This window comes from Bradyrhizobium rifense, from assembly GCF_008123425.1.
Lineage (GTDB): Bacteria > Pseudomonadota > Alphaproteobacteria > Rhizobiales > Xanthobacteraceae > Bradyrhizobium > Bradyrhizobium rifense.
Genome location: NZ_VSSS01000056.1, coordinates 1 through 56,900, shown reverse-complemented (window position 1 = coordinate 56,900; position 56,900 = coordinate 1). Strand labels below are relative to the sequence as shown.

Genomic DNA, 56,900 nt, shown 5'->3' with positions numbered 1-56,900 from the left:
CCTGCACCGCGTCCTCCGCGTCGGAGGCGTCACGCAGCAGATAGCGTGCGAGCGTGTAGACGTCGTCGAGATAGGGGAGCGCTGCCTCGCGGAAGCGCTGCGCCTTCTGGAAATCGTCGCTGACGGGCATCGCCTCTCGCTTTGCCTCTTGCTGCGTTTCGGACGTCGTTGCGTGCTTCGTGTCGTTGTTGGGCCTGACCGAAGGCACGCGAGCCCGGCCGGCGTGGGACCACCGGCCGGGCAAGACAGAGATGCCTTGGTTGGAGACGTTACTCAACCTTGATCATCCCGGTCATGTGCGGGTGCAACGAACAAAAATACTTGTAGTCGCCCGCATTTGTGAAGGTGAACGTGAACTTGTCGTCGGTATCCAGGGTCTTGGACCTGAACTTGCCGGCCGACACCACGGTATGGGGGATGTCGTCCCGGTTGGTCCAGGTTATGGTCGTGCCGACCTTGATCTTGAGTTCCGGAGGCTGGAAAACGAAATTGTCGATATGCACCTCCATGTTGGTGTCGTCGGCACGGGCGGTTGTGACGGGTAGCAGGATGGCCGCGGCCACAGCGACCCCGAAGTCGCGGCGATTGAGTGTCTTCATTGTCAGCTTCCGTTCAGCCCCTGAATCAACCCTGCAGCGGCGTGTCGATGATCGCGAGCCGCTGCTCGTTCTGCTTGAAGTTGATGCTGGCGACCCCGAGCATCGAACGGAGCTTGGCGTCCTCGACCTTCATCGGTCCGGGCGAGGCGGCGGTGCCCGGCGCCGGCTGCGGGAAGGCGGTCGAGCGCGCGGTGTGGAAGGTGACGTTGCCCTCGACCTTCTGCATCACCTGGTGGATGTGGCCGTTCAGCACGGTGACCGAGCCGAAACCCTTGACGTATTCGAGCGCGCGGCCGCCGTCCTCGGTGCCCCAGCCCCATTCCGGATAGACGGTCCAGAGCGGAATATGCGCGAACAACACGACAGGCGTGGATTTCGACTTGCCGCGGAGGTCGTCCTCGAGCCAGGCTAACTGCTCGGCGCCGAGATTGCCGAGGCCGCCGCCCTTGAGGTCGACGACGTTGACGAGGCCGACGAAGTGCACGCCGCCGGCGTCGAAGGAGTACCAGCCCTGGCCCTTGGTGCCGCGGCCGTAGCGCTCGCGATAGAACTTCACTTCCTCATCGAGGAAATCATGCTCGCCGGGCACGTAGTGCACGTCCAGCTTGGACTGCGAGATGATGCGATCGGCGTTGTCGAACTCGGAGGCTTTCGACAGATGGGTGATGTCGCCGGTGTGGATCATGAACGACGGCTTGACCGGCATCGCATTGATCTTGTTGACGGCTTCCTCCAGCGTGCCCAGCGCATTGGGGTTGGCCGGCTTGTCGAAGCCGACATGGCTGTCGCTGATCTGGAGGAAGGTCATGCCGGGCGCCGCGGCGGTGGCGGCCTCAGCTGAATCGATGATGCCGAGCGAGCGCGGCACGCCGCCCGAGATGGTCCAGAGCACCCCGGTGCCGGCCCATGTCATGCATTCCAGCACCTTGCGGCGGCTGACGCCGTCTTCCCCGTGATCGTGTCCGCTCATCGCACGTCTCCTTTGGCCCGGAATTGGGCCGTCTGGGAGGTGATCGGGGCAGGGGCGGGTTTATTCGCGGGGGGCGATGACGTTTTCGTGAGGTGGGGTCACACACGCCGTTTGAGCCCGCGGCACGGCAGCGCGCAATTTGTGGCGCTGCGTCCGGGACAAGGAGATGAACGCGGATCTACGCCGAAAATTCCCGGACTGCCCGCAGCACGAGGGCGGGGGCTTCCTGCGCCACGCAGTGGCCGGCGCCTTCGAAGGCAAGCGCCCGGGCGTGCGGGATGAGCGCCATGGCACGTGAAGCCATCTCCTTGTAGACCAGCCCCGAGGTCTCGGCGGTGGTCACCGTCACGGGGCACGCGATCTCGCCAAACCAGGCGAACGGATTGCCGCGCGCGTCGCCGACGTAAACCTGCTCCATCGCCTCGTAGATCGGGCGCAGCATCGCCGACTCGATCTCGGGCGTGCAGCAGAGCCGCACCCGGCCATTGTCGAGCGGCGTAAAACCGTGCCGCACATAGGCCCACAGCGAAGCCTCGGTCCAATCCGCAAAAGCGGGCGCGGCACGGTAGCGCTTGAAGACGGCATCGTGACTGTCGAACTCCGCCTGCCGGCGCAGCGCGCCCTGCACGCGGGACAGCGATTGTTCGCTCAGTCCCACGGATGGATCGCGCGCCGCGTGTGGGTTCATCACGGTCGGCTCGATCACGAACAGGCGCGTGAAGCATCCCGGCAGCAGCTTCGCTGCCAGCAACAGATCGGTTGCGCCCGCGCTGTGACCGATGCCGTAGACCTCGCGCAAGCCCAGCGCGCCGATCACCCGGCAGATGTCGTCGGCATAGTCCGCAAAGTGATAGGCGCGGGGCTTGTGGCTTGCGCCGTGGCCGCGGCGATCGAGCCCGTAGACGGTGTAGGTCGAGGCGAGATCGCGCGCGACCTCGTCCCAGACGTCGGCGACAAAGCCGGTGCCGTGCACGAGCAGGGCGGGCGGTTTTCCGCTCTCGCCCCATTGCAACATGGCGATCTCCGCGCCGGTGGGGCCGATAGAAAAGCGCTGACTGATCATGGTGATTGGATGCTACTTCGCATCCTCCAAAATCATCGCAGCCCCCTTTTCGGCGATCATCGCGGTCGGCGTGTTGGTATTGCCCGAGGTGATCGTCGGCATGATCGAGGCGTCGACGACGCGAAGACCGCTGAGGCCATAGAAGCGCAGGCGCTCGTCGACCACGGCCATGGGATCGCTCACCGCGCCCATCTTCGCCGTGCCGACGGGATGGAAGATGGTGGTGCCGATATCGCCGGCGGCCTTTGCCAGCGAGGCATCGTCGTCGCCGACGGTGGGGCCGGGCAGATATTCGCTCGGACGATATTTTGCCAGCGCGTTCTGCTGCATCAGGCGGCGCGTGGTGCGGATGGCGTCGGCGCCGACCTGGCGGTCGTCATCGGTCGACAGATAGTTCGGCGCAATGATCGGCTTTTCGTCCGGCGTCGCCGCGCGCAGACGCACAGTGCCGCGCGAGGTCGGCTGCAGATTGCAGGCGCTCACCGTGATCGCCGGGAAGCGATGCAGGGGATCTCCGAACTTGTCGAGCGACAGCGGCTGCACGTGGAACTGGATGTTGGCGCGCGCGCGTGTCGCATCGGAACGCGTGAAGATGCCGAGCTGCGACGGCGCCATAGTCAGCGGACCGCGGCGGCGGAAGGCGTAGTCGAGGCCCATCAGGCCGCGGCGGAACAGATTGTAGTAGGTTTCGTTCAGCGTCCGCACGCCCTCGACCTTGTAGATCGCTCGCTGCTGGAGATGGTCCTGCAGATTGCGCCCAACGCCGGGCTTGTCCATCACGATGTCGATGCCGAGCGGCGACAGCCAGTCGGCGGGCCCGATACCGGAGCGATGCAGCACCTGCACCGAGCCGATTGAGCCGGCCGAGAGGACCACCTCGCGCTTTGCACGCGCCTCGATGATCTCGCCGTTCTGGATGAAGCGCACACCGACGGCGCGGCCCTGCTCGATGATCAGACGATCGACCAGCACATTCTTCTCGAGCCGCAGGTTCGGCCGGTTCAGCGCCGGCTTGAGAAAGCCGCGCGCCGACGACCAGCGCCGGCCGCGCTTCTGGTTGACGTGGAAATAGCTCGTGCCTTCGTTGTCGCCGGTGTTGAAATCCGGGATGCGCTTGATGCCCATCTCCTCGGCGGCATCGCCAACGGCATCGAGAACCTCCCAGGACAGCCGCGGCGCCTCGATGCGCCAACCGCCGCCGGTGCCATGATGCTCGCTTGCACCCAGGAAGTGATCCTCGAGCCGTTTGAACAGCGGCAGCACGTCATCATAGCCCCAGCCGGTCATGTCGAGCTGGCGCCAGTGATCGTAATCGGCGGCCTGTCCGCGCATCGAGATCATGGCGTTGATCGCCGAAGAGCCGCCGATCACCTTGCCGCGGGGATAGGCGAGCGCGCGGCCGTTCAGGCCGGGCTCGGCCTCGGTCTTGAACATCCAGTCCGAGCGCGGATTGCCGATCGCGAAGAGATAGCCGACCGGAATATGGAACCAGATCCAGTTGTCGTCCCCGCCGGCCTCGAGAATGAGGACGCGGTTTTTGGGATCGGCCGACAGCCGGTTGGCAACGATGCAGCCGGCCGTTCCGGCGCCCACGACAATATAGTCAAACTCACCTTCGAGCCGCCTTGGCATTCTGCTTCCACCCGGATGGTCTCTAAACGTTCCTTCCTAATAGGCAGACGGAGACGACCGGGACAAGTCCGGCCATGCCGCATCGGCAGAGCTAGACCCGATCCCCGGCAGTTGGGTGGACTGGTGCTTGCATGGTAGACAGGCCTGCAATTTCAACAAAGCTCGAGACCATCCATGCCCATCGTGAACCGCGTCGCCGACCTTCAACCCGATATCCAGGCCTGGCGGCGGGACATCCACCAGCACCCTGAGCTGCTGTATGATGTCCACCGCACCGCAGCATTCGTCGCGGATCGCCTGCGCGAGTTTGGTTGCGACGAGGTCGTGACCGGCATCGGCCAGACCGGCGTGGTGGGCGTGATCAAGGGCAACAAGCCGGCCGGCGAGGGGCTCAAGGTGATCGGAATGCGGGCCGACATGGACGCGCTTCCCGTCGATGAGCAGACCAACCTGCCTTACGCCTCCAAAACTCCGGGCAAGATGCACGCCTGCGGCCATGACGGCCACACCGCGATGCTGCTCGGCGCCGCGCGCTATCTCGCCGAGACCCGCAACTTCGCCGGCGATGCCGTCGTCATCTTTCAACCTGCCGAGGAGGGCGGCGCCGGCGGCGCGGCGATGGTCAAGGACGGCATGATGGAGCGCTTCGGCATCGAGCAGGTCTACGGCATGCACAATGGCCCCGGCATTCCGATCGGCTCGTTCGCGATCCGGCCCGGCCCGATCATGGCGGCGACCGACGAGGTCGACCTCATGATCGAGGGCCTTGGCGGCCACGCCGCACGTCCGCACAAATGCGTCGATTCCGTTCTGGTCGGTGCACAGCTGATCACCGCGTTGCAGTCGATCGTCGCACGCAGCGTCGATCCCTTGGAATCGGCCGTGATCTCGATCTGCGAGTTCCACGCCGGCAACGCCCGCAACGTCATCCCGCAAACCGCGATTCTGCGGGGCACCATCCGCACGCTGACGCCTGAGGTGCGCAAGCTGGTCGAGAAGCGCGTGCGCGAAGTCGTGGCGGGCGTCGCCCAGATCACCGGCGCCAAGATCGATCTGCACTACAAGCGCAACTATCCCGTGGTGAACAATCACGCGGCGGAGACCGAGATTGCGTCGCGCATCGCCAAGCAGGTCGCTGGCGATGCCAACGTGCTGGAGATGTCGCCGCTGATGGGCGGCGAGGACTTTGCCTACATGCTGGAAGCGCGTCCCGGCGCGTTCATCTTCTGCGGCAACGGCGACAGCGCCGGCCTGCATCACCCCGCCTACAATTTCAACGACGAGGCGATCGTGTTCGGCACGTCGTACTGGGTCAAGCTGGTCGAGGAACAGCTCGCGGCGTCCTGAGCCTCGATGCCGAAGCAGAAATGAAAAAGGGCCCGTGCATCGCACGGGCCCATTGTCTTTGTGTGATGCGATCTCTTAGAAGACGTGAGAGAAGAAATAGTACAGCGAGCCCGAGATGATCATCGCGGCCGGAAGGGTCAGCACCCAGGCCATGGCGATGTTGCGGATCGTGGCCCATTGCAGACCCGAACCGTTGGCGGCCATCGTGCCCGCGATGCCTGACGACAGCACGTGGGTGGTCGACACCGGCAGGCCGTAAATGTCGGCGGCGGCGATGGTGGCAGCCGCTGTGATCTCGGCGCAGGCGCCCTGTGCGTAGGTCAGGTGCGTTTTGCCGATCTTCTCGCCGACCGTCACGACGATGCGCTTCCAGCCGACCATGGTGCCCAGCCCAAGCGCGATGGCGACCGCGATCTTCACCCAGCCGGGGATGAACTTCGTGGCGCTGTCGAGCGAGCCCTTATACGCGTTGAGCACAGCGACGTCGGCGGCGTTGAGCTCGGCTTCCTTGTCCTTCATCAGGAAGCGGAGCGCTTCCGAGGCGAGGTACATGTCGTTGCGGGTGTTGCCGACGACGTCCGCCGGAACCTTCGCCAGTGAGCCGTAGGTCGTCACCTGCTTGGCGATATCGCGCACGAGCACGGCAAGCGACGGGAACGTGCCGCCGTTGACTTCGCGCGTGGCGACGTAGCTGGTCACCGCGGGCCGCGGATTGCCGAGCACGTTGTAACCGGCCGCCTTGCCCTCGATGATCTTGCTGGCCGCGTCCGAGTTCGTGACGAAATGTTCGATCTCGGTCGCCGGCAGCGCGCGGTTGAGCGCATAGGCCGTCGGCACGGTGCCGATCAGGATCAGCATGATGAGGCCCATGCCTTTCTGGCCGTCGTTCGAGCCGTGGAAGAAACTCACCAGCGTACAGGTGAGGATCAGGATGCCACGGATCCACCACGGCGGCGGCTGGTCGCCCTTCGGCTCGCCGAACAAAGCTGGCGTGGCGCGCAGCAGCACGCTGCGCAGGATGTACAGCAGGATCGCGGCGAGCGCGAAGCCGAACAGCGGTGACAGCAGCAACGCCTTGCCGATGTTGGTGGCCTGCGACCAGTCGACGCCCGAGGTGCCGCTGCGGCCATGCAGAACTGCGTTCATGATGCCGACGCCCATGATCGAGCCGATCAGGGTGTGCGAGCTCGAGGCCGGCAGGCCGAAATACCAGGTGCCGACGTTCCAGATGATGGCGGCGATCAGAAGCGCAAACACCATGGCGAAGCCGGCGCTGGAGCCGACCTGAAGGATCAGCTCGACCGGCAGCAGCGAGACGATGCCGAACGCGACTGCGCCCGAGGACAGCAGCACGCCGAACAGGTTGAACATGCCGGACCACACCACGGCGATGTTGGCGGGCAGGGAGCGCGTGTAGATGACGGTCGCGACCGCGTTGGCGGTGTCGTGGAAGCCGTTCACGAACTCGAAGCCGAGCGCGATCAAAAGCGCGACGAAGAGCATGAGGAAGGGGGCGATGCTCTTGACCTGCGTGCCGGTCGCATCGACGTCGACCCAGATGCTGTAGGCAACGAAGAGCAGCGCCGCAGCGATGACTCCCATATAAATGATGCCGGTCAGCGGATGGAATCCGCCTTCAAGGTCTGGCCCCTTACGCAAGGCCGGCTCGATGGAGCCGGGTAAAGCAACGTCACTCATCGGAATTCTCCTGTCCCAATGCCTCCGATTTTGCGCGCGGCGTGTGACAGCCAGTTGAAATGGTTGAAAAACTATTGATAAGGCGGAACTTTTCCACCGCCTGCTGCGGAGGGCGTCAGGCGGCGTGGGCGGATTTCTTCTGCATACCGGCGGCGATCTTCAGGTCTTCAACAAAGCGCTGATATTCCAGCACCTTGGCTTCCGGATCGGGCAGCCGAAGCAGATAGGACGGATGCACCGTCACCAGAGCCTTGCGTCCGTCGGGGAGGTCTATGAGCCGGCCGCGGGCCTTGCCGACAGGCGTGATCTTGCCGAACACGCTTTGCGCGGCGGTGGCGCCCATCGCCACGATGAGCTCGGGCTGGATTGCCGAAACTTCCCGCTCATACCATTGCCGGCAGGCTTTGATCTCCGGCGTTGCCGGTTTCTGGTGCAGGCGGATTTTTCCGCGAGGCAGAAATTTGAAGTGCTTCACGGCGTTGGTGACATAGACCTTCTTGCGATCGACGCCGGCTTCCGCGAGTGCACGGTCGAGCATCTGTCCGGCCGGGCCGACGAAGGGATGGCCGGCGAGGTCTTCCTTGTCGCCGGGCTGCTCGCCGACCAGCATGATGGTGGCGTCCTTCGGGCCTTCGCCGAACACGGTCTGCGTCGCGTCCTTGTAGAGCGGGCAGGCGCGGCAATGCGCGGCCTCCTCGCGAAGCGCGTCGAGATCGTTGGCGGCAGTCTTGCGTGTCATCGGAGCCTCCGGCCGCCTCTGAGGCTTGTGCGGATCGGTTGCGGCATTGGCGATCATGGCGCCGGTCATGCGTTCGGCGTCCTCGATCAGGGGCTTAATGATCGAGGTCTCGGGCAGGTTCCTCCAGTATTTCTTCGGCATCTCCGTCTGCATCGCCTTCACCTTCAACCGCGCCGGATTGAAGATGCTGGCGTAGTAGCGCCGCCAGGTTTCCTCCAGCCGGTCTTCGCCCGGCGCCTCGTTCTTGCTCACGCCCGGCGTGAATGTGAGCGCGTGGCCATCCCAATGCGCGCAGAGATCGGGCGTCAGGATCGACCAGGGCATGTCGGCAAAGCGCTTGGCGAAGAATGGCGCGGCGAGCTCGACGATGTGATGCTCCGGCTCGAACCAGGCGACGTAATGCGCGGCACGCTCGCGACCGATCTCGCGGAAGCGCACGAAGGCGTGCATCTTGTGCTCGTCGCGATGGACCGCTCTTGCCATCGCCGTGACTTGCGCGACGTCAGGATCGGTCGCGACCTCGACGAGATCGTGATTGTCCTTCAGCCGAAACAGCAGGCGATAGAGGATCGCAAAGCGCTGGGAGTCGCGATGCAGGATGGCGGCCTGGGCGAGGTCGACGAATTTTGCCGACACGTTGAAGGTGCCGTCGTTCACCTCGAGGATCGGAGACGGCGCAGGCGGTGCGAACAACTCGGCTTCGCCGCCTTGCACGGCCCAGGTGACATCGGTGGGCTTCACATGATGAAGCACGAGCGTGCGGGCGACTTTGCGCCAACCGTCGAAATCGGTTTCGGTGTCGAGGATGATGTACTGCATCAGAATCCAAACCCCAGTTGTGTTGCTTTCGGCTTGAACCGTTCGATCAGCCGCGCCTCGTCGAGGCGATGCGGCATGGGCCGGTGATCGCTGAGCACGATGAACGGCATCGCCTTGTTGCGGGGCACATGCAGCCGCACGAGATCGGAGAGACGGATCGTGGTGGTGCGCCGCGTGGCGATGATGCGCTCGACCGCCTTGGTGCCGAAGCCCGGCACGCGCAACAGCTCCTCGCGGCTGGCGCGGTTGACGTCGAGCGGAAAGCGGTCGCGATGGCGCAGCGCCCAGGCGAGCTTTGGATCGATGTCGAGTGGCAGCATGGCGCTGTCGTCGACGATCTCGCCGACATCGAAACCGTAGAAGCGCATCAGCCAGTCGGCCTGGTAGAGCCGGTGCTCGCGCAGCAAGGGCGGCTGTACCAGAGGCAACGCGCGGCTGGCATCGGGGATCGGGCTGAAGGCGGAGTAATAGACGCGCCGCAGCCGGTAGGAGCCGTAGAGATTGGCGCTGGTGTGGAGGATGGTGTGGTCGTTCGCGCCATCTGCGCCGACGATCATCTGTGTGCTTTGGCCGGCCGGCGCGAAACGCTGCGGCTTTGCTTTCGTCTTTGTGCTGTGATTGTCCTCGGCTTCGTCCAGCTTCAGCCGCAGCCGGTCCATGGTGCGGCGGATTGCGCGTACGTCCTTCTCGGGCGCGAATTGCTGCAGGCTGGTCTCCTCAGGCATCTCGATGTTGATGGAAAGACGATCGGCATATTTGCCGGCCTCCGCGATTAGCGCGTCGTCGGCCTCCGGAATGGTCTTGAGATGGATGTAGCCGCGGAAGTGATGCTCCTCGCGCAGTTTTCGCGCGACGCTGACCACTTGCTCCATCGTGTAGTCGGGGCTGCGGATGATGCCGGAGGAGAGAAATAGACCTTCGATGTAATTGCGCCGGTAGAAGTCCAGCGTCAGCTTGACCACCTCGTCGATGGTGAAGCGGGCGCGCGGCACGTTGGAGGAGGCGCGGTTGACGCAATAGAGGCAGTCGTAATTGCAGGCGTTGGTGAGCAGCACCTTGAGCAGCGAGATGCAGCGTCCGTCCGGCGCGTAGGAATGGCAGATGCCCATGCCGGGCGCGGTCGAGCCCATGCCCTTGCCGTCGCTGGAATCCCGCTTTTCGGTGCCGCTGGAGGCACAGGAGGCGTCGTACTTGGCGGCATCCGCCAGGATCTCCAGCTTGCGTTGCACGTCCATCCAGGAATCCCTTTGATTCAGTTCATGAATCCGGATGAGCACCAATTCGATTGACTCCCCGGCCGCCGTTAGCTTTATATTAGAACATATCATGAACAAATGAGCCAGCCGCAGGTTCTTATTTTTGAAAACCTCGGCAATCACCTCTGAAGGAGCGGCGAGCATGAGCGGCGCACGTATCAGCGCGCTTGCGACCTTGCGCAGCCAGATCGAACGGATCGAGACGGCGGAGGTCGTGCACCATCACGACCGCGTCGCGCTCGGCCACCGCGAGGTGGACCACGCCTTGAAAGGCGGGCTCGCACGCGCGGCGATCCACGAGGTGTTTTGCGAGGGGCGTCAGGGCGCGGCCGCGACTGGCTTTGTCACCGGGCTTGCGGGCCGCGTCACGATGCGCCGGCCGCTCCTGTGGGTGCGGCAGGATTTTTCGGAACTTGAAACCGGCGCGTTGTCGATGAGCGGGCTCGCCGAGCTCGGCCTCGATCCGCGCCGCGTGGTGATGGTGCGCGCCGCTGACGTGGAGAGCGCGCTGCGCACCTCGGCCGATGCGCTCGCCTGCGATGCGCTCGGCGCCGTCGTGCTCGAGCTCTGGGGTGAGACGAGGCAGTTCGATCTCGTGGCGAGCCGCAAGCTGACGCTGGCCGCGCAATCGTCCGGCGCCACCGGCCTCCTGTTGCGGATGGCGGCGCAGCCGCTGCCTTCGACCGCAGAGACACGATGGATGCTGCGCGCCGCGCACTCACCACCGGGGCCGATGTGGAGTGCCTGGGGCGCGCCGCGTTTCGATGTCGAGCTGTTGCGTAACCGTCATGGCCCGTGTGGCCGGTGGATCATGGAATGGAAGTGTGATGAGTGCCAGTTCTCTGAACCGTCGGCGTATCCTCAGCCTGTGGCTGCCGCGCCTGCCCATCGATCGGATCCAGCGGTTCTTCAACGGCGCGTTGGGTGAGCCCAGCATCGTCGTCATCAAGGACAACAATGCGCTGGTGATCCATGCGCTGGACGAAGCCGCCGAGCGGCTCGGTCTGTACATCGGCCAGCCGCTGGCGAATGCGCGAGCGATGTGTCCGGACTTGAAAGTGTTCGACGCCGATGTCGTGGCCGATGCGAAGACGCTGAGCGACATCGCCGATTGGTGTGACCGCTTCACACCGCTGGTGGCGCTCGATCCGCCGCACGGGCTGTTCCTCGACATCAGCGGCTGTGCGCATCTGTTCGGCGGCGAGGCTGCGCTGTTGCAGACGCTGGTTCGGGCGCTGGCGCGCCAGGGTTTTGCGATCGGCGCCGCGATCGCCAGCACCTCCGTCTGCGCGCGCACGCTGACGCGGCAAGCTACGGGCAGCATCGTCGCCGATGGTGGGGAGGCCGCGGCGATCGACCGGTTTCCGGTGTCCGCGCTTGGTGCGGACGAGACGATCACCACCGGCCTGCGCCGGGCCGGGCTGAAGACGATCGGCGAGGTCGCCTCGCGCAACCCGAGCGAAATCACGGCGCGGTTCGGCGCACGGTTCTCCACGCTGCTCGCGCATGCGCTGGGGCAGGGCGATGCGCCGATCAGCCCGCGAAAACCGCTGCCCGATTACATCGTGGAAAAGCGCTTTGCCGAGCCAATCGCGACCGACACCATGATTGCGATGACGCTGTCGCGGCTGGCCGAGACGCTGATCGCCTCCATGGAGAAGCAGGGCAAGGGCGCGCGACGCCTGGAAGCCGCGTTCTTCCGTACCGACGGCGTGGTGCGCGCGATCATGGTCGAGACCGGACGTCCCGTGACGCGAAGCGTTGTGATCGACCGGCTGTTTCGCGAGCGTCTCGATGCGCTTGCCGATCCTCTCGATCCCGGCTTCGGCTTCGACATGGTGCGCCTGTCGGCGAGCCGCACCGAGATCATGGTGCAGGAGCAGCGCGATCTCGACGCTCATGTCCATGACAATGACGAGCTCGCCGCGCTGATCGACCGCATCGCCGCACGCATCGGCGGAAAGCGCGTCGTCGTGCATCTGCCGCAGGACACGCATATTCCGGAGCACGCGGTGCTGGCCGCGCCCGCGCAGCATCATCTCGCCGCCGCCATGCAGGCCGAATGGCCGGTGCGCGCCGAGAGCGAGCCGCCACTGCGTCCTCTGCGGCTGTTCGACAAGCCGGAGCCGGTCACAGTTCCGTTCGCAACCGTGCCTGATGGGCCGCCGCATCAATTCACCTGGCGGCGCGCCAAACATGCGGTGGTGCGGGTGGAAGGACCCGAGCGCATCGCGATGGAATGGTGGCGGCAGGACGGCAAGCAGCTGACGCGGGATTATTTCCGAATCGAGGATGCCGAGGGCCTGCGCTTCTGGATTTTTCGCGATGGTCTTTACGAGGGGGAGGTGTTCGACGGCGACGGCAAGCCCGCTCCGCCCCACTGGTACGTGCACGGTCTCTTCGCATGATTACGCCCGCTTATGCCGAGATCGGCATCACCACCAATTTCTCCTTCCTGCGCGGCGGCTCGGATCCGCGCGCCTATGTGCATCAGGCCAGCAAGCTCGGTATCCCCGTGATCGGCATTGCCGATCACAACACGCTGGCCGGCGTGGTGCGCGCCTGGAAGGAGCTCGACAATGACAAGGTGCTGCACAAGCCAAAGCTGCTGATCGGTACGCGCATCGTCTTCATCGACGGCACGCCCGACATTTTTGTCTATCCGCGCGATCGCGCCGCCTATGGCCGGCTGTGCCAGCTTTTGACCCGGGGCAAACGCGGCGACGACATCACGCGGATCGAGAAGGGTGAATGCCATCTCAGCTTCGCCGATCTGCTGGAGTTTTCGGAAGGTCAGTTCCTGGTCCTGACGCTGCCGCATCGTTTCGAATTCGAGCAGGCGCTGGAAATTCTCGCAAAACTCAAAGCCAGCCGCGCCGAAGGCGTGTGGCTCGCCGCAAGCCTGATCTATCGCGGCGACGACCGCCGCCGCCTGTCGCGGCTCGATGATCTCGCAGCCAAAGCAGGCGTGCCGCTGCTTGCGACCAACGAGGTGCTCTATCACGATCCCGGCCGCCGCCCGCTGCAGGACGTGCTGACCTGCATCCGGGAAAAGACCACGATCGAGGCGGTCGGACGCAAGCTGGAAGCCAATGCCGAACGCTTTCTGAAGACGCCCCGCGAGATGGCGCGGCTGTTCCACGATTTCCCCGAGGCTGTCGCGGAGACCATGCGCTTTTCCGACAAGATCGACTTCTCGCTCGATCAGCTCAAATACCAATATCCGGATGAGCCGGTGCCGCCGGGCAAGACCGCGCAGGGGCATCTGGAGGATCTGACCTGGGCGGGCGTCGACACATATTTTGGTGGGAATATCGACGACAAGCTGCGCGCCACCCTCAAGAAGGAGCTCGCGCTGATCGCCGAGCTGAAATACGCGCACTACTTCCTCACCGTGCACGACATCGTCCACTACGCGCGCAGCCAGGACATTCTGTGCCAGGGACGGGGATCGGCGGCGAATTCGGCCGTGTGCTACGTGCTCGGCATCACCTCGGTCGACCCGACCAAGGTCGATCTGCTGTTCGAGCGCTTCATCTCCAAGGAGCGGCTGGAGCCGCCGGATATCGACGTCGATTTCGAGCATTCGCGTCGCGAAGAGGTGATGCAATATGTCTATCGCCGTTACGGCCGCCACCGCGCCGCGATCATCGCCACCATCATCCATTATCGCCCGCGCAGCGCCATCCGCGATGTCGGCAAGGCGCTGGGCCTGACCGAGGACGTCACCGCCGCGCTCGCCGACACCGTCTGGGGCAGTTGGGGTAAGGGCCTCAACGACATGCAGGTCAGGCAGGCCGGGCTCGATCCCCAAAATCCCATGATCAACCTCGCGGTCGAACTCGCGACCGAGCTGATCGAATTCCCGCGCCACCTTTCGCAACATGTCGGCGGCTATGTGCTCACGCAGGACCGGCTCGACACCTATGTGCCGATCGGCAACGCCGCGATGGACGACCGCACTTTCATCGAATGGGACAAGGACGACGTCGACGCGCTCAACATGATGAAGGTCGACGTGCTCGCGTTGGGCATGCTGACCTGCATCCGCAAGTGTTTTGACCTGATAGCCGATCACAAGGGTGAGCGTTACGAACTTGCGGATATCAAGGGAGAGGATGACGACGAAGTCTATCAAATGCTGCAGCGGGGCGAGTCGCTTGGCGTATTCCAGGTCGAGAGCCGCGCGCAGATGAATATGCTGCCGCGCCTGAAGCCGCGGACCTTCTACGATCTCGTCATCGAGGTCGCGATCGTGCGTCCGGGGCCGATCCAGGGCGACATGGTTCATCCTTACTTGAGACGGCGAAACGGTCTGGAAAAGGTGAGTTATCCGTCTCCGTCGTCAGACCATGGCGACAAGGACGAGCTTTATAATGTGCTGCACAAAACGTTGGGCGTGCCTCTGTTCCAGGAGCAGGCGATGCGCATCGCGATCGAGGCGGCGAAATTCACCTCCGAGGAGGCCAACGGTCTGCGCCGCTCGATGGCGACCTTTCGCAATGTCGGCACCATCGGCCAATACGAGGAAAAGCTGATCGGCAACATGGTCGCGCGCGGCTATGATGCAAACTTCGCTAGAAGCTGTTTTGACCAGATCAAGGGCTTTGGCTCCTACGGTTTCCCGGAGAGCCATGCCGCGAGCTTCGCCCAGCTCGTCTACATCTCCTCATGGCTGAAATATCATCACCCCGATGCCTTCTGCTGCGGCCTCCTGAACTCGCAGCCGATGGGCTTTTACGCGCCGGCGCAGATCGTCGGCGACGCCCGCAAGAACGGCGTCGAGGTGCGCGAGATCGACGTGTCCTACAGCTTTGCGCAGAACACGCTGGAGAATACGGACGACAGATATTGCGCTGTTCGTCTGGGTTTTCGTCAGATCGACGGCTTTCATTGGCTCGATCCGGATGAGGAGTTTCTCAAATCGGAGCAAGCGAAGCGGCAGGGCAAGGAATACGTCAGCCCGAAAGACTGGGCCGATCTTGTCATCGACGCCCGCAATTGCGGCCCCTTCACCTCGCTCGAAGATTTTGCCCGCGACACCGGCCTGCCGAAGCGCGCGCTGATCCTGCTGGCGGACGCTGATGCATTCCGCTCGCTCGGGCTCGACCGCCGCGAGGCACTGTGGCAGGTGCGGCGACTGCCTGACGACGTGGCGCTGCCGCTGTTCGAAGCAGCCACCGCGCGCGAGCAGCCGGATGAGCAGGCCAAGCCGTTGCCGGTGATGCCGCGTCCCGAACAGGTCGTCGCCGACTACCAGACCATCCGGCTGTCACTCAAAGGCCATCCGATGGAATTCTTGCGCGAGATGTTTTCGCGCGAGCGGATCGTCGCCTGCAAGGAGATCAGTCACGAGAACGAACGGCGCCGCGTCCGCTGCGCCGGCGTGGTGCTGGTGCGGCAGCGGCCGGGCAGCGCCAGCGGCGTGGTATTCATGACGCTGGAGGACGAAACCGGCATCGCCAATGTCGTGGTGTGGCCCAAGGTCATGGAGCAGTACCGCAAGGAGGTGATGGGCGCGCGCCTCATCGAGGTACAGGGCTATATCCAGAGCAGCCCCGAGAAGGTGACGCATCTGATCGCCCAGCGCATGATCGACCGCTCGCACGATCTGGTCGGCCTCGCCAACGATGCCCTGAGCCGCAAGCCTCCGGTGCCGGCAGGCGCTGACCTGATCGAGCCGCTCAACGACGACCGCCGCGACCACGCGGACATGCCGGCGCAAAAAATCCGCCACCCCCGCAACGTCCGCATCCTGCCACCGTCGCGGGATTTCCATTGAGGAGTCATGAACGACCGCAGGGATCGGCTGATCCCGCTCAACGATCAATACGATTTGAATAAACTCTCTAAGCGACCCGAAAGCGAGATGCGCCTATATCCTTCGCGTGTGCCCGATTTGGACATGAGGGGTGATGTTTGCAGCAACTGGAATCGCCGCAACGATCACGCGGCCTCGCCGTCGCCGCAAAGCCGGATCGAAGACCCCTCCTCGTCGATAGGCTGGGCCTCTGGTTCTCCAAGAGCAGCACGATCGACGGGCTGTGGATTGGCACGACCGAAAGCAAGCCTTACCCGGCGCTGCGTCGCGTGGAGGACGCCCTCCAGCTCACCAAACGTTACGACACACTCAACTATTTCCGTATCACCCGCAATCTCGACCGAATATGGGTGCATCTGCTCCCCAGCGGCCAGGCGCACTATGATCGGTCATTGAACGCCTGCACCCTCGATGAACGTTACGTTCTCAACGAGACAAAGACGCTCGAGCAGATCGCCTCTACCATCGTTCATGAAGCGACCCATGCCCGCTTGGAAGGATGGGGCATCCAGTATCTCGAGGCGATGCGGATCCGGATCGAATCGATCTGTCTCCGGCGCGAGTTGAATTTCCTCGCGAAGCTGCCTGACAGCGAGCCCTTGCAGGATGAAATTGTGCGTGCGCTCGAGTGGTGTGCCAGCGATCCTGACTTTTACTCTGACAAGAACTTTTGGTGGCGACATCAGGAAGGCGAGGTGGAAACCTTGCGCTACCTGAACGTCCCGAACTGGCTGATCAGATGGGCGATGTGGCTCATCCACAGACGGCGCCAGCGAGCGTCTGTGTCACCGGAGTCTTAGGTCTTCGGTTACGGCTCCCCAATGCGTGCCCTCACTCCGGCGCCGCCCCCACCGGCGGCCCGCCGGGCGGACGATGCAGGAAGGTCAGCGACGCATAGGCGCCGACCCAGGAGCCGATCGCCGCGAAAGCGACATAGAAGGCGTTTTCGGTGTAGCTGATCACCGCGTAAGAGGAGAGCAGATACCAGACTGCGCTCCAGTTCGCCGCCGGCACGCGCTTGCGCGCAATCACGGCCGAGGTGAACATCACATAGACTGCGTCGGTGGCCGCCGTTGCGACGAACACGGCGCCTGCGGTGAGGGGGTCGATGGCGGCCATTGCATTTCCTCATGTGCTCATGAATGGTCGCAAGGCTACAGCATGATCCGGAAAAGTGCGCAGCGGTTTTCCGAAAAGGTCATGCTCAAGTCTGAAAGGGAGAGAAGAGGCCATGCAAAGCCCCGCCGACATTCTCAAGGGTATCTGGACCTCCGCCGGTGGCGATAAAGCTGCCCTTGAGCGCGTGCGCCTGACCGGCGACGAGCCGCAGATCCCGTCCTCGTTCCGTGTCGCCGTCGCCGGGCAAACAACGATCGCCGCCGCAGGGCTAGCCGCCGCCGAAATCTGGCGGCAACGCAGCGGCGAGGCGCAGGACGTGAGCGTCGACATGCGCCACTCCGTCGTCGAATGCCGCTCCGAGCGCTATCTGCGCCTCGACGACAAGCCGCCGCCACCGGCCTGGGACGCCATCGCCGGCGTCTACAGAACCGGCGACAACCGCTTCGTCCGCTGCCATACCAACTTTAGGCATCACCGCGACGCCGTCTGCAAGGTGCTTGGCTGTGTGCCCGAGCGCGAGAAGGTGCAGGCCGCGCTGATGCAGTGGAAGGGCGAGGATTTCGAAACCGCGGCCTATGCCGCAGGCGGAGTCGTCGCTCTGATGCGTTCTTACGATGAATGGTCGGTGCTGCCGCAAGCGCGCGCACTCGCCGAGCTGCCGCTGATTTCGATCGAGAAGATCGGCGATGCCGCGCCGAAACCGTGGTCCAAAGGCGATCGCCCGCTCGCTGGTCTTCGCGTGCTCGATCTCTCCCGTGTCATTGCAGGTCCCGTCGCCGGCCGCACGCTCGCTGCGCACGGCGCGGACGTGCTGCTCGTTTCAGGGCCCGACCTGCCGGCCATTCCCTGGCTCACCATCGACACCGGCCGCGGCAAGCTCACCACCTTCATCGAGCTGAAGAGCGAGGCGGGCAGGGCGCAGATGCGCACGTTGTTGAAGGACGCCGACATCGTCTCTCAAGGCTATCGCCCGCGCGCGCTCGCCACCCTCGGCTTCTCGCCTGAGCACGCCGCGGAGATCAATCCCGGCATCGTCTACGTCGCGCTGTCGGCTTACGGCCATGCCGGCCCATGGGCCGAGCGGCGCGGCTTCGATTCGCTGGTGCAGACCACGACCGGCTTCAACGACGCGGAAGGCAAGGCTGCCGGCATCGACGGTCCCAGGGAATTGCCGGCGCAGATGCTCGATCACGCCACCGGCTATCTGATGGCGTTCGGCGCGATGATGGCGAGGGCGCGTCAGGCCGTCGAAGGCGGCAGCTGGCACGTGCGCGTGTCGCTGGCACAGACCGGACGCTGGCTGTGGAATCTCGGCCGGCTCGAAGGCGGTCTCGACACCCCGGATCTTACGGGCGAGGCTGTACATGCAGCGTTCATGGAAACCGTGTCATCTGGCTTCGGCACGTTGACGGCGGTGCGCCATTCGGCCGTGCTGTCGCGGACGCCGGCGCAATGGAGCCGTCCGGCCATGCCTCTCGGCAGCCATCCGCCGCAATGGCCGGCGAAGCTGACGTGAAGCTGACGTGTCGCAAAATTTTAACGCAAACCGAAGGACGGCCAGCGTTTTTTAGGTTGTTTGAAATCCCAATTCGGCACTATTAGCGCGACCGATGAGGCAGCCGTCTGCCGAGATCGTCGCAGACATGACCGGGCCCCATGGTAGTTGAAAATACCAAGCGATTGCAGGTGCTTACAAAACAACGGGTGATCACATCCGTAGTTTTACTGGCGCTTGCCGGCGCTGGCGCCTACGGCTTCCTGTTTGCAGGCGCCAAGGACAAGAGCCACTCGGAGGTCTCGAGCCAGTCGCGCAGGAACGCCCAGAATTTCACGCCGACACCGTCCGAATGGGCGACGCTGACGATCGAGCCGGTCAATGCCAAGGCCTTCCGCGCCGAGTACGTCACTGAAGGCAAGGTCGCGGTCGATGAAGACCGCTCGACGCCGGTGTTCTCGCCCTATGCAGGCCGCGTGACCAAGCTGCTCGCCAAGCCGGGCGAGAGTGTGACCCAGGGGCAACCGCTGTTCACAATCGAGGCCGCCGACACCGTGCAGGCCCAGAACGATTTCATCGCGGCGATGACGTCGCAGAACAAGGCAAAGTCGGCACTCGAGCTGGCCGACATCCAGTACCGGCGCGCCAAGGATCTCTACGAAGGCCGCGCCATTCCGCTCAAGGATTATCAGCAGGCGGAAGCGACCCAGGTCCAGGCGCAGAACGATATGCGCTCTTCGGTGACGGCGCTGGAGGCCGCAAACAACAAGCTGCGCATCCTCGGCTTCACCGACGAGACGATCAAGGCGTTCCAGACCAAGAGCACGATCAATCCGGAAATCACGATCTATGCGCCGATTTCGGGCACAGTCGTGCAGCGCAAGATCGGTCCCGGGCAATATGTCAGCGCCGGCGCCAGCGATCCGGTCTTCGTGATCGGCGATCTCTCCACGGTCTGGCTCACCGCCTTCGTGCGCGAGAGCGACGCTGCCCAAGTCAGCGTCGGGCAGGACATCAGCGTCAACGTGATGGCGCTGCCGGGCCGCCCCTTGACCGCCAAGATCAACTACGTCGCCGCCGCGATCGATCCCAATACCCGCCGCCTGCTGGTTCGCGCTACCATCGATAACAAGGACGGCCTGCTCAAGCCGGAAATGTTCGCCAACGTCACGATCTATTCGGCCGGCGACCGCGCGGCGCCTGCGGTGCCGAAGCAGGCGCTGATCTACGAAGGCGACCAGGTCCGCATCTGGGTCGCGCGCGAGGACAAGTCGGTCGAGCTGCGCCAGATCAAGATCGGCCTCATCAACGGCAACCTCGTCGAGGTGACCAGCAACCTGAAGCCCGGCGAAAAGATCGTCGTCAAAGGCAGCCTGTTCATCGACCGCGCGGCGTCCGGTAGCTGATCGACGACCCAAGAAACTGCGAAAAAATCTGAATGGACCGTCTCGTCGCCCTTGCCGTCAACCGGCGCTTCCTGATGGTCGGCATGTTCGTCGCCGTGTTCATCGGCGGCCTGATTGCGTTCAACCAGCTCAACATCGAGGCCTATCCCGATCCGACCCCGCCGATGGTCGACATCGTCACGCAGAGCCCGGGCCTGTCGGCGGAAGAGATCGAGCGCTACATCACGATCCCGATCGAGACGCAGGTCGCGGGTTTGAAGAACCTCACGACCATCCGCACCATCTCGCTCTACGGCCTCTCCGACGTCAAACTGCAGTTCTCCTTCGCCTACACCTATGACGAGGCGTTGCAGCAGGTCCTGAACCGCCTGGCGCAGCTGGCACCGCTGCCGGGCAACGTGCAGCCGCAGATCTCGCCGCTGAGCCCGATTGGCGAAATCTTCCGCTATCGGCTCGTCGGCCCACCGAACTACAGCGTGCTCGACCTCAAGACCATCCAGGACTGGATCCTGCAGCGCCGCTTCCGCTCGGTGCCCGGCGTGATCGACGTCACCGGATGGGGCGGCAAGAGCAAGACCTATGAGCTTGAGGTCGACAACAACAAGCTGGTCGCCAACGGCCTGACGCTGCCGCAACTGCTCCAGGCGGTCAGCAATTCCAACGTCAATGTCGGCGGCAACACCGTCAATATCGGCCAGCAATCGGCCGTGGTGCGCGGCGTCGGCCTGATCAAGTCGATTGACGACCTCGCCAACACCATGATCGCCCAGACCAACGGCAATCCGGTGCTGGTCAAGGACGTCGCCACCGTCACCATCGGCCAGAAGCCGCGTCTTGGCATCGCCGGCCTTGATGAGGCCGACGACATCGTGCAAGGCATCGTGCTGATGCGCCGCGGCGAGCAGAGCACGCCGACAATCAATCGCGTCGAGCAGCTCGTCGCCCAGATCAACAATTCCACCATCCTGCCGCCGGGTGTGCGCATCGAGCGCATCTACGACCGCAAGGACCTGATCGACCTCACCACTCACACCGTGCTTCACAACATGGTGGTGGGCATCCTGCTGATCGTGCTGTTGCAGTGGATCTTCCTCGGCGATCTACGCAGCGCGCTGATCGTCGGCGCCACGATTCCGTTCGCGCTGTTCTTCGCCGTGATCATCCTGGTGCTGCGCGGGGAATCGGCCAACCTGCTGTCGGTCGGCGCCATCGATTTCGGCCTGATCGTGGATGCCACCGTCATCATGGTGGAGGCGATCTTCCGCCGCCTGACACAGACCACGCCGCCGACGGAATCCGAGCAGATGTCGCCGGAGACGCTGTTCGGCATGAAGAGCCATGCCATCCTCAGTGCCGCGGCCGACGTCTCGCGCTCGATCTTCTTTGCCGCCGCGATCATCATCGCGGCCTTCCTGCCGCTGTTCACGCTGTCCGGCGTCGAGGGCAACATTTTCGGACCGATGGCGCGCACCTATGCCTATGCGCTCGCCGGCGGCCTGCTGGCGACCTTCACCGTGACGCCTGCGCTCTCCGCGATCATTCTGCCCGCGCATGTCGAGGAGACCGAGACCAGGGTGATGCAGATCCTGCATCGGATCTACATGCCGGTTCTGAATTGGGCCGTCGCCAACCGCGCCATCATGCTCGGCGGCGCAGTCGGCCTCGTGGTAATGACGATCATTTTTGGCCGGCTGCTCGGCCTCGAATTCCTGCCCAAGCTCGAAGAGGGCAATCTCTGGATCCGCGCCACGCTGCCGCCGACTATCTCGCTCCAGGAGGGTAACACCTACGTCAACGAGATGCGTAAGGTGATCCGCGCCCGGCCCGAGGTCGAATCCGTGGTGTCGCAGCATGGCCGTCCCGACGACGGCACCGACGCCGCCGGTTTCTTCAACGCCGAGTTCTTTGCGCCGCTGAAGCCCGCGAGCGAGTGGCCGGGCACGCATGACAAGGACGAGCTGACCGCACAGCTGCTCAAGCAGCTCGACGATCGCTTCCCCGGCGTCGAGTTCAACTTCTCGCAATATCTCCAGGACAACGTTTCCGAAGCGGTGTCCGGCGTGAAGGGCGAAAACTCGATCAAGCTGTTCGGCAGTGATCTCCAGGCGCTCACCGATACCGCCAACAAGATCAAGTCGGTGCTTGCGACGGTGCAGGGCGTCACCGACCTCGCGGTCTTCACTTCGCTCGGGCAGCCGACCGTGCAGATCGACATCGACCGCGCCAAGGCGGCGCGTTACGGGCTCGCTCCCGGCGACATCAACGCCACCATCAAGGTCGCGATCGGCGGCGACACCGCGGGCGATATCTACGAGCCCGGCTCCGACCGCCACTTCCCGATCATCGTTCGCCTTGCGCCGGAGTACCGCCGCAGCGCCGAGGCGATCCAGAACATACGGATCGGCGCGCCTGGGCCAAACGGCTCGGTCACCCAGATTCCGCTCAGCGAAGTTGCCACGATCAGCCTCGTCTCCGGCGCCGCCTACATCTATCGCGAGCAGCAGGAACGCTATCTGCCGATCAAGTTCTCGGTGCGCGAGCGCGACCTCGGCAGCGCCATCCGCGAGGCCCAGCAGAAGATCGCCGAGCAGGTTCAGCTGCCGCCCGGCTCGCACATGGAATGGGTCGGCGAGTATGGCAACCTCCAGGACGCGATCCGGCGGCTGTCGATCGTGGTGCCGATCTCGCTGGCGCTAATCGCCGTCCTGCTTTGGTTCAATTTCGGCTCGATGACCGACACGCTGCTCGCCATGAGCGTGATCCCGATGGCGATCTTCGGCGGCGTGCTCGGGCTATTGATCACTGGCACCGCCTTCAGCGTTTCGGCGGCGATCGGCTTCATCGCGCTGTTCGGCATCGCCGTGATGGACGGCATCATTATCATCTCGCAGTTCAACCAATTGATCGATGAAGGCATGGACCGCGTGAACGCAGTGATACGCACCGGCGAGTTGCAGCTCCGCCCGGTGTTGATGACCTGCGTCGTCGCAGGCGTCGGCCTGCTGCCGGCCGCGCTGTCGGGAGGTATCGGGTCGCAGGTGCAGAAGCCGCTCGCGGTCGTTGTCGTCACCGGCATGATGCTGGCGCCGATCGTGATCCTGGTGACGCTGCCGGTGCTGATCTCCTTCTTCTCGCGTCGCGCGCGCTGACGCGCCTTATTTGTGCGTGATCTTGTCGGAAAGCCGCTGCACACTTTTCCGGATCGCGCATTACTCCAATGCGCGCTGCGCGATCCGCAGCAGCATCGTGGTGCCGAGTCCGAGCAGCATCAGGCTCGCGACGCGGCTGCTCAGGGACAGCATCCGCGGCGTCAGCCGTGACCGCGCGGTTGCGACGATCGTGCTGAGGATCATCCACCAGACCGCAGAGCCGACGAAGACGCCCGCGATCATCGGTGCGGCTGCGGCCTGCGTGGAGAACGCGTGCAGCGCCGCCAGAAACAGGATGACCGTCAACGGATTGGTCAGCCCGAGCGCGATGGCGCTGAGATAGGCGCGTGCGAGACGCACTCGGTCGATCTCACCGGCTTCCTGAAGCACGATGGAACAGCGATGCGTGCGGAGCGCGAACCACAGCAGCGTGAGCGCCGAGACGATGCCGAAGACGACGGCATTCGCCTCAACCCAGGGCTGCGCCAGCGCGCCCAATCCCAAGACTGCGAAGGCGCTGTAGATGAGATGCACGGTCGCCGCGCCGAAACCGGTGGCGAGGCCTGTGGCCATGCCCGACGCCAATGTGCGCTGAATGCACAGCATGCCCATTGGCCCAATCGGAGCCGCGACGGTGAAACCAATTCCGACGCCAGAAAAAAGCGCGGCAAGAAAATGCGATAAGGGCATGCATCCGCACAATCAAAAGAAAATCTGTGCGTGTGCGTACCTGCGAAATTGAATCGTCGCCTCAACCGGAAGGCTGAAAAGCAGACGAGAGCGCAAACACGAACGTGTGAGTCAGCGTCGTTGTGCCCTCCTGACAACAGTTCCATCACTCGACGTAGAACCTCGTCGCATTTTGTTTGAACCTAATCGGACTTGTCGCGACTCAGAAGCCGTAGAGTCGCGCCGGATTGTCGACCAGGATTTTCTTGCGTACATCCGCATCCGGCGCCCATACCGGGAGCTGGTTGAGCAGACGGCCATCGTCGATCGCGTGGAACGGTGCGAGGTCGGTGGTCTTGCGGCCTTCAACTTGCGCCGAATCCGGATGTGGCCAGTCGGTGCCCCACACGATGCGGTCCGGGTTTGCAGCGATCAGTGCACGCGCATAGGGCGCCATGTCCTGATAATCGGGCGCGAGGTTCGACGAGCGGTAGGCGCCCGAAATCTTCGCATAGGCCTTGCCCGATTTGACGAGTGCGACGAGGTCGGCAAAGCCGGGCTGCTCCAGTCCGAGTGAGGCCTCGAGGCCGCCAAAGTGGTCGAACACCGCAGGGACCGGTGAGGCCAGCACAATATCCCTGATGGCCGAGATCATCGCCAGCGTGGTGTAGAGCTGCACATGCCAGCCGCGCGCCTTCATGCGCTCGATGGCGGCGGTGAAGCGGGCGCGGCCGACATCGGGATTGTTGACGCCGTCGGTTGCAAGATTGATGCGGATGCCGCGAAAGCCGCCCGCATGCATCGTGTCGAGCTGAGCTTCCGTGGTTTTGTCGTCGATCACGGCCACCCCGCGCGCGGTCGCGCCGCGCGCCCTTATCCCGAACAGGCTGGAGGAATTGTCGGTGCCGTAGACGCTCGGCGTGACGATCACCACGCGCTCGATATGCAGCGCCTTGTGCAACGCCGCCATTTCTTCCGGGCTCGCCGGGCCCGGCGTATAAACGCGACCCGCAAAGAACGGAAATTTCTCGACATCGCCATGGATATGGGTGTGACAGTCGCAGGCATGGGCCGGCACGTCGAAATTGATCGGCGTCGCGGGTTGCGCTGCGCGCACGTAGATTTTGTCGGTCATGGCTGCTCCGGCGGCGGGGAAAGCCCAGAACGATATCACATCAGCCGGGCAGTCCCGCCACGTCGCTGCATAGCTGCTCGACTAGCTCCGCAACCGGCCGCGCGCCGTCGACGCGGACGACCGGGCAGGGCAGATCCGCGAGCCACGCCTCATCTTTTGCGAGACTGCGGCCGTCGCGATCACCGGCTTCGTAGTGCGATGCCCAGTCGACGAACGACTCGGTCTCCTCGCAACGCCAGCCGCCGGGCACGACGGCATCGGCACCGAAATGAGCAGCTTCGCGCGCGCGCAGGCGCTGCAAGCGAAGCTCGCTCGGCGTTGACACGAAGATGACGAGNNGAGCGGGACGAGCTCGTCTCCCCAACCGGTGACGGTTCCGCTCAGCACCCAATCGAGACGCGGCAGAAACATCTCGCGCATCAGGCGCAGCCGATCGGCGGCAGGGCGTGTCGTCTGGTAGGGTGGAACAGTCGGCAGCCAGAAATAATCGTCGCTGTCGTGATGCGGCAGCGCCAGCCGGCCCGCAAGCGCACGTCCGAGCGTCGTCACGCCGGAACCCGAAGCTCCCATCAGATGGATGCGGCGGCTCATCATCGGTATCGACCGGAAGATTTGAGGTTACTGCCCCGACGGCGTCCGTAGCCCGTGCCAGGCGTCGCGGACCTGGTGGTAGTGCACCTCGGGCAGATAGTCGGGCGTGTTCAGGCTCAGCGTCTTGACGTCGAGATGACCGACGGCGCTGAGCAGCGTGTAGGACGCGATGACGCGGTCGCGCAGCGCGCCGATCAGGCGGGCCCTGGCCTGGATCAGATCGGCCTGCGAGTTCAGCACATCGACAGTGGTGCGCTGTCCGCCGGCGGCCTCGCGCTGCACACCCTGGAGCGCGACGGTTGCGGCCTTCACCTCGGACTCCGAGGCCGAGACCGCGATCTTGGCGCCTTCATTGGCGACCCAGGCGCTGACCGCAGCCGTGCGCGCCTGGTTGCGCACTTGGTCGAGTACGAGCCGGCTCTGTGCGGTGACTTCCTTGGCCTGCCTTGTCTGCGCGGCGGCCTGGCCGCCGTCATAGATCGGCACGGTGACATTGGCGACGATCGAGGCTTGGTCCTCGGCGAAAGTTCCGAGCGTCGGGTCGTTGTTGCGGCTTTTGCTGGCGCTGCCCTGGACGCTGGCGCTCGGCAGCAGCGCGCCTTCGGCGACGCGGATATTGGTCGAGGCGACGTCGACGTCGAAGCCCGCGGCCATCACCGCCGGATGCTCGCGGATCGACATCGCGATCGAGTCCTCGCGGGTCTTCGGCAGATAGCGATCGACCACTTCGGCGGGGCGAAGAGCCGAAGGCGCATTGCCGATCACCTGGGAATAGGTCGCCTGGCTCACTGCGAGTGCGACCTCGGCCGCATTGAGATCGGCAAGGCCGCGGCTGAGGCGCGCCTCGGCCTGGGCGCTGTCGGTCGGGGTGACGTCGCCGGCATTGAGGCGGCGCTGGGTGATGGACAGCGTCTCGCGCAGGAAGGCGACGTTGGAGCGCTGGGCCTCGACCAGCGACTGATTGGCGAGCACGTTGGTGTAGGCCGTGACGGCGTCGAGCAACACACCCTGGCCGACATTGCGCAGCGCCTCGCGGCCCGACTGCACCTGGAGCTCGGCGGCGCGCACGTTGTTGGCGGTGCGGAAGCCGTTGAAGAGGGTCTGCGTCACAGTGACGCCGATGATCCACGGCTTCAGATTGGCGGTCTGGATGGTGTTGTCGGGCAGAAGATTGCGCACCGATTGCAGGCCCGCGCTGAGGCTTGCCACGATCTGCGGCCGGTAGCCGGCCAGCGCCTGAGGTACGGTCTCGTCGGTTGCGCGCTGCCTTGCGCGCTCGGCGTTGAGTTGCGGGTTGGTCTGGTAGGCCTTGACCAGCGCCTCTGGCAGGGCCTCCGCGTAGGCCGCTGCGGGCAGGGCGCAACAGAGCACCACCGTGGTCCATGTCGCCAGGACAGGACCCACGCCCGATCGACGCCGCGCCATCACGCGACCAGCTCTGGCGGCACGCCCAATCATGTATTCCCGCAAAATCCCGGCTGTCCGCCCCCGCCGACGGCGGCTCTCTTAACTGTTTACCCACCGCCGGTCCCGCAGGCAAACTGCCGCGGAGGAAACCCCCATGAATTCCGTGCTTGTTGCAGGTGCGTCACACAGCGATTCCGCCTCGAATGCGCGAAATGCGCTATAGGGGACCCGTGGAGCCTTCCAATTCCGTCGGGCGCCTTTGCAATGTGGTCCGGACCCACGGATGATGCCGAAATTCTTCTCCGATCCCGATGCGCTCGCGGAGGAGATCATTCGTGACGTTGGAACCGATCTGGTGGTCGGCCTGCCGCTCGGCCTCGGCAAGGCCAATCACGTCGTCAACGCCCTGTACGCGCGGGCCTGCGCCGATCCTTACATCAAGCTGACATTGCTGTCGGCGCTGACACTGGAAAAGCCGAGGCCGAAGGCCCTGATCGAGCGCCGGTTCATCACGCCCGTGATAGACCGCCTGTTCGGCGGCTATCCGGATCTCGCCTATGCCGACGCGCTGCGCGAGGGCCGGCTGCCGCCCAACATCAAATTCGTCGAATTCTTCTTTCTTGCCGGACGCTGGCTGCACGTGTCGGCGGCGCAGCAGAATTACATCTCGGCCAACTACACCCATGCGGCGGGCTATCTGCTCGCGCGCGGGATGAACGTGGTGACACAGCTGGTGGCCAAACGCGTCGTCGATGGCGTTCCGCGCTACAGCCTGTCCTGCAACACCGATACGACGCTGGATGTGCTGCGTGAGCGCCGCGCCGGACGCGCGTCGTTCAAGTTGGTCGCGCAGGTGAATTCCGAGCTGCCGTTCATGCCGGGCCTCGGCGATCTTCCGGCCGAGGAGTTTTGCGCCGTGCTGGACAGCGCGGCGACCGATTTTCCCCTGTTTGCGCCGCCGTCGGAGCCGATCTCCGATACCAAATACGCCATCGGCCTGAACGCGGCATCCCTCGTGCGCGACGGCGGTACGCTTCAGATCGGTATCGGGCAGATCGGCGATGCGCTCGCGCAGGGCCTGATCCTGCGGCATCGCGACAGCGCAGCATTTCATGACGTCGTTACGCGGCTGTCTCCGGCGCGACCGGCCGTTGCGCAGGAAGCCGGCGCCTTCAAGGCCGGCCTCTACGGCGTCAGCGAGATGGTGACCGAGGCGTTCATCGGACTGATCGACGCCGGCATTCTCGATCGCGCCGTCGACGGCGTGGTGCTGCACGGCGCCTTCTTTCTTGGTCCAAAGTCGTTCTATCGCGCGCTGCGCGAGATGCCGCCGGACCAGATCGCGCGAATCCAGATGATGCCGGTGTCATTCACGAACGAGCTCTACGGCGACGAGGATCAAAAGCGCCGCGATCGCGTCGATGCACGCTTCATCAACAACACGATGATGGCGACGCTGCTGGGCGCGGCGGTCTCCGACGGTCTCGATGATGGCCAGGTCGTGAGCGGTGTCGGCGGGCAATACAATTTCGTGGCGCAGGCCTTTGCGCTCCACGGCGCGCGATCTGTCCTGACGCTCGAAGCCACGCGGCAGGCCGGCGCTGCGCTGAAATCCAACATTCTCTGGCGCTACGGACACGAGACCATTCCGCGCCATCTGCGCGACGTCTTCGTCACCGAATATGGCGTTGCCGATCTCAGGGGAAAGTCGGACGCCGATGTCATCGCGGCGATGATCGAGATCGCTGACTCCGGCTTCCAGGACGAGCTGGCGCGGGTCGCCAAGGACGCCGGCAAATTGCCGCGTGGCTACGACATTCCGGCAGCTCACTGCGAAAACCATCCTGAGCGGATCGCCGCAGCGCTCAAGCCCGCGCGCGACGCTGGGCTATTGCCGTCGTTCCCGTTTGGCTGCGATTTCACCGAGGTGGAGCAGCGCCTCATTCCGGCGCTGGAGATTCTGCAAGGCGCGCAAGGTTCACCGCGGGCGCTCGCAGGCTTGCTGTGGCAGGGGCTGACACGAAAACCAGACCTGGCTGACGAGGCATGTCTCGCACGCCTCGGCCTTGACTATCCCAAGACTTGGTCGGAACGCGGCTATCGCGCGCTTGTCAGCGCGGCCCTCGCGCAGAGCCGCGCTTCATAGAAGCCTACCGGTTCTTGTTCACCGGCTTGCGCTTCTCGATGAACGCGGCCATGCCCTCGGAGCGGTCTTCGAGCGCGAAGGTCGAGTGGAACAAATTGCGCTCGACGCTCATGCCTTCGGCGAGCGTCGTCTCGAAGGCGCGATTGACCGCTTCCTTGGCCATCGCGACGGCGGGGCGTGACATCGCGGCGATCTTCTCCGCGGCGGCCATGGTCTCGTCCATCAGCTTGTCGGCGGGCACGATGCGGCTGACGAGGCCGCTGCGCTCAGCCTCGGCTGCATCCATCATGCGGCCGGTGAGGCAGAGATCCATCGCCTTGGACTTGCCGATCGCGCGGGTGAGGCGCTGGGTGCCGCCGATGCCGGGGATGGTGCCGAGCGTGATCTCGGGCTGGCCGAATTTGGCAGTGTCGGCCGCGATGATGAAGTCGCACATCATGGCGAGTTCGCAGCCGCCGCCGAGCGCATAGCCGGCGACCGCCGCGATGGTCGGCTTGCGGCAGCGCGCGACGCGGTCGCCGCCGATTGCGGCGAAATCCTCGGAGAACATGTCGATGAAGCCCTTCGGCTGCATCTCTTTGATGTCGGCGCCGGCGGCAAAGGCCTTCTCGCTGCCGGTTACGACGATGCAGCCGATGGCGTCATCGGCTTCGAGATCGTCGACGGCCGCGGCGATCTCGCGAAAGACGCCGAAGGAGAGCGCGTTGAGCATTTTTGGCCGGTTCAGCTTGATGATGCCGACCGCGCCTTTGCTTTCGACGATGATATGTTCGAACGTGCTCATGCTCCACCCACGCGTTTGATTGGGCGGGCAATGTGCCCGCTGGCGGGGTGGGCTTCAAGGGGGCCAAAAGCCGCCGGGACGCGCACACGGCGCGCGCCCCGAAATGAGCCGCTAGGCCAAGAATTAGGCCATGAACATGCGCGCGGCGGAGGCCAGCGTCAGCAGCGTGCCGACGCCAATGAAGATCTTGCCGATCAGGGAGCTCTGGTCCCAGGCCGTACCCGGCTGGCTGCTCGCCATCACCGGCGCCGGGCGCGGCTGCGCGTCGGTTGCGGCGACCACCGCTTTCTGCGCGGGCGGGTTGTCCTGTTGCAGAGCGCGATCGAGGTCGTTGAGCTGGTCGGGCGGGACGACCTGGTTTTCGGCGCCCGGCGCGGCGGGACTGTCGGCTGCGGCCTGCACATTGTCGTTGGCGCGGTCCGTCATCGCCGAGGCTGCGGCCGCAGGCGGCGCCCCGGCGGCGGCGAGCTGCGCATTGGCGTTGGCGACTTCCGGCGGCATCTGGCTCGAGGCCGGCACGTCGGTACTGGCCTTGTTGCTGACCTTGGCCTCGTCGGCCTGCTGCGTGGCAACTGTCTTGTCGGCCTTGTCGTCGGACTTCTGCGCCGTCTTGCTGTCGGTGTGGTGGCGCGACGAATGGCGTCGCTGCTTACCCGGCCCGACCGTGTCGGCCTGCTTGCTTGCGCCGTCCGGCTTCGTGCTCGCAGAGCTCGGCGCGGCCTGCACCGAAGCTCCAAACAGCAGCAATAGTCCGGCCAGAACCACCAATGCCGCGTGTCCGCTGGCTTTCATCATGTTGACGATCTCCCCAATTCACCCGTCCCGGAGGCGAACAGAGACCCCGGCCCATGACGACAGCGGGGCAAAAAATGGGAATCTTCGGGCCACACTGGGCAAAACCGGGGCAAACCCGTGGGGCGCATCGGCCCGCCGGGTGCGGAAGGGACCGATCGGTGTTATGAGCCCTGACAGAGTTTCTGCGGCTGCTTCGGGGCAGGGATCTGCGTTGATCACGACTTCGTGATCGCCTGGGTCCCGACGTAACAAATTGAAAGAGCGGCCGAATTGCAATGGTGAGGGGCGCGCGTGCGCGGACGTGAGGACGAGTGGACCGGCCTGATGCGGTCGGCCATGGCAGGCGATGATGCGGCGTATCATCGCCTGTTGAGAGCGGTCACGCCAGTGCTGCGCGCTGCCGCGAGGCGCGGCCTGGCGAGGGCTGGGCAGCCTCCCGATCAGGCCGAGGATATCGTGCAGGAGATTTTGTTGGCGGTGCATCTGAAGCGGCACACCTGGGATAGCGAAGCGCCCTTTGCGCCGTGGCTGTTTGCCATCGGCCGCAACAAGCTGATCGATGCGCTGAGGCGTCGCGGCCGGCGCGTCTTCGTCAACATCGACGATTACGCCGAGACGCTGCCCGGCGAGACGCCGCAGGAGACGGCCTCGACGGGCGAGGTCACCGCACAGCTTAACACCCTGCCGCAGCGCCAGCGTGACGTGTTGCAGTCGATCGCGGTGGATAGTGCCTCGATCAAGGATACGGCGACGAAATTCTCGATGAGCGAAGGTGCAGTGCGGGTCGCGCTGCACCGGGGCCTTGCGGCCCTGACGGCCAAACTACGGGACCACTAGTCATGGACACCGATCAACTCATTCGCACGCTCTCGGCCGACAACGCCCACCGCGCCCCGCGCGTCGGCGCGATGCTGACCATGGCACTTCTCGTGGCCGCGCCGTTGTCGATCCTGATCTTCGCGACGTTCCTCGGCGTGCGGCCGGACGTGATGAGCGCCATGCACAACCCGTTCTTCGATATGAAGTTCGCGGTCACGCTGTCGCTCGCGATCCCCGCCATCATCATCAGCCTGCATCTGTCGCGGCCCGAAGCCTTGATGCGCGGTTGGGGCTGGCTCCTGCTGCTTCCCGTCGGGCTGCTTGCGGTCGCGATCGGCAGCGAGGCGATGATGGCGCCGGCCATGCCGATGACGATGCGGCTGGTCGGCAAGAACTCGCGGTGGTGCATGTTGGCGATCCCCGCGATGTCGCTGCCGCTGCTCGCGGGCGCATTGTTCGGCCTGCGCCACGGCGCGCCGTCACAGCCGGCGCTTGCGGGTGCGCTCGCCGGCCTGCTGTCGGCCGGGCTCGCCGCGACGCTCTACGCCTCGCACTGCACCGACGACTCGCCGCTGTTCGTCGCGACCTGGTACACGATCGCGACCGCGGTGGTGACCGCGGTCGGCGCGGCGGTTGGCTCAAAAGTGCTGCGGTATTAAGCCGCGGACGTCGTGCTTTGCATGCGGTGAAAGCGCAGCACCTGTTGGGCGGTGGAGCCGCGCAGGGCTTCGTAGGTATCGCGCAGCATCAGCATGTCGGTCTGGGAGCCGCCCGAGAGCTTTTCGCGCATGGCGATGATGGCGCGAACGCTCGACCATTGCATGCCCGCGACCTTGGCGAGGATCATCACGCCCTCAGTGCGGCTCTCGATCATCATGTTCTCGGCGGTCTCGACCGCGACGCCGGCCAGTGCTGCGAGCCCCGCATTGGTTTCGTCGAACTTGCCCTGCTCGGCGAAGGACGTGACCTGGAATTCGTTGAGACGGCCGTCGTCGTGAAGTGACTTCACCAGCGCGCGTGCCATCTCGGTCTGCTGGGTCATGGCGGCGGTACGGACTCGCTGCGCCGCTTCCTGGACCACGCTCGACACTTCGTCGGCGAGTTCGGGATGAGCGGCCTCCAGCTTCCTGCGCACGCTCAGGGAGGCCTTGGCAATCAGCTTCAGGTAATGATGGCGCGGCAGGTCGGGCCGCACGCCGATGCAGGCAGCAAGATCGTCGTCGCGTTCGGCGCGGGTGACGAGATCGGTGAGGCTGCCCTCGGAGAGCTGCGCGCCCGGATTGCCCACGGTCGACTGCACGACGTCCTCGTTGCCGCGCGCCACCAGCACGTCGGTCAGCGCCTCCGATAGCACCCGGCGCAACGAAATCGCCTTGAGATGAGCCTGGCTCTTGCTGCGCGCGATCTCGATCAGGGTTGTCTCGTCCAGCCGTTCCGACTTCGTCAGCACGGGACCGGCGACCTCGATGACCTCGTCGAGTGCGAGCGTCCGGATGATTTTGGGCGGTGCGGCTGGGATCGGCGCGAGCCGGTCGGCGAGCAGCGCCTTCGCCGAGGTCTCGATCTGCTCCATCAGGCACTGAAAGACGTCGTCGAAGACGCGGATATGATCGTCGGAATAATCCACCGCGTTGTTGACGAAGAGGTCGGTGACCCGGCGCAGCGTTTCGACCCGGCGCGCGACGGTGCCGTGCGAGAGTGCCGACTGCAATTCCTCGAGCAAATTCTCGGATGACTTGACGGATTTGGTTCTCATGGCCCTGTCCTGGAGCATTCGATCCGGCGGCGTCTTCTCACGCGCCGGCAGCAAATGGATTGGTCAACTGGTTGCAATACGGTTGCGCCCTTGCGCCTTGGCGGAATAGAGCGCGCTGTCGGCGCGCGCGAGAAACGTGTCGGCAGTATCGTTGTCGCGCAGCGTTACGACGCCGGCGGAAATCGTCACGCGCATACCGGGGGAAAATGCGCTCCAGTCGAGCTCGGCGACGATGCTGCGCAGCCGATCCAGCATGCGCGATGCGGCCTCGCTTGCGGTGCCGGGCAGCAGCAGCAGAAACTCCTCGCCGCCATAGCGGCCGAAACGGTCGTCGGGCCGGATATTGGCGAAGATGGTGATGGCGAAGGTCCGCAGCACCTCGTCGCCGATGGGATGGCCGTGGGCGTCGTTGATGCGCTTGAACCAGTCGAGATCGATCAGTGCGATGGCGCAAGGCGCGGCCACCTGCCGCGACTTCTCCATCTCTGCGTCGAGAAGTCGCATGATGCAGCGGCGGTTGTAGGAGCCGGTCAGCTCGTCGAGCTCGGCGAGCTCCTCGATGCGCTGATAGGCATCTTTCAGCTCGATGCTGCGCCGGTACAGGATCTTGCGCAGGGTGGCGCCGAACAGGCCGAGGAAGGCGCATTGGCCGATCACCAGCGCGAAGCATAACATCGCGGCGGTCCGCTGCAGCCTTGTCGCAACGGGTATGCCGATCGGCAGATCGGAGGCGAGGAACACGGCCGCGAGCGCGCTGGTCGCGATCGCCCAGGTCAGCATCGCCTGGGCCGAGGTCATGCGCAGCGTGCCGAATGCGAAGATCAGGAACAGCACGCTGATGAAAGCGATGCCGATCGTCGGCACTGACACCAGGAACACGAATTGCAGCGCCATATGCGCCGAGATCTGGAACACCGTGAGATAGTGGTCGGTGTGCTTGTCGCCGACGCCGGCCTCCGACATCACGACGAAGATGCCGATGATCAGGAGGCCGCCGACCCAGAACAGCGACGGAACGTTGATGTGAACGGCGCCGTCATAGGCGTAGAGCAGCAGGACCGAGGCGCCGAGGGAGTAGCTGACGACCTGACCGACATACATCTGCCGGCGCTGGCGGACCCGGCGCGCTAGCACCTCGGGTGCGGCCGCCGCGGACGTGAGGACGAGATCCGCGACCTCTGCGGCATTCCTCTCCGGAAAGGACGTCGCGGCCGTGCTCATGGTCCCGCCAATGGTGGATGTCAGCCGAAAAAATCTACGTGGCAAGCCTTTAGGTTTGGTATCCTTTTGCACCGAATCCGGGGGAACGCGGCACGGGTGAGGGGTTCGTGCAGCGCGGAATTTTGCAGCCAGTTAGGCATCGCAGGCGATATCGCGGACCAAAGCCGGCTCCGTGCGACATAAGGTGCACAGGGGCGTGTTATGGACCGGGCTCGACCGGGCCGTCGGCGCAGGCTCACGCCAAATCCGCGAGAGCGAGAGAGTGTTTCTGTATTATGTTACCGTTCTGCAGAGAAGCGGCCGACCGCCACGGGTGGGACAAGGAAATTGCGCGTATGTGGGGTAGATCACACAGATCCCCGTATGACTGCGGTAGGCTCGAGAATTTGACCCCTCCCGTCGAACCGTTCCCCGCATTGCCCCGACCAACTTTGCGAGACGGCCTTTGAGCGTGACACAGGCGGCTACGGACGAGGTCCTTATCGCCAGGATCGCCCAAGGTGACCGGCTAGCCATGCAGGTGCTGTACGGGCGGCACCATGTCAGGGTTTACAGGTTCGGGCTCAGGCTCGTGCGGGACGAGCAGACGGCGGAAGACCTCATCAGCGAGGTATTTCTGGACGTCTGGCGCCAAGCCGGCAAGTTCGAGGGCCGATCCGCCGTTTCCACCTGGCTGCTGGCAATCACCCGATTCAAGGCCCTGTCTGCGCTTCGGCGCCGAAAGGATTTTGAACTGGACGACGAGGCCGCCAATGCGATCGAGGATTCGTCCGACAATCCAGAAACGGTGGTCCAGAAAAAGGATACCAGTGAAGCGTTGCGGGAGTGTCTGACGGGCCTCTCGGCGGACCATCGGGAAATCGTCGACCTCGTCTACTACCACGAGAAGTCCGTGGAAGAGGTGGCTGAGATCGTCGGGATCCCGGAGAACACGGTAAAGACGCGCCTTTTCTATGCGCGCAAGAAATTGGCCGAACTGCTGAAGGCAGCCGGCATTGAGCGAGGCTGGCCATGATGGCGTTGAGCAAGAAGATGCTGGAGCAACAGCCCAGTGAAATTGAATTGCTGCTGCCGTGGCACGCCGCCGGCACGCTGAACGCGCGCGATGCCCGCCGCGTCGAGGAAGCGCTCGCCAGCGATCCGGCGCTCGCCAGGCAATATGCGGCGATCCGCGGCGAATACGAAGAGACCATTCATTTGAACGAGAGCCTGGGCGCTCCGTCGGCGCGCGCGATGCAGAAGCTGTTCGCCGCGATCGACGCCGAGCCGGCGCAGGCGACCGGTTCGCTGCCGCTGTCGGCGCGCATCGCTACGTTCTTCTCGAGCCTGTCGCCGCGCACGCTCGCCTGGTCGGCGAGCCTTGGCGCCATCGCGCTGCTGCTCCAGGCCGGCATCATCGGCGCCGTGCTGATGAAGACCCAGACCTCGACCTTCCAGACGGCATCGCTCTCGACCGGCGCGCCGATCACGCGCGAGCTCGGGGCGGCTGCACCTTCGCGGGCGCTGGTGCGCTTCACACCCGAGGCGCGCGTCGCCGATATCACCGCGCTGCTCGACAGCTACCAGGCCTCGATCATCGGCGATGCCAGGGGCGGCATGTTCCGCCTGCAGTTCGACAAGGCGATGAGCCAGGACGAACTCACTGCGCTGCTCGGCAGGATGCAGCGCGAGAAGTTCGTCAACCTCGCCGTGGCGGCGCCTTAAACGCGCCGCTGCACCAATGACGCGCAAGTCCGAGAGTCAGTTGCGAGCCGGGGCCTATGCTTCGTCGGTCGGAGCCGCGCTCCTGCTCGCCGCCTGCCTTGGCATCGAGGTGGCGCACGCCCAGGCGATCATGCGCACGCCGACCATCAGCGTTCCCTCGCGGACGCCGACCATCAGTCCCAGCATTTCCGCCAGAGTGGTGAGCGTCGATCACGGTCCGCACGTGGTGACGACAGCCCGGATCTCGGCGCGGATGGCGACGAACCCGGTGCTGCCCTATGCGCGCTACTCGCCGAACCTCTATCCGGCATGCACGGCGGCCTATCGCGACGCCGACGGCGAGTGCCTCGCACAGGCGAACGGAGGCGGCGACGGGTCCGGCAAATCGGCCAGGAAGAGCGCCGGCAAGGGGCGGGGCAACAACACACCGGTCGCCATCAATCTGCGCAGCTTCGCCAACGAGTTCGTGGCCGAGATCGACAGTGCGCTGTCGCTGACCGAGGCCGATGAGCTCGCGCGGCGCCACGGTTTGAGGCGCGTCTCTTCGGAAAGCTTCCCGCTGATCGGGGCCACGGTCGGCCTGTTCCGCATCGCCGACGGCCGGCCGTATGAGACGGTGCGGCGCGAATTTGTCGCCGACGGCAGCGTGCGTTCGCTCCAGCCGAACTTCCGCTACGTGCTCCAGGACCAAAAGTCGGCGGTGCCGACCGAAGGCGATCCTGCCCAATATGCGCTGTCGAAGCTGCGCCTGCCGCAGGCCCACACGCTGGCGCACGGCGCCAATGTCACGGTCGCCGTGATCGATTCCGGCATCGACGCCAAGCACCCCGAACTCGCCAACTCCATCGCCGACAATTTCGACGCGCTCGGCAGCAGCGAGGGCCCCCATATCCACGGCACCGGCATTGCAGGGGCCATCGTGGCGCATGCGAAGCTGATGGGCAGCGCGCCGGAAGCGCGCATCATCGCCATTCGCGCCTTCGGCGGCACCACCGGCAGCGCCGAGAGCTCGTCCTACATCATCCTGCGCTCGCTCAACTACGCAGCCGAGCACGGCGCCCAGATCGTCAATATGAGCTTTGCCGGTCCGAAGGACGCGGTGATCGAGCGGGCGATCGCGGCAACTGCCGCGCGCGGCCTGGTGCTGGTCGCGGCCGCCGGCAATGCCGGCGCCAAATCGCCGCCGCTTTATCCGGCCGCCAATCCCAACGTGATTGCGGTCAGTGCGACCGACCAGCAGGACAGACTGTTCACCGCGTCCAACCGCGGCAATTACATCGCGCTGGCCGCACCGGGCGTCGACATCTTCCTGCCGGCGCCGGACGGCAAATACCAGATGACGTCGGGCACCTCGTTCTCGGCGGCCTATGTCTCCGGCGTGGCGGCATTGCTGCTCGAGCGCAACTATTCCCTGAAGCCGGAAGCGCTGCGCATGACGCTGTCGAAGACCGCGCGTGACCTCGGTTCACCCGGGCGTGATGATCTCTTCGGCGACGGCGAGCCCGATGCGTTCGCCGCAGTCATGGCCGTTCCGGTCGACAGCACGACGCCGGTCGCGGCTGCGTCCGGTACAACTAAACGTGAAGATGCCGAGAAGCGTCGCGACGATCCCGGCATCCGCGCAATCGAACAACCTTCGCTGTCGAGCGCGGGCGATAAAGCCACGGTTTCTCAGGCGGATAAGCCGGCGGCGCGATAGCGCCTGCGACAACCTTGCGCGTCGGCCAAAGGTTAAAAAATCGAACGCCGCTTTGAACGTTCAGCCAGCTGCCACGACCAATTTATGTGGGAGCGGTCATCCCTCCCCATCAGTCATATTAGGCGCGAGCGCCCATCCACCCCAAGCGCCCATATGGCTCGACCCGTCCGGTTGTCCCCCCGGACGGGTCTTTTCTTTTTGGGGCGTCCGATTTCTTGAAGCGTGATGCGAGATCAGCTTGCGGTTGAGCCCGCCGGCGCGATCGTCGTGATGGGTCGGCGCCCGCGCGTGACAAGTCCGCTATGCTTGCGTGAAGCTTGACTCGAAAAGCCCTGAAAACTCCGCACGACTACGGACTTTTGTGACGAGGGCCGTGTCGTTGCTGGACAAGTCAAAACTTTTCCACAAAATATTCATGTCGCTCCTAAATTGATTCGTGTGCGTTGCGTCGCGTCCGTATTTTCTCCTGACGGGCTGATTTATGACTCATCGCCACAGCGCGGCTGGAAGCCGCGAGCTTGCAACACGATGGTGCGCTCTCGCCGAACAGCGGCTGGAACATCTGTCCGAAATGTTCGAGACTGGACGCTGGCGCCGCTATCACAGCGAACTCGCATTCCTCGAAAACATCCAGGAAGCCAAGCGCGCGGTCCAGACCTGGCGCGCCCTTGCGAATGGCGCGGACGTCGCCGCGGCCGCCGCGAGCGTGACCTCCGCATTCGGCTGGTCGCCCGCGACCATGCCGCGCGTGTTTCCGCGCGAGCAGGCCCAGACCACGCAGCCCCAGACCTTGCAGCCCCAGACCTTGCAGCCCAAGGCCATGCAGCCCAAGGCCATGCACATCGCGCCCGAGACCGCCGTTCCGGTCGGGCTCGAACCCACGCTGGACGTGCTCGCCGAGATCCTGGAGGCCCCGACTGCACCGGTCGCCCCAATTGCGCCGGTCGCTCCGCCTGCGCGGGTCGCTCCGCCTGCGCGGGTCGCTCCGACGGCGTCGGCGGCTCCGCCTGCACCGGCCGTTCGGATGGCACCGGCCGCTCCGACCGCGCCAGTGGCGTCGATTGCCTCGTTTCTGCAGACCTTCTCACCGCCCGCCGCCGAAATCGTCGCGGCCCCCGAGCGCGTGGTCGAATTCACCTTCAGCCTCGACGGCATCGAGGCGAAGTACCCGCTGCTGCGGAATACGTTCTAACGCGAGGGCTGGGCTTCCCGCCTACTGTCGCACCGCATTGCCGCCGACCACCACCTGCGCGAAGCGTTGGGCGCCGTCCGCTGACAGGTCGGCCGTCACGGCGCGCGCATGGTCCAGGCCGACCACGGCGCCGCGCGGGGTTTCCGAGATCAAGTTGTTGTTGACGAGCGCGGTGCCCGCGCCGGGCACCACGGAGACGCCGACGCCGGCCAGCGCCTTGCGGATCACATTGCCCGAGATCACGACGTCGCGCAGATATTTGCCCCAGCCGGCGACGATGCCGTAGGACGGCGCGTTCTCGATCACATTGCCGGTCACCGAGGTGTCGGCCTCGATATAGATGCCGACGCCGGCATCGTCGTCGGGTGCGGTCCCGATCGGCCGCTTCGGGATCAGGTTGCGGATGATGTTGCCCTGAACCACCGCGATGCGGCCGCCTTCGTTGAAATTGCAGACGGAGACGCCGACGGCGGCGCCATCCACGGTGTTGTTGGCGATCACCGCGGCCTCGAACGCGAACTCGGAATAGAGCGCGACCTCGCGCACGTCGCTGACGCTGTTGCCTGATATGTGGATGTTCGAGGCCGAGTTGCCGCGCACGGCGGAGTAATCGCAATTCTTGATGCGATTGCCGCGCACGATCACGTTGCCGGCGCGGAAGGCGTTGATGGCGTTGCCGTACTGGCCGGAGCCGCCGGGGCCGGCCTTGATATCCTCGATGCGATTGTCAGCGACCAGCGTGCCGTCATCGCCGATCGCGGTGCGCAGGATCTCGATGCCGTTGTCGTTGGTGCCGACGATGGTGTTGCGGGACACGCTGAGGCCCCTGGCATCGAACGAGACCACCGCCGTCACGGCGATGTTGTTAAAAATGTTGCCGGAGATATCGCCCGCGACCTGCTCGAGCCAGATGCCGCTGCCGCCGGAACCGGTGATCTCGCAATCGGTGATGCGGACGTCGCGGCCGCCGAGGACGTGGATCAGTCCGCGCCGCGTCGGCAGCGGAATGCCGCCGCCGTCGAAGGTGAGGCCGGTCAGTCCAATCGAGTCCGATCCGTCGCTCTGGATCGCAGACGCCCCGCCGGTGAAGATAAGCTTTGTCGCGCCGCGCACGCCGATCAGTTGCGCGCCATTTGGCAGCCGCAGCAGTCCGGTTCGGTAGTGTCCGGGCGGAAGCGCAAGCGGCATCTGCGCGCGCGAGGCCTCGTCGATCGCGCGCTGGAGCGCGCGCGTCTGATCCTCGCCGCTTCCGGGCCGCACGCCATATTGGGTCGCATCGCGGCCCAGCAGTGACGTCAGCGGCGCTGCGCGCGCGGCGTCAACGGGCATGGCGAGCGCGCCGGCGATGCCGGCGGTCGAAGCTCCAATGAGATGACGGCGATTGAGGTCCATGACGCGTCCTTCGGCGGACGCGGGGGAGTCCGCGAGAGTTAGGTAGCGCAGAAATGGGGCAGGGCGGATGCGCGGGACACGATTGTTCGCGGTAGGGTTAAATGTTTACGCAGAGACGGTGCGGTAGGGTGGGCAAAGCGCAAGCCTGCCCACCATTCTCGCTGCGAATGCCGATGCATGGTGGGCACGGCGCGAGGGCGCCTTTGCTCACCCTACGAGGCCGGTGTGTTTCGCCGCTTCCTTGCCAAACCCACCATCTCCATCAGCATCGCTTCCCCGGCATCCAGCAATTCGTCCAGCGTGATTCGCGGCGCGCCCTTGCGCCGCACCGCGCCGCTGCGCGCGAGCAGGGGAATGTGGATGAACGCCGCGAGCCCCGGCCCGCCCGCTCTGACGTTCTCGATCGCGCGCCAGCTGAGATAATTGCAGAGATAGGCGCCCGCGTCGCGCGAGGGCCGCGCATCGATGCCGGTGAGCCGCGCGGCGCGCAAGAGCCTTTCCGTATGCGGGCCGAAGGTCATGGCGTCGGCATGGCCGGCGATGCCGCGCTTGCTCGAGCGGGTGTTGGCAGCATCGGGCCAGAGCATGGTGACGGCGTTGCGCGCGCGGCTCTCGATACGGAGGTAGGGCGTGCGCGCGGCGAGGCCGAACATCAGCAGCGCATCCGGCCTCACTTTCGCCAGCACCTCCGGCAATTGCCGGTCGACCGCGGCGTAAGTCACCGGAAAGATATGGCGCGATAGCGCGACATCATCGAGCGCCGGCCGGCGCAGTTGCGCCAGCCGCGCCACCAGCGGCTGGGTCGGATTATGCGGCGCGCCGGGAAACGGGCCGAAGCCGGTGAGGAGAATGCGGAGCTTGTCGCTCATTGCAGCAACTCCAATATCTGCCCGGCGGCGAGCGCCGGCGTAAGGTGACCGTCGGCGACCTCCGCCTCGATCTTCTTCACCTTGGCCCGCACCGATGCCTCGCTGCGCAGCCGCGCCAGCATGCGCTGCTCCAGCATCGACCACATCCATTTCACCTGCTGGTCGCGCCGGCGCGCGGCGAACTCGCCTGACGCGTTCATGGCCGTCCGGTGTTCGAGGATCTTCTGCCAGAGCTCGGCAATGCCGGTGCCGGCCAGTGCCGAATAGGTCACGACCGGCGGGTGCCAATGTTCGGAGCGCGGCGCCAGAATATGCAGCGCGCCGCGATAGTCGGCCGCGGTGATGTTGGCGCGCTTGAGATTGTCGCCGTCGGCCTTGTTGATCGCGATCATGTCGGCGAGCTCGACGAGGCCCTTCTTGATGCCCTGCAGCTCGTCGCCGCCGCCCGGCAGCATCAGCGCGAGGAAGAAATCGGTCATGTCGCAGACCGCGGTCTCGGACTGGCCGATGCCGACGGTCTCGACCAGCACGACGTCGAAGCCGGCGGCCTCGCACAGCAGCATCGCCTCGCGCGTCTTGGCCGCGACGCCGCCGAGCGTGCCTGACGACGGCGAGGGGCGGATGAAGGCATCGTCGGACGCCGACAGCTGCGCCATCCGCGTTTTGTCGCCGAGGATCGAGCCGCCGCTGCGTGCCGAGGACGGATCGACCGCGAGCACCGCGACCTTGTTGCCCTGCTCGATCAGATAGGTCCCGAGCGCATCGATGGTGGTGGATTTGCCGACGCCGGGCGAACCGGTGATGCCGACGCGAACCGCCTTGCCGGTATCGGGCAGGAGCATCTGCACCAGCTCACGCGCCTGCGCCTGATGATCGCCGCGCCGGCTTTCCACCAGCGTGATGGCGCGCGCCAGCGCCGCGCGATGGCCGACCCGGAGGTCGCGGGCGAGGGCGGTGATATCAAGCGAAGTCTTCTTTTCAACCATGCCCTGCTTTACAACGGCGGGCGAAGGCAGGCGAGGGCCCCTCGGTTCGGAGCCTGCGGGTCGGCCGCTCGTGATGCGCGGTCACATCAGGCCTTGGCAAAACCGGCCGCCTTCATCGCCTGACCCATCTGGCTATCCGCCTGGTTCATGAAGGTCTCGAACTGGCCGGCATCGCGCCAGACGGTGCCGAATCCGCGTCCGGTCATGAAGTCCTTGAACGCGGGGGAGTCGTACACCTTCTTCAAGGCGGCGGTCAGCGTGGCGGCGATGTCCGGAGGCAAGCCCTTGGGGCCGCCGATGCCGCGCCATGAGCTGGTGGAAAAATCGACGCCGAGCGTCTCCTTCAGCGTCGGGACGTCGGGGAAGATCGGATTGCGCGCGTGCGCCATGATCGCGAGGCTGCGGGCCTGGCCGGCCTCGATGGTGGCGCGCGCCTCGGGCACCGAGCAGGTGGTGAGATCGAGGCTGCCTGCAACGAGATCCTGCATGGCCGGTGCTGCGCCATTCGACGCCGACCACGCGACCTGGTTGGCCGGCAATCCCATCGCCTGCATCCAACCGACGAGGGCGAGATGCCAGATGCCGCCTTGTCCGGTGCCTGAAGCCTTGAACCGTCCCGGAGGCGCCAGCTTGATGGCGTCCATGAGCTCCTTCACCGTCTTGTATGGCGAGGACGTCGAGACCTGGATGCCCGGCGGGTCTTCGTTCACCAGCGCCAGCGGCGTGAAATTCCGTGGCGTCAGCTGCGTCAGGGCTTGCCAATGCAGCATCGCGATTTCCACGGTCAGCGTGCCGATGGTGTAGCCATCCGGCGCCGCGGCTGCGATCTCGGCATGGCCGACGGCGCCGGATCCGCCGGTGCGGTTGACGACGTTGAATGGCTGGTCGAGCTCCTTCTCCAGCAGCGTCGCGACGATGCGCGCGGTCGCATCCGTGCCGCCGCCCGCGCCCCACGGCACGATCAGGGTCACCGGCCGCGCCGGATAGGCTTGCGCGTGCGCAGGTGAGAGGAGGGCGGACGTGGCGGCAGCCACCGCAGAGGCCGCGAAAATGCGGCGTGTGATTCCTGGCATCAATGATCCCGGCGGCCCTCGGGAATCGGGCTCGTCAATGCAATATGCTACGCGGCTTTGCATGGATGTCGCAAGCGGCCGCCCGACGGCGCCGTGAGCAACAGCAACTTATTGCTGCTCGTCAGCGTCGCCTTTTGGCCGCGCGCCGCCGAAGATGCGCGCGCCCTCCGGCGTGAGATAGGGCTTCAATGTTTCCCACGGAACGAATGCGACATATTGGCCCTCGGCATAGGGGCCGACCGCATAAGGCGGGTAATGGAAGGTGAGGCCGGAGCTCTTGCCTGGTTCGGTCGACGGCGCGAGCGTCGCGGCGCCGATCTTGAGCAGGCTCGGCTCGACGCCCTTGAACCATTCCTCGGTCGCGGTCTCGCTGGTGTCGCGCTTCTTCTTCTCGATTCTGAGCGAGGCGATCACGGCCTTCACCATCGCCTTCATGGTCGCGCCATTGTCGGCGGTCTCGGTGAAGAGGGGGCGGATCGAGATGCGCTTGCTCTCGGACTTGTCCCACAGGATTGTGTTCACATCCGAATTGGGATGGGCGCCATGGGTGTCCATGTAGTCGTCTCGCAGGACGCTGACATAGCGGTCGGCAACCACCGAGCGGATCGAATATTTGCGCTCAAAATCCCAGCCGCCGTCCTTGAAGAATTGCGGATCCTGCTTGCGCGAGCTGGCTGCGTCGGCTGCGTTCTTGTCGAGCCATTTCCTGCCTTCGGCCAGGCAATCCGCCGCGAGTGGCGCGTCGGCCTTGATCCTGTCGTCGAGGAAGATGCGCGCCTCGATGTTCCTGTTCTTGATGACGGCGTCGGGCTTTGCATCGGCGGCGAGGGAGGGGGAGGCAAGGGCGATCGCAGCGACGGCGGAAAGCATCGCGAGCAATCCTGCCCGCACATTTGCATAATGATATGTCACTTCAATATCCGTCAATTTTGCATCCGACCGCCGTCGACGCGTTCGGACATCAGCGTAAGCGTAGTGATCGCAAGATGAACCGACGCAGAACGCGCGGCGCGAACACCGGGACGTGAAGATTGGTCGCAACAGCCCGCCCGCCGGCTTGGTACGGGGAGCCCGAGGGGCGGCGGAGTTACTCCGCCGCCTCGCTATGCCCGAGCCGGGCGTTCAGCTTGCGGATCAGCTCCTCGGCTGCCTCCGCAATGACCGTGCCGGGGGGGAAGATCGCTTCGGCGCCGGCCGCGTAGAGCGCGTCGTAATCCTGCGGCGGCACGACGCCGCCGATGATGATCATGATGTCCTCGCGGCCCTGCTTCTTCAGCGCGGCCTTTAATTCCGGCACGGCGGTGAGGTGGGCGGCGGCGAGCGAGGAGACGCCGAGGATGTGGACGTCGTTCTCGACGGCCTGGCGCGCGGCTTCGTCGGCGGTGGCAAACAGCGGCCCGATATCGACATCGAAGCCAATATCCGCGAAAGCCGAGGCGATCACCTTCTGGCCGCGGTCGTGGCCATCCTGGCCGATCTTGGCGACCAGGATGCGCGGGCGACGACCCTCGGCTTCCTCGAACGCGTCGATCAGCGCCTGAACCTTCTCGACCTGGTTGCCCATGCTGGACGCCTCCCGCTTGTAGACGCCGGTGATGGATTTGATCTCGGCGCGGTGCCGGCCGAACACTTTCTCCATTGCGTCAGAGATTTCGCCAACGGTCGCCTTGGCCCGTGCCGCGTCAATCGCGAGCGCGAGCAGATTGCCGTTGCCTTCGCCGGCCGAGCGCGTCAGTGCTGCGAGCGCGGCATCGACGTCTTTCTGGCTGCGCTCTGATTTCAGCCGCGTCAGCTTGTCGATCTGAAGCCGGCGCACGTTGGTGTTGTCGACCTTGAGGATGTCGATGGCGGCCTCGTCTGATGGCTTGTACTTGTTGACACCGATCACCGCCTGCTTGCCGGCATCGATGCGCGCCTGGGTCTTGGCCGAGGCTTCCTCGATGCGTAATTTCGGCACGCCGGCTTCGATGGCCTTGGCCATGCCGCCGAGCTCCTCGACCTCCTGGATATGGCTCCAGGCTTTCGCGGCGAGGTCGCGCGTGAGCCGCTCGACATAGTAGGAGCCGCCCCAGGGATCGATGATGCGGGTGGTGCCGCTCTCCTGCTGCAGGAACAGCTGGGTGTTGCGGGCGATGCGTGCCGAGAAATCGGTCGGCAGCGCCAGCGCTTCATCGAGCGCGTTGGTGTGCAGTGATTGTGTGTGGCCTTGGGTCGCCGCCATCGCCTCGACCGTCGTGCGCATCACATTGTTGAAGACATCCTGCGCGGTCAGCGACCAGCCCGAGGTTTGGCTATGCGTGCGCAGCGACAGCGAGCGCGGGTCCTTCGGGTTGAACGGCTTGAGCAGTTTCGCCCACAGCAGCCGCGCGGCGCGCAGCTTGGCGACTTCCATGAAGAAGTTCATGCCGATCGCCCAGAAGAACGACAGGCGCGGCGCGAAGCGGTCGACATCCAGGCCTGCGGCAAGTCCGGCGCGTAAGTATTCGACGCCGTCTGCGAGCGTATAGGCGAGCTCGAGGTCCTGCGTCGCACCCGCCTCCTGCATGTGATAGCCGGAGATCGAGATCGAATTGTACTTGGGCATCTTCTGCGAGGTGTAAGCGAAGATATCCGAGATGATCCGCATCGAGGGCGCAGGCGGATAAATGTATGTGTTGCGCACCATGAACTCTTTCAGAATGTCGTTCTGAATGGTGCCCGACAGCTTTTCCGGCGCGACGCCCTGTTCGCCGGCGGCGGCGACGTACAGCGCGAGGATCGGCAGCACCGCGCCGTTCATCGTCATGGACACGCTCATCTGGTCGAGCGGAATGCCGGCAAACAGCGTGCGCATGTCGTAGATGGAATCGATGGCCACACCGGCCATGCCGACATCGCCGCCGACACGCGGATGATCAGAGTCATAGCCGCGATGGGTGGCGAGATCGAACGCGACCGAGAGGCCCTTCTGTCCGGCCGCCAGATTGCGGCGGTAGAACGCGTTGGAATCCTCCGCCGTGGAGAAGCCGGCATATTGCCGCACCGTCCAGGGCTGGTTGACATACATGGTCGGGTAGGGGCCGCGCAGGAACGGCGCGATGCCCGGATAGGTCTCGAGGAAATCCAGCCCGGCTAGATCAGCCTCGCTATAAGCGGGCTTTACGAGAATGCCCTCCGGCGTCAGCCACGGCTCCGCGCTGCCGGTCGGTGCGGTGGTCGCTGTCCGCTCGAAAGCGACATCGGCGAAATTGGGAATGCGGCTCATTCCTTGGATTCCTCAAACCTGCGGTGATGCTCGATCAGCCTCTGCAAATTCTTCTTGTAAGCGGGATCATCCGACCGGTTCTCAGTCATCACACCGGTCCCGCTCCACAGAAGCCGGGCGAGCAGCTTCCCGACGTTCGCCTTCCACTCTATCAAGCCCAGCAGTGTTTCTCCCAGCGCCTGAAGCATGGCATAGCCTATCACGGGTTGACTTCAATCATGGTCCGGATGCTGATGGCTGACGATGGTCGCCATCTTCTCCGGTCCGTAATTCTGCTGCGTGGTCTGGCTCGGCAGGTTGGCGACGCCGACCACCCAGCCGAGGCGGGACTCGGTTCCGTACTGACGCGTCGGCACGATCCGGTCCGGACGGTCGAATGCGCCGGTCATGATCTCGATGCGCGGACCGTCGATGCGGCGGAAGCTCAGCGGCGTGCCGCAGGCAGCGCAAAAGTCGCGCATCGCGATCGTGGAGGATTGGAACGAGGCTGGCGTTCCCTTGGTCCAGGCAAAGTCCGTCTTCTCGATGTCGGCGAATGAGGCGAACGGCGCGCCGCTCGCCTTCTGGCACATCCGGCAATGGCAGATCGACACCTTGTTCGGGGCCGCCGAAATCGCAAAGCGGATCGCGCCGCATTGGCAGCCGCCGGTGAAAACGGGTTTGCTGACGTCGGTCATGCCTGCTCCATCCGCAAATAAGCGTCTTGCAACGTGGCGAGTGCATCACCGCCGGCGAACACAAAGCCGGTGACACCAGCGGTGCGCAGGGCCGCCTCGGCCTCAGCCGGACGGCCTGCCAGATAGATATGTCGTGCGCCCGCCGTTTGCAGGGCCCTTGCCGCGGCCTCGGCGTGTTCCGCATAGACCTTGTCGCTGGAACAAAGGCAGGCGAGCGCGGCGCCGGAGGCCTTGAAGGCGGCAGCGAGCTTGACCGGATCGGCAAAACCCTCGCTGTCGACAGCCAAAATGCCGCCGGCCTCGAAGAAGCTTTTTGCGAATGTCGCGCGGGCGGTGAAATCGGCGGGCGTGCCGAGATTGGCCAGGAACACGCTTGGCCGTGTTCCGCGCGCCTTCAACGCCGCATCGGATTTGTCGCGCAGCGCCTCGAACGGCGCGGCGAGGCGCATCGGCACCAGCGCATCGAACTTGCATTTCGGCTCGCCCGCGGGCGGCAGCGTGGTCGGCTTCACGTCGAGCACGGTGGCGTCGGCCTCGCGCAGATTGGGAAACTCGCTGGCGCCGGTCAGCACGTCGCGGCGCTTTGCGATGTTGGCCTCGCGTGCCTTCCGCGTCGCTGCGACCTTGCTCTGGAACAGGCCCTGTTCAAGCGCGGCGAAGGCGCCGCCGGCTTTCTCGGCCTCCTGGAACAGCGCCCATGCCGTCGTGCTCAGTTCCGACGTCAACGTCTCGATGCCGCCGGATCCCGCCGCGGGATCGCTGACCTTTGCGAGGTTGCTCTCGTCCAGCAGCAGGAGCTGCGTGTTGCGCGCAACACGCCGTGCAAAGGGATCAGGCAGCCCGCGCGCCAGCGTGTGCGGCAGCACGGTGATCGCGTTGGCGCCGGCAAGCCCGGCTGCGAAGGTCGCGATGGTTGCGCGCAGCATGTTCACATAGGGGTCGCGTTGCGTCAGCATCCGCCAGGCGGTCTCTGCCGCGATCAAGGCCGGCCGAGGCGCGAGGCCGCAGGCCTGCTCGATGCGGGCCCAGAGCTGCCGCAATGCGCGGAACTTGGCCATGGTCAGGAACTGGTCGGCGTCGGCGCAGAGCCGGAATGACACCGCTTGTCGCGCGACATCGAGATCGATGCCGCCGCGCTCGAGCATGCGCAGATAGGCGATACCGAGCGACAGCACGAATGCCAGCTCCTGGGCCTCGGAACCGCCGGCGTCGTGAACGGGGCGGCCGTCGGCGAGCACGAACGGACCTTTGAAGCCACGCCCGATCAGGCCCGACACGATGCGCGCGAAGGGCGCTTCGTACTCCGACCATGGCGCGAGCGCGGCGCCGCGCACGGCGAACGTGCTCAGGGCCTGGTAGTTGAAGCGCACGTCGATCCTGGCGGGATCGAGCTTTTTGGCCTCGACCATATCGGCGAACAGCGTCCCGGCGTCCTGCCGGCCGGCCACCGGGTTGAGCGAGATCGCGACGCCGGCATCGAGGAACACGCCATCGAACAGCCGCGCCAGCGTTGCCGGATCGGCGTCGATGACACCGAAGCCGCGTGCACCGGGACCCCCGGCGAACTCGATCTCGAGGCCGGTTGCCCCGTTCTCCAGATCCTGCAAGCCTTGCGCATTCGCCGCCGCCGCATCGGGATGATCGACCCGCTGCATGATCAGCCATGGTGTAGCGGCCGCTCGCCCCGTCACCAGCGCAGCGCCCTTGGCGCGCGGATAGAGCGGCTCGATCCTCACGCCGTCATAGGTCTTGCCGACCAGCTTCTCGAACGGCGCGCCCTTCAGCACACCGTCGACCAGCTTGCGCCAGTCCGTGTCCGTCGCCTTGGGAAAATCGGCCGCCAGCGGCAGATTGTCAGTCACGGAGGTCATACGGCCTAGGGCTCCCAAACGTCTTGTTATTCGCAGGCGAAATTGCCACGGCCGGCCCTCCCTGCAAACGGTTGTTTTTGGTTAACCGGTATCCGAAAGCCGCTCAATGCCTTGCGTCGAGACGCTGGCGAGGCCGTCACGCACACGGATGCCCGAGATCACGCGGTCGGGCGCGATTTCGGCCAGCGGCACCAGCACGAAGGCGCGCTCGAACAGCCGCGGATGCGGCAGTATCAAATCGGATACTTGCAGGCTGACATCGCCATAGGCGATCATGTCGAGATCGAGCGTGCGGGGACCCCAGCGCCGGTCCTTGTCGCGCGTGCGGCCGAATTTCTGCTCGACTTTCTGCATCACGAACAACAGCGCGTGCGGATCGAGGTCGGTCTCGATCTCGACGCAGGCATTGATGAAGGGATCCTGGTCCTCGTCGCCCCAGGGCGGCGTGGTGTAGTCCGACGAACGCGCGATCACCGCGGCTTGCGCCATGCCGCAGACATGGGCGATCGCCTTGCGGAATGTCGCGCGGACATCGCCGACATTGCCGCCGAGTGCGATCAGCACGCTCGCCATGTCAGGGGTGCCGCGAGCGGGTCAGCATGATGCCGACATCGTCGAAGATCGCGGCGATCGGCGCATGCGGCTTGTGCACGGTGATCTTTACGGCGCGGATGCGCGGAAAGTGCGACAGGATCGCGTCGGCGACTGCACCCGCCGCGCGCTCCAGCAGCTTGTAATTGGTGGTCTTGAATGCCGCCGTCGTGGTCGCCACCACGTCGGCATAAGAGACAGTATCGGCGAGGCGGTCGCTGCGCGAGGGCTCCGACAGATCGGTGTAGAGCTCGAGGTCGATGACGAAGCGCTGGCCGACTTCGGTTTCGTGATCCATCACGCCGTGGCGCGCATGGATCGACAGGCCGGTGACGAAGATCGTATCGGTCATTGCTTGCTCTCGATTGCATTGGCGACCCGCAGGGCCTGCAAGGTCTCGGCGACGTCATGGGTCCGGATGATTTTCGCGCCCTTCTGCGCGGCGATCAGATGCGCGGCGATCGAGCCGGCGAGCCGCTCCTTCGGCTCCGACGGCGACACCGAGGCGATGAAACGCTTGCGCGAGGCGCCGACCAGCACAGGCAGGCCGAACATGTCGAGCTCACCCAGTCGCGCCAGCGCGATCATGCTCTGCTCGGCGGTCTTGCCGAAGCCGATGCCGGGATCCAGCACGATCTTGTCGCGCGCGATGCCGGCTTTCGCGGCGATGTCGAGCGAGCGCAGGAAGAACGACTTCATGTCAGCGACGATGTCGATGGTGGAATCCACGCTGTCGCGGTTGTGCATGACGATGACGGGGACGCCCCTTGCAGCGACCACCGGCGCCATATCGGCGTCGCGCTGCAGCCCCCAGACGTCATTGGCGATGGCCACGCCCTGGTCGAGTGCGAAGGCCACGACCTCCGCCTTCATGCTGTCGATCGAGACGGGGACGCCGAGCGCGACGATGCCTGATAGCACCGGCTTCAAGCGGGCCAGCTCGTCCGCCGCGGTCACCGGCTGGGCACCCTTGTAGGGCCGGGTGGACTCGGCACCGATATCGATGATGTCGACGCCGGCCTCGATCATCGCCCGCGCCCGTGCCAGCGCCTGGTCCGGTGCGATGAAATCGCCGCCGTCGGAGAAGGAATCCGGCGTCACGTTGAGCACGCCCATCACCGCCGGCAGAGGCCGTTCCAGCAGTGTCCGCAGCGCATCTAGCCCGGCCGAGCCGGCCGGCGGGACGGATGGGGAGGGCGAGGCATTCATGCGCGTGGCTTTGCGCGGTCGGGGAGGGGGAGTCAAGACGGGATTGGCGGCATTGCGAGCTCAGTCTGAGACCGTCACCCTGAGGCGCTCGCCTCTTCGGCGAGCCTCGAAGGGCGACGCCCGGCTCTCTCCGTGCGGATGCGGCGGTGGCCGTGCATCCTTCGAGGCTCTTCATGGGACGCGTTGCGTCCCGTGCTTCGCACCTCCAGCGACAACCGCTTCGCGGTTGCGCGGGGATGATGGGGCGAAGATCAAGACGGAGTTGCTATCAATACGTAATCTTCGGCGACAGCTTCCTGGCCTTGGCGATGATATCGCCGACCGACTTCTCCGACGGCAGGATGCGGACGAGCTTCCTGCGATCGTTGGCCTCGCGCATGCTCTGCGCCAATCTTGCCGGATTCCGATAAGCGAGCTCGCGCACGGTGGTGACGCCGGCGGCGCGGACCAGGCCGACCTTGGCCCGGCCCATGCCGGGAATGCGCATGTAGTCGGAGACGTTGGCCCACTCCAAGAGCTGCTGCTCGCTGATGCCGGTCTTGGCCGAGAGCGCCTTGCGGCCCTTGGCGGTGCTCGCGGCTTCCAGCAGCGCATCGGTGGTGCGGATTCCCTGCGCCTTCAACTTGTTGGCGGCAAAGGCTGGCAGGCCCTCAATCTCGGAGATCGGATATGTCATGATACTCAATATGAAATGCGTCGCTCAGGCGAACTGGCTGAGGCCCGGCGTGCCCGCGATAATCTTGCCCATCTGATCCGCTCCGATTTTGTCTCGGCCGTAGCGGAAAAGTTCACGGGCAATGGTCTGGATGTCGGACATGCCAAGACCAAGGCCCATCAGGCGCGTGCCGACGGCCATCAGGCCGCCGCCCATCAGCCGCGACAGTCCGCCGCCGCTCTTGGACGCTTCGATCGCCCCTTCTGCACCAGGGATATGGTCGATCAGGGCCTGCACGCTGTCGGAAGGACCTTCACTGCGGAGGAATCCCAGGATAATGCCGACGGTCTTTTCAGCGACAGCACTATCTATGCTGGCGTTTGTCGCCAGCCGTCCGATCAGCTCGTCCATATGGCCTGCCCCTCAGCCGGTTCACATGCCGGAGATTATTTTCGAAAAATGATCTTGAGCCGGTGCGATGTGAAATACAAGCGATGAACGCACGCAAGTTCCGATTCATTCGCGATGACGCGAAAAGTGTTGCAGCGATGCAAGAGCGGAGAAGGAATTCTTGAAAAATTGCCGCGGTGCGAATGTACGCTTCCGACTTTCGGCGCATGCCGCGTGCGCTTTCTCCGACAATGTCGCATGTCGGTGCCGCCTTGAACGGTTTCAATCGGCTTGCGACATGCGTTAAACTACGGAACTGTGGGCTCGAGTTTCAATACGCGAAACCAACGATAGAGAGAATGATGACGGCGCAGGACAACAAGCTCGGCGATACCGACGACAAGATCTTCGTCGGCAAGGGAGACGAGCAGGCCTGGCTGACGCTGGCGCTCGCCAATCGCCATGGCCTCGTCACCGGCGCGACCGGAACGGGCAAGACGGTCACGCTGCAGGTGATGGCGGAAGGATTTGCGCGGGCCGGTGTTCCGGTGTTCGCCGCCGACATCAAGGGCGACCTCTCTGGCATCTCCGAGGTCGGGGAGGCAAAGGACTTCATCGTCAAGCGCGCCACCGAGATGGGGCTGACGTTCCAGCCCGACCAGTTCTCGACGGTTTTCTGGGATGTGTTCGGCGAGCAGGGCCATCCGGTGCGGGCCACCATCACCGAGATGGGGCCGCTGCTGCTGGCGCGCATGCTCGATCTCAACGACGTGCAGGAGGGCGTGCTCAACGTCGCCTTCCGCGTTGCCGACGACAACGGTCTCGCTCTGATCGACATGAAGGATCTGCGGGCATTGCTCGACGCGATCGTGCCTGACAGCGGCAAGAAGGGACCGGACGCGGACGACGATCCGCTCGGGCCGATCCGGAAAGCGGCGCAAGGGTTCGGCAACGTCACCAAAGCCACCGTCGGCACCATCCAGCGCCAGCTCCTGGTGCTGGAGAACCAGGGCGCCACCAAATTCTTCGGCGAGCCGGCCCTGACCCTGAAGGACTTCATGAAGACCGACCGCGACGGCCGCGGCATGGTCAACATCCTCGTTGCCGACAAGCTGATGCAGAGCCCGCGGCTTTACGCGACGTTCCTGCTGTGGATGCTGTCAGAACTGTTCGAGGAATTGCCCGAGGTCGGCGACCTTCCCAAGCCCAAGCTGGTGTTCTTCTTCGACGAGGCGCATCTGTTGTTCAACGACGCGCCGAAGGCGCTGATGGACAAGATCGAGCAGGTGGTCCGCCTGATCCGCTCCAAGGGGGTCGGCGTCTATTTCGTCACGCAAAACCCGATCGACGTGCCCGATCGCGTGCTCGGGCAAATGGGCAACCGGGTGCAGCATGCGTTGCGCGCCTTCACGCCGCGCGACCAGAAGGCGGTCGCCGCCGCGGCCCAGACCTTTCGGCCCAACCCGAAGCTCGACACCGCCAAGGTGATCATGGAGCTCGGCAAGGGCGAGGCGCTGGTGTCGTTTCTCGAAGGCAATGGCACGCCTGCAATGGTCGAGCGCGTGCTGATCCGCCCGCCGTCGGCCCGCATCGGGCCGATCAGCCCGGAGGAGCGCAAGGCGATCATGGATGCGAGCCCGGTGAAGGGCAAATACGACACCGCGATCGATTCCGAGTCCGCCTATGAGATCCTGCAGAAGCGCATCGCCGGCACCGCGGCGCCGGCCGATGGCCAGGCGGGTGCAGGCGGTGGCGGCATCCTCGGCCAGATCGGCTCGATCGTCGGCACCATCTTCGGCACCAACACCGGACGTAACCGGCTGACGACGGGACAGCGCATCGCGCGCGACGTCACGCGCACGGTCACCGGCAAGGTGGTCGGCGGCGTCGTTGCCGATCTCGGCAAATCGGTCGGCGGCCAGCTCGGCGGTTCGGTCGGTCGCGCGCTGGTCCGCGGTGCGCTCGGCGGGTTGCTGCGAAGGTAGGCAGACTGCCCGGTTGCGGGCCAGTGGTCCGCCACGGTGGCGCGGGAATCGGCGTCTTTGCAAGGCACAAATTCGGGTGAGGGGGACTCTCCAAGCGTCCGTCGGTCTGCTACGTGCTATTTGTTTCCGACAGGACATCATGTGACTCTATCGAATCCATCAGATAAACCCGGCGCGTTCCGAACTCTCTCACTACGCGCGCCGCTCGACCTGCTCTTCCTGGTCTGCTGCCTGATCCTGACCGCGGATGTCCTCGGTCCGGAGATCTTCGGCCGCGGCAAGACCAAGGACTACTCGCTGTGGTACTGGGCCGGGCAGCAGGTGCTGCATGGCGGCCCGCTCTATCCCAGCGATATGGATCGCCCGTTCGAGTTCATCTATCCGCCGCTGCCGGCAATCCTGCTGGCGATCCCGAGCTGGTTCGGCAAGATCCCGCTCTACGTTGTGCTGTCGATCGTGAACGTGGTGGCGTGGTGGTCCACGGGCGTTCTCTCCAATGCCATGACCGGCGCGGACCGCCAGCCCGGCCCGTGGCTCGAAGCGCTGCCGGCGATCGCCACCGTGACCTTCGTGTTCGACATGTTCGATCTCGGTCAGCCGAACCTCGTTCTGCTGGCGATGATGCTCTACGGCTTCTGGAGCCTGCAGCATCGGCGGTCCTGGTTGGCAGGCTTCATGTTCGCGCTCGCCACCGCCATCAAGGTGTTTCCAATCGCCGTGCTGCCTTATCTGGTTTGGCGGAGGCAGTGGGCGGCCGTCGTCAGCATGATCGGCTTCATCGGCGTTCTGCTCTACGTGGTGCCGGCGCCGATCCGTGGCTTCGAGCGCAACGCGGCCGAGCTCAAAACCTGGTACCAGGGCATGGTCGGCTCGAGTTCGGAAAAGGGCTTTGGCCAGCGCGACGAGCAGAACTGGTCGTGGGTCAACCAGTCCATCATCGCGGTGACGCACCGGCTGGTCCGGCCGATCAACTACAATCTGGAAGATCCCAGCAAGCCGGTGCGCACGATGAATATCATCGACGTCGATTACAAGACGGCGAACTGGATCGTGCTCGCGGTATCGGTGTTGCTCGGGCTCGGCTTTGTCGCGGTCATGCCGCGGCAAGCGCAGCGAACGGCGCGATCGGACGCCGAGGAGCTCGGCATCCTGTTCTGCCTGATGACGGTCGCCTCGCCGTTGGCGCGACAATATTACTTCATGTGGCTGTTCCTGCCGTTCACGGTGCTGATGCATCGGGCCGCCTTCGACCTGCGGCCGAATGTGCGGCTGGGAACCTGGCTCGCGCTTGCCGCTGTCGGCATTCTCATGCTGCTGTCGCTGCCGCCGTTCCCCAACACCATCCAGGCCTGGGGCAACAACCTCGTCGCCACGGCGGTCCTCGCCGTTACGCTCGCCTGGCACATCCGGCATCCGCCGGTTGCTGCTAGCTCCAAGGCCGCGGCAGGGCTAAAACCACGACCATCTTGAGCCTCGAAAAGTGGGACATCCGACCATGGCCAATGCGCAGCTTCAATCCGTGCTCGACCACATCGACAAGGACTTCGATAACAGCCTCGAGCGCCTGTTCTCGCTGTTGCGGATCAAGTCGATTTCCGCGGATCCGGCCTATGCCGGGGATTGCAAGGCGGCGGCCGAGCATCTGGCCAAGGACATCGCGAGCATCGGCGTGGCGACCGAGGTCAGGCCGACCGCCGGCCATCCTGCCGTCGTCGGCAAGGCCAAGACGGACGACAAGACGGGCGGACGGCCGCACGTGATCTTCTACGGCCATTACGACGTGCAGCCGGTCGATCCACTCGAGCTCTGGCACCGTCCGCCGTTCGAGCCCGCCGTCGTCGATCATGCCGATGGCCGCAAAATCATCGTCGCGCGCGGCGCCGAGGACGACAAGGGCCAGGTGATGACCTTCGTCGAAGCCTGCCGCGCCTGGAAGAAAGTCACGGGCTCGCTGCCGGTCGACGTCACCTTCCTGATCGAAGGCGAGGAGGAAGTCGGCTCCAAGAACTTCGTGCCGTTCGTCGAGGCTAACAAGGACGAGTTCAAGGCCGATTACGTGCTGGTCTGCGACACCGGCATGTGGGACCCGGAGACGCCGGCGATCACGACGGCGCTGCGCGGCCTGGTCTATGAAGAGGTGAAGATCACCGCCGCCAGCCGCGATCTGCATTCCGGCGTGTTCGGCGGCACGGCGATGAACCCGATCCGGGTGCTGACCAAAATTCTCGGCGGCTTGTTCGACGACGACAACCACATCACCATTCCGGGCTTCTATGACGGCGTGAAGGACACGCCGCCGGAGATCCTGGAGCAGTGGAAGAAGCTCAACTTCACGCCGGACTCGTTTCTCAAGCCGGTCGGTCTGTCGATCCCGGCCGGCGAAAAGGGGCGGCTGATGGTCGAGCAGGCCTCCACGCGTCCGACCTGCGACGTCAACGGCATCTGGGGCGGCTATATCGGCGAGGGCTCCAAGACGGTGATCCCGTCGCATGCCTCGGCAAAAGTCTCGTTCCGGCTGGTCCAAGGGCAGGACCCCCAGAAGATCCGCAAGGCCTTCCGCGACTACGTGACCGCCCGGATTCCGGGCGACTGCAAGGTCGCGTTCGGCGACCATTCCTCAGCACCCGCCGTTGCGCTCGACTGGAACATGAAGCCGCTTGCAGCGGCGAGGCAAGCGCTGACCGAGGAATGGGGCAAGGAGACCGTGCTGATGGGCTCCGGCGCCTCGATCCCGATCGTCGCCGATTTCAAGCGCGCGCTTGGGCTGGATTCACTGCTCGTCGGCTTCGGCCTGGACGACGATAACATCCACTCGCCGAACGAGAAGTACGATCTGCGCAGCTTCCAGAAGGGCATCCGCTCCTGGGCGCGGATCCTCGCGGCGCTGGCGGACGTGAAGTAAGCACCGGTGCCGTAGCAACCATTAA

48 protein-coding genes and 1 pseudogene (1 of these 49 running past the window's edge) are annotated in these 56,900 nt (G+C 64.7%); 18 read left to right on the top strand and 31 right to left on the bottom strand.

The window, feature by feature from the left end; all coding sequences use genetic code 11:
• From FXB40_RS33400 to FXB40_RS33380, 5 genes are all read right to left on the bottom strand, one after another.
• Nucleotides 1-130 carry the 5' end (the start) of a sigma-70 family RNA polymerase sigma factor gene (locus tag FXB40_RS33400; protein ID WP_187437320.1) on the bottom strand. It extends 419 nt beyond the left edge of the window, so only the first 130 of its 549 coding nucleotides appear in the window; the start codon lies at nucleotides 128-130; its stop codon lies beyond the left edge, outside the window.
• A gap of 139 nt (nucleotides 131-269) precedes the next feature.
• Entirely contained in the window at nucleotides 270-599 is a 330-nt protein-coding gene (locus tag FXB40_RS33395; RefSeq protein ID WP_148776539.1) for a cupredoxin domain-containing protein, read from the bottom strand.
• Between the two features lie 25 nt (nucleotides 600-624).
• Nucleotides 625-1,569 (bottom strand): metallophosphoesterase family protein, encoded by a 945-nt coding sequence (locus FXB40_RS33390; RefSeq protein WP_148776538.1) that lies wholly within the window; start codon nucleotides 1,567-1,569, stop codon nucleotides 625-627.
• A gap of 178 nt (nucleotides 1,570-1,747) precedes the next feature.
• Nucleotides 1,748-2,584: an alpha/beta fold hydrolase gene (locus FXB40_RS33385; RefSeq protein WP_430648169.1), complete on the bottom strand. Its 837-nt coding sequence runs from the start codon at nucleotides 2,582-2,584 to the stop codon at nucleotides 1,748-1,750.
• Nucleotides 2,585-2,644: 60 nt separating this feature from the next.
• Nucleotides 2,645-4,264, bottom strand: a complete 1,620-nt coding sequence (locus FXB40_RS33380; protein WP_148776536.1) for a GMC family oxidoreductase — start codon at nucleotides 4,262-4,264, stop codon at nucleotides 2,645-2,647.
• A 174-nt stretch (nucleotides 4,265-4,438) separates the two neighbouring features.
• Between FXB40_RS33380 and FXB40_RS33375 the strand changes: the two genes are divergently transcribed.
• Nucleotides 4,439-5,611 carry a M20 aminoacylase family protein gene (locus FXB40_RS33375; protein ID WP_148776535.1) on the top strand — a complete coding sequence of 391 codons (1,173 nt, stop codon included), beginning with the start codon at nucleotides 4,439-4,441 and terminating at the stop codon, nucleotides 5,609-5,611.
• 75 nt (nucleotides 5,612-5,686) lie between these two features.
• Here FXB40_RS33375 and FXB40_RS33370 read toward each other — a convergent pair whose 3' ends face one another.
• The 3 genes from FXB40_RS33370 to FXB40_RS33360 all read right to left on the bottom strand — a co-directional run bounded on the left by FXB40_RS33370 (nucleotide 5,687) and on the right by FXB40_RS33360 (nucleotide 10,102).
• Nucleotides 5,687-7,309, bottom strand: a complete 1,623-nt coding sequence (locus FXB40_RS33370; protein WP_148776534.1) for an inorganic phosphate transporter — start codon at nucleotides 7,307-7,309, stop codon at nucleotides 5,687-5,689.
• Nucleotides 7,310-7,424: 115 nt separating this feature from the next.
• Complete coding sequence (locus tag FXB40_RS33365; RefSeq protein WP_148776533.1) at nucleotides 7,425-8,867, bottom strand: UdgX family uracil-DNA binding protein; 1,443 nt, start codon at nucleotides 8,865-8,867, stop codon at nucleotides 7,425-7,427.
• Nucleotides 8,867-10,102: a putative DNA modification/repair radical SAM protein gene (locus FXB40_RS33360; protein WP_148776532.1), complete on the bottom strand. Its 1,236-nt coding sequence runs from the start codon at nucleotides 10,100-10,102 to the stop codon at nucleotides 8,867-8,869. Before FXB40_RS33360 ends, FXB40_RS33365 begins: the two co-directional genes overlap by 1 nt.
• A 163-nt stretch (nucleotides 10,103-10,265) precedes the next feature.
• Between FXB40_RS33360 and FXB40_RS33355 the strand changes: the two genes are divergently transcribed.
• The 4 genes from FXB40_RS33355 (at nucleotide 10,266) to FXB40_RS33340 (ending at nucleotide 16,744) form a co-directional block, all read left to right on the top strand.
• On the top strand, nucleotides 10,266-11,051 hold the full coding sequence (locus FXB40_RS33355; RefSeq protein ID WP_148776531.1) for an ImuA family protein: 786 nt from the start codon (nucleotides 10,266-10,268) through the stop codon (nucleotides 11,049-11,051).
• On the top strand, nucleotides 10,951-12,531 hold the full coding sequence (locus tag FXB40_RS33350; RefSeq protein ID WP_187437319.1) for a Y-family DNA polymerase: 1,581 nt from the start codon (nucleotides 10,951-10,953) through the stop codon (nucleotides 12,529-12,531). The genes FXB40_RS33355 and FXB40_RS33350 overlap by 101 nt, the downstream gene beginning before the upstream one ends.
• Nucleotides 12,528-15,905 carry an error-prone DNA polymerase gene (locus FXB40_RS33345; protein WP_148776530.1) on the top strand — a complete coding sequence of 1,126 codons (3,378 nt, stop codon included), beginning with the start codon at nucleotides 12,528-12,530 and terminating at the stop codon, nucleotides 15,903-15,905. The genes FXB40_RS33350 and FXB40_RS33345 overlap by 4 nt, the downstream gene beginning before the upstream one ends.
• A gap of 137 nt (nucleotides 15,906-16,042) precedes the next feature.
• A complete protein-coding gene (locus tag FXB40_RS33340) occupies nucleotides 16,043-16,744 on the top strand; it encodes a hypothetical protein (protein WP_148776529.1) in 702 nt (233 codons plus the stop codon).
• A 31-nt stretch (nucleotides 16,745-16,775) separates the two neighbouring features.
• Here FXB40_RS33340 and FXB40_RS33335 read toward each other — a convergent pair whose 3' ends face one another.
• Complete coding sequence (locus FXB40_RS33335) at nucleotides 16,776-17,063, bottom strand: hypothetical protein (RefSeq protein ID WP_148776528.1); 288 nt, start codon at nucleotides 17,061-17,063, stop codon at nucleotides 16,776-16,778.
• Nucleotides 17,064-17,175: 112 nt separating this feature from the next.
• Here FXB40_RS33335 and FXB40_RS33330 point away from each other — a divergent pair, with 112 nt between their 5' ends.
• The 3 genes from FXB40_RS33330 (at nucleotide 17,176) to FXB40_RS33320 (ending at nucleotide 23,113) form a co-directional block, all read left to right on the top strand.
• Nucleotides 17,176-18,579, top strand: a complete 1,404-nt coding sequence (locus FXB40_RS33330) for a CoA transferase (RefSeq protein WP_148776527.1) — start codon at nucleotides 17,176-17,178, stop codon at nucleotides 18,577-18,579.
• Nucleotides 18,580-18,719: 140 nt separating this feature from the next.
• Nucleotides 18,720-19,964 carry an efflux RND transporter periplasmic adaptor subunit gene (locus FXB40_RS33325; RefSeq protein WP_148776526.1) on the top strand — a complete coding sequence of 415 codons (1,245 nt, stop codon included), beginning with the start codon at nucleotides 18,720-18,722 and terminating at the stop codon, nucleotides 19,962-19,964.
• 32 nt (nucleotides 19,965-19,996) lie between these two features.
• On the top strand, nucleotides 19,997-23,113 hold the full coding sequence (locus FXB40_RS33320) for an efflux RND transporter permease subunit (protein WP_148776525.1): 3,117 nt from the start codon (nucleotides 19,997-19,999) through the stop codon (nucleotides 23,111-23,113).
• A 60-nt stretch (nucleotides 23,114-23,173) separates the two neighbouring features.
• Here the strand turns inward: FXB40_RS33320 and FXB40_RS33315 are convergent, their stop codons facing one another.
• The 4 genes and pseudogenes from FXB40_RS33315 to FXB40_RS33300 form a co-directional block, all read right to left on the bottom strand.
• Nucleotides 23,174-23,803, bottom strand: a complete 630-nt coding sequence (locus FXB40_RS33315) for a LysE family translocator (protein ID WP_148776524.1) — start codon at nucleotides 23,801-23,803, stop codon at nucleotides 23,174-23,176.
• 202 nt (nucleotides 23,804-24,005) lie between these two features.
• Nucleotides 24,006-24,917 (bottom strand): amidohydrolase family protein, encoded by a 912-nt coding sequence (locus FXB40_RS33310; protein WP_148776523.1) that lies wholly within the window; start codon nucleotides 24,915-24,917, stop codon nucleotides 24,006-24,008.
• A 40-nt stretch (nucleotides 24,918-24,957) separates the two neighbouring features.
• Nucleotides 24,958-25,511: pseudogene (locus FXB40_RS50190) on the bottom strand (P-loop NTPase family protein).
• Between the two features lie 24 nt (nucleotides 25,512-25,535).
• The gene (locus tag FXB40_RS33300) at nucleotides 25,536-26,966 is read right to left on the bottom strand and encodes a TolC family outer membrane protein (protein WP_148776522.1); all 1,431 of its coding nucleotides are present in this window, start codon (nucleotides 26,964-26,966) and stop codon (nucleotides 25,536-25,538) included.
• 235 nt (nucleotides 26,967-27,201) lie between these two features.
• Between FXB40_RS33300 and FXB40_RS33295 the strand changes: the two genes are divergently transcribed.
• Entirely contained in the window at nucleotides 27,202-29,061 is a 1,860-nt protein-coding gene (locus FXB40_RS33295; RefSeq protein ID WP_148776548.1) for an acetyl-CoA hydrolase/transferase C-terminal domain-containing protein, read from the top strand.
• A 4-nt stretch (nucleotides 29,062-29,065) separates the two neighbouring features.
• Here FXB40_RS33295 and FXB40_RS33290 read toward each other — a convergent pair whose 3' ends face one another.
• Together FXB40_RS33290 and FXB40_RS33285 are read right to left on the bottom strand one after the other, a co-directional pair.
• Complete coding sequence (locus FXB40_RS33290) at nucleotides 29,066-29,845, bottom strand: enoyl-CoA hydratase (RefSeq protein WP_027533908.1); 780 nt, start codon at nucleotides 29,843-29,845, stop codon at nucleotides 29,066-29,068.
• Nucleotides 29,846-29,968: 123 nt separating this feature from the next.
• Nucleotides 29,969-30,640 carry a hypothetical protein gene (locus tag FXB40_RS33285; protein ID WP_148776521.1) on the bottom strand — a complete coding sequence of 224 codons (672 nt, stop codon included), beginning with the start codon at nucleotides 30,638-30,640 and terminating at the stop codon, nucleotides 29,969-29,971.
• Nucleotides 30,641-30,931: 291 nt separating this feature from the next.
• Here FXB40_RS33285 and FXB40_RS33280 point away from each other — a divergent pair, with 291 nt between their 5' ends.
• Nucleotides 30,932-31,477, top strand: coding sequence for a sigma-70 family RNA polymerase sigma factor (locus FXB40_RS33280; RefSeq protein ID WP_148776520.1), 546 nt, complete (start codon nucleotides 30,932-30,934; stop codon nucleotides 31,475-31,477).
• Nucleotides 31,478-31,479: 2 nt separating this feature from the next.
• A complete protein-coding gene (locus tag FXB40_RS33275; protein ID WP_148776519.1) occupies nucleotides 31,480-32,118 on the top strand; it encodes an NrsF family protein in 639 nt (212 codons plus the stop codon).
• On the opposite strand, the gene FXB40_RS33270 is transcribed toward FXB40_RS33275, so the two are convergent.
• Complete coding sequence (locus FXB40_RS33270; RefSeq protein WP_148776518.1) at nucleotides 32,115-33,215, bottom strand: DUF2336 domain-containing protein; 1,101 nt, start codon at nucleotides 33,213-33,215, stop codon at nucleotides 32,115-32,117. The two genes, FXB40_RS33275 and FXB40_RS33270, sit on opposite strands and share 4 nt — an antisense overlap.
• 63 nt (nucleotides 33,216-33,278) lie before the next feature.
• A complete protein-coding gene (locus tag FXB40_RS33265) occupies nucleotides 33,279-34,436 on the bottom strand; it encodes a GGDEF domain-containing protein (RefSeq protein ID WP_148776517.1) in 1,158 nt (385 codons plus the stop codon).
• Between the two features lie 445 nt (nucleotides 34,437-34,881).
• On the opposite strand from FXB40_RS33265, the gene FXB40_RS33260 reads away from it, so the two are divergent.
• From FXB40_RS33260 to FXB40_RS33245, 4 genes are all read left to right on the top strand, one after another.
• Nucleotides 34,882-35,451 (top strand): sigma-70 family RNA polymerase sigma factor, encoded by a 570-nt coding sequence (locus tag FXB40_RS33260; protein ID WP_187437318.1) that lies wholly within the window; start codon nucleotides 34,882-34,884, stop codon nucleotides 35,449-35,451.
• A complete protein-coding gene (locus tag FXB40_RS33255; protein ID WP_148776516.1) occupies nucleotides 35,448-36,140 on the top strand; it encodes a hypothetical protein in 693 nt (230 codons plus the stop codon). The genes FXB40_RS33260 and FXB40_RS33255 overlap by 4 nt, the downstream gene beginning before the upstream one ends.
• Nucleotides 36,141-36,156: 16 nt before the next feature.
• On the top strand, nucleotides 36,157-37,839 hold the full coding sequence (locus FXB40_RS33250; RefSeq protein WP_148776515.1) for a S8 family serine peptidase: 1,683 nt from the start codon (nucleotides 36,157-36,159) through the stop codon (nucleotides 37,837-37,839).
• Between the two features lie 481 nt (nucleotides 37,840-38,320).
• Nucleotides 38,321-39,031: a TIGR03809 family protein gene (locus FXB40_RS33245; protein WP_148776514.1), complete on the top strand. Its 711-nt coding sequence runs from the start codon at nucleotides 38,321-38,323 to the stop codon at nucleotides 39,029-39,031.
• Nucleotides 39,032-39,052: 21 nt separating this feature from the next.
• Here FXB40_RS33245 and FXB40_RS33240 read toward each other — a convergent pair whose 3' ends face one another.
• From FXB40_RS33240 to FXB40_RS33175, 14 genes are all read right to left on the bottom strand, one after another.
• Nucleotides 39,053-40,423: a TIGR03808 family TAT-translocated repetitive protein gene (locus FXB40_RS33240; RefSeq protein ID WP_148776513.1), complete on the bottom strand. Its 1,371-nt coding sequence runs from the start codon at nucleotides 40,421-40,423 to the stop codon at nucleotides 39,053-39,055.
• 212 nt (nucleotides 40,424-40,635) lie between these two features.
• Nucleotides 40,636-41,292, bottom strand: coding sequence for a pyroglutamyl-peptidase I (locus tag FXB40_RS33235; protein ID WP_148776512.1), 657 nt, complete (start codon nucleotides 41,290-41,292; stop codon nucleotides 40,636-40,638).
• Nucleotides 41,289-42,278 carry a methylmalonyl Co-A mutase-associated GTPase MeaB gene (meaB, locus tag FXB40_RS33230; protein WP_148776511.1) on the bottom strand — a complete coding sequence of 330 codons (990 nt, stop codon included), beginning with the start codon at nucleotides 42,276-42,278 and terminating at the stop codon, nucleotides 41,289-41,291. The genes FXB40_RS33235 and meaB overlap by 4 nt, the downstream gene beginning before the upstream one ends.
• An 86-nt stretch (nucleotides 42,279-42,364) precedes the next feature.
• Complete coding sequence (locus FXB40_RS33225) at nucleotides 42,365-43,351, bottom strand: tripartite tricarboxylate transporter substrate binding protein (RefSeq protein ID WP_148776510.1); 987 nt, start codon at nucleotides 43,349-43,351, stop codon at nucleotides 42,365-42,367.
• Nucleotides 43,352-43,459: 108 nt separating this feature from the next.
• Complete coding sequence (locus tag FXB40_RS33220; protein ID WP_148776509.1) at nucleotides 43,460-44,221, bottom strand: RsiV family protein; 762 nt, start codon at nucleotides 44,219-44,221, stop codon at nucleotides 43,460-43,462.
• A gap of 217 nt (nucleotides 44,222-44,438) precedes the next feature.
• Nucleotides 44,439-46,595, bottom strand: coding sequence for a methylmalonyl-CoA mutase (gene scpA / locus FXB40_RS33215; RefSeq protein ID WP_148776508.1), 2,157 nt, complete (start codon nucleotides 46,593-46,595; stop codon nucleotides 44,439-44,441).
• Nucleotides 46,592-46,783, bottom strand: a complete 192-nt coding sequence (locus tag FXB40_RS33210; RefSeq protein ID WP_148776507.1) for a hypothetical protein — start codon at nucleotides 46,781-46,783, stop codon at nucleotides 46,592-46,594. The genes scpA and FXB40_RS33210 overlap by 4 nt, the downstream gene beginning before the upstream one ends.
• A gap of 24 nt (nucleotides 46,784-46,807) precedes the next feature.
• A complete protein-coding gene (locus FXB40_RS33205) occupies nucleotides 46,808-47,272 on the bottom strand; it encodes a GFA family protein (RefSeq protein WP_148776506.1) in 465 nt (154 codons plus the stop codon).
• Nucleotides 47,269-49,143, bottom strand: coding sequence for a methylmalonyl-CoA mutase subunit beta (locus FXB40_RS33200; RefSeq protein WP_148776505.1), 1,875 nt, complete (start codon nucleotides 49,141-49,143; stop codon nucleotides 47,269-47,271). Before FXB40_RS33200 ends, FXB40_RS33205 begins: the two co-directional genes overlap by 4 nt.
• Before the next feature lie 81 nt (nucleotides 49,144-49,224).
• Nucleotides 49,225-49,716, bottom strand: coding sequence for a 2-amino-4-hydroxy-6-hydroxymethyldihydropteridine diphosphokinase (gene folK / locus FXB40_RS33195; protein WP_148776504.1), 492 nt, complete (start codon nucleotides 49,714-49,716; stop codon nucleotides 49,225-49,227).
• 1 nt (nucleotide 49,717) lies between these two features.
• Nucleotides 49,718-50,086, bottom strand: coding sequence for a dihydroneopterin aldolase (folB, locus tag FXB40_RS33190; RefSeq protein WP_148776503.1), 369 nt, complete (start codon nucleotides 50,084-50,086; stop codon nucleotides 49,718-49,720).
• Entirely contained in the window at nucleotides 50,083-50,943 is an 861-nt protein-coding gene (folP, locus tag FXB40_RS33185) for a dihydropteroate synthase (RefSeq protein WP_148776502.1), read from the bottom strand. Before folP ends, folB begins: the two co-directional genes overlap by 4 nt.
• Nucleotides 50,944-51,211: 268 nt before the next feature.
• Nucleotides 51,212-51,619: a DUF4332 domain-containing protein gene (locus FXB40_RS33180; protein WP_148776501.1), complete on the bottom strand. Its 408-nt coding sequence runs from the start codon at nucleotides 51,617-51,619 to the stop codon at nucleotides 51,212-51,214.
• Nucleotides 51,620-51,643: 24 nt separating this feature from the next.
• The gene (locus tag FXB40_RS33175) at nucleotides 51,644-52,009 is read right to left on the bottom strand and encodes a DUF2267 domain-containing protein (protein ID WP_148776499.1); all 366 of its coding nucleotides are present in this window, start codon (nucleotides 52,007-52,009) and stop codon (nucleotides 51,644-51,646) included.
• Between the two features lie 341 nt (nucleotides 52,010-52,350).
• Here FXB40_RS33175 and FXB40_RS33170 point away from each other — a divergent pair, with 341 nt between their 5' ends.
• From FXB40_RS33170 to FXB40_RS33160, 3 genes are all read left to right on the top strand, one after another.
• Nucleotides 52,351-53,973, top strand: a complete 1,623-nt coding sequence (locus FXB40_RS33170; RefSeq protein ID WP_148776546.1) for a helicase HerA-like domain-containing protein — start codon at nucleotides 52,351-52,353, stop codon at nucleotides 53,971-53,973.
• A gap of 141 nt (nucleotides 53,974-54,114) precedes the next feature.
• Nucleotides 54,115-55,443, top strand: coding sequence for a glycosyltransferase family 87 protein (locus FXB40_RS33165; RefSeq protein WP_187437317.1), 1,329 nt, complete (start codon nucleotides 54,115-54,117; stop codon nucleotides 55,441-55,443).
• Between the two features lie 25 nt (nucleotides 55,444-55,468).
• Nucleotides 55,469-56,875, top strand: a complete 1,407-nt coding sequence (locus tag FXB40_RS33160; protein WP_148776495.1) for a M20/M25/M40 family metallo-hydrolase — start codon at nucleotides 55,469-55,471, stop codon at nucleotides 56,873-56,875.
• Nucleotides 56,876-56,900: the final 25 nt, after the last annotated feature.

What these genes read in the sequence shown, in the direction of transcription:
- FXB40_RS33395 (WP_148776539.1), bottom strand. Translation starts at nt 599, where the DNA reads ATGAAGACACTCAATCGCCGCGACTTCGGGGTCGCTGTGGCCGCGGCC.
- FXB40_RS33390 (WP_148776538.1), bottom strand. Translation starts at nt 1,569, where the DNA reads ATGAGCGGACACGATCACGGGGAAGACGGCGTCAGCCGCCGCAAGGTG.
- FXB40_RS33385 (WP_430648169.1), bottom strand. Translation starts at nt 2,584, where the DNA reads ATGTTGCAATGGGGCGAGAGCGGAAAACCGCCCGCCCTGCTCGTGCAC.
- FXB40_RS33380 (WP_148776536.1), bottom strand. Translation starts at nt 4,264, where the DNA reads ATGCCAAGGCGGCTCGAAGGTGAGTTTGACTATATTGTCGTGGGCGCC.
- FXB40_RS33375 (WP_148776535.1), top strand. Translation starts at nt 4,439, where the DNA reads ATGCCCATCGTGAACCGCGTCGCCGACCTTCAACCCGATATCCAGGCC.
- FXB40_RS33370 (WP_148776534.1), bottom strand. Translation starts at nt 7,309, where the DNA reads ATGAGTGACGTTGCTTTACCCGGCTCCATCGAGCCGGCCTTGCGTAAG.
- FXB40_RS33365 (WP_148776533.1), bottom strand. Translation starts at nt 8,867, where the DNA reads ATGCAGTACATCATCCTCGACACCGAAACCGATTTCGACGGTTGGCGC.
- FXB40_RS33360 (WP_148776532.1), bottom strand. Translation starts at nt 10,102, where the DNA reads ATGGACGTGCAACGCAAGCTGGAGATCCTGGCGGATGCCGCCAAGTAC.
- FXB40_RS33355 (WP_148776531.1), top strand. Translation starts at nt 10,266, where the DNA reads ATGAGCGGCGCACGTATCAGCGCGCTTGCGACCTTGCGCAGCCAGATC.
- FXB40_RS33350 (WP_187437319.1), top strand. Translation starts at nt 10,951, where the DNA reads ATGAGTGCCAGTTCTCTGAACCGTCGGCGTATCCTCAGCCTGTGGCTG.
- FXB40_RS33345 (WP_148776530.1), top strand. Translation starts at nt 12,528, where the DNA reads ATGATTACGCCCGCTTATGCCGAGATCGGCATCACCACCAATTTCTCC.
- FXB40_RS33335 (WP_148776528.1), bottom strand. Translation starts at nt 17,063, where the DNA reads ATGGCCGCCATCGACCCCCTCACCGCAGGCGCCGTGTTCGTCGCAACG.
- FXB40_RS33330 (WP_148776527.1), top strand. Translation starts at nt 17,176, where the DNA reads ATGCAAAGCCCCGCCGACATTCTCAAGGGTATCTGGACCTCCGCCGGT.
- FXB40_RS33325 (WP_148776526.1), top strand. Translation starts at nt 18,720, where the DNA reads ATGGTAGTTGAAAATACCAAGCGATTGCAGGTGCTTACAAAACAACGG.
- FXB40_RS33320 (WP_148776525.1), top strand. Translation starts at nt 19,997, where the DNA reads ATGGACCGTCTCGTCGCCCTTGCCGTCAACCGGCGCTTCCTGATGGTC.
- FXB40_RS33315 (WP_148776524.1), bottom strand. Translation starts at nt 23,803, where the DNA reads ATGCCCTTATCGCATTTTCTTGCCGCGCTTTTTTCTGGCGTCGGAATT.
- FXB40_RS33310 (WP_148776523.1), bottom strand. Translation starts at nt 24,917, where the DNA reads ATGACCGACAAAATCTACGTGCGCGCAGCGCAACCCGCGACGCCGATC.
- FXB40_RS33300 (WP_148776522.1), bottom strand. Translation starts at nt 26,966, where the DNA reads ATGATTGGGCGTGCCGCCAGAGCTGGTCGCGTGATGGCGCGGCGTCGA.
- FXB40_RS33295 (WP_148776548.1), top strand. Translation starts at nt 27,202, where the DNA reads ATGCCGAAATTCTTCTCCGATCCCGATGCGCTCGCGGAGGAGATCATT.
- FXB40_RS33290 (WP_027533908.1), bottom strand. Translation starts at nt 29,845, where the DNA reads ATGAGCACGTTCGAACATATCATCGTCGAAAGCAAAGGCGCGGTCGGC.
- FXB40_RS33285 (WP_148776521.1), bottom strand. Translation starts at nt 30,640, where the DNA reads ATGATGAAAGCCAGCGGACACGCGGCATTGGTGGTTCTGGCCGGACTA.
- FXB40_RS33275 (WP_148776519.1), top strand. Translation starts at nt 31,480, where the DNA reads ATGGACACCGATCAACTCATTCGCACGCTCTCGGCCGACAACGCCCAC.
- FXB40_RS33270 (WP_148776518.1), bottom strand. Translation starts at nt 33,215, where the DNA reads ATGAGAACCAAATCCGTCAAGTCATCCGAGAATTTGCTCGAGGAATTG.
- FXB40_RS33265 (WP_148776517.1), bottom strand. Translation starts at nt 34,436, where the DNA reads ATGAGCACGGCCGCGACGTCCTTTCCGGAGAGGAATGCCGCAGAGGTC.
- FXB40_RS33255 (WP_148776516.1), top strand. Translation starts at nt 35,448, where the DNA reads ATGATGGCGTTGAGCAAGAAGATGCTGGAGCAACAGCCCAGTGAAATT.
- FXB40_RS33250 (WP_148776515.1), top strand. Translation starts at nt 36,157, where the DNA reads ATGACGCGCAAGTCCGAGAGTCAGTTGCGAGCCGGGGCCTATGCTTCG.
- FXB40_RS33245 (WP_148776514.1), top strand. Translation starts at nt 38,321, where the DNA reads ATGACTCATCGCCACAGCGCGGCTGGAAGCCGCGAGCTTGCAACACGA.
- FXB40_RS33240 (WP_148776513.1), bottom strand. Translation starts at nt 40,423, where the DNA reads ATGGACCTCAATCGCCGTCATCTCATTGGAGCTTCGACCGCCGGCATC.
- FXB40_RS33235 (WP_148776512.1), bottom strand. Translation starts at nt 41,292, where the DNA reads ATGAGCGACAAGCTCCGCATTCTCCTCACCGGCTTCGGCCCGTTTCCC.
- meaB (WP_148776511.1), bottom strand. Translation starts at nt 42,278, where the DNA reads ATGGTTGAAAAGAAGACTTCGCTTGATATCACCGCCCTCGCCCGCGAC.
- FXB40_RS33225 (WP_148776510.1), bottom strand. Translation starts at nt 43,351, where the DNA reads ATGCCAGGAATCACACGCCGCATTTTCGCGGCCTCTGCGGTGGCTGCC.
- FXB40_RS33220 (WP_148776509.1), bottom strand. Translation starts at nt 44,221, where the DNA reads ATGCTTTCCGCCGTCGCTGCGATCGCCCTTGCCTCCCCCTCCCTCGCC.
- scpA (WP_148776508.1), bottom strand. Translation starts at nt 46,595, where the DNA reads ATGAGCCGCATTCCCAATTTCGCCGATGTCGCTTTCGAGCGGACAGCG.
- FXB40_RS33210 (WP_148776507.1), bottom strand. Translation starts at nt 46,783, where the DNA reads ATGCTTCAGGCGCTGGGAGAAACACTGCTGGGCTTGATAGAGTGGAAG.
- FXB40_RS33205 (WP_148776506.1), bottom strand. Translation starts at nt 47,272, where the DNA reads ATGACCGACGTCAGCAAACCCGTTTTCACCGGCGGCTGCCAATGCGGC.
- FXB40_RS33200 (WP_148776505.1), bottom strand. Translation starts at nt 49,143, where the DNA reads ATGACCTCCGTGACTGACAATCTGCCGCTGGCGGCCGATTTTCCCAAG.
- folK (WP_148776504.1), bottom strand. Translation starts at nt 49,716, where the DNA reads ATGGCGAGCGTGCTGATCGCACTCGGCGGCAATGTCGGCGATGTCCGC.
- folB (WP_148776503.1), bottom strand. Translation starts at nt 50,086, where the DNA reads ATGACCGATACGATCTTCGTCACCGGCCTGTCGATCCATGCGCGCCAC.
- folP (WP_148776502.1), bottom strand. Translation starts at nt 50,943, where the DNA reads ATGAATGCCTCGCCCTCCCCATCCGTCCCGCCGGCCGGCTCGGCCGGG.
- FXB40_RS33180 (WP_148776501.1), bottom strand. Translation starts at nt 51,619, where the DNA reads ATGACATATCCGATCTCCGAGATTGAGGGCCTGCCAGCCTTTGCCGCC.
- FXB40_RS33175 (WP_148776499.1), bottom strand. Translation starts at nt 52,009, where the DNA reads ATGGACGAGCTGATCGGACGGCTGGCGACAAACGCCAGCATAGATAGT.
- FXB40_RS33170 (WP_148776546.1), top strand. Translation starts at nt 52,351, where the DNA reads ATGACGGCGCAGGACAACAAGCTCGGCGATACCGACGACAAGATCTTC.
- FXB40_RS33160 (WP_148776495.1), top strand. Translation starts at nt 55,469, where the DNA reads ATGGCCAATGCGCAGCTTCAATCCGTGCTCGACCACATCGACAAGGAC.